Origin of the sequence: [Zimmermannella] alba NBRC 15616 (assembly GCF_001570905.1) — a bacterium.
GTDB classification, from domain to species: Bacteria; Actinomycetota; Actinomycetes; order Actinomycetales; family Microbacteriaceae; genus Pseudoclavibacter; species Pseudoclavibacter albus.
This window is the reverse complement of record NZ_BCSO01000005.1, coordinates 57,672-114,373: the sequence shown is the minus strand read 5'-3', so window position 1 is coordinate 114,373 and position 56,702 is coordinate 57,672. Positions and strand designations below refer to the sequence as shown.

Genomic DNA, 56,702 nt, shown 5'->3' with positions numbered 1-56,702 from the left:
CGCCCACCTCGAGCGGCACGACGAGCGCAAGGGGCGTGAAGAAGATGGCGAGGAGGAAGAGCACACCGGTCACGACCGAAGCGAGGCCCGTGCGTGCGCCCTCTCCGATGCCTGCCGCCGAGTCAACGAAGACGGTGTTGGAGGACGAACTCGTAGCGCCACCAACAACGGCGCCAAGACCCTCCATGATGAACGCCTGGCGCATGCGCGGGAATGTGCTGTCGTCGTTCGCGAGACCCGCGTTCTTCGCAAGGCCCGTCATCGCGCCCATCGCGTCGAAAAAGTTCATGAACACGAGCGTGAGGAGCAGCATGCTCGCCCCGAGCGGGCCGAGTCGAATGAAAGCGCCGAAAGGGTCGATCGCGCCCACGAGCGAGAAGTCAGGCAGGGCGACGATCGTTTCGGGCAGGGCTGGCACGGTGAGGTGCCATCCGTCCGGGTTCTCGATGCTCGGGCCAAGGTGAAGCACACCTTCGGCGATGAGTGCAATGACGGTGCCGACGGCGATGCCGATGAGGATGGCGCCTGGGACACGTCGCGCTACGAGTACACCGATGACGATGAGGGTGACGACGAAGACGAGGGTCGGCACGGTCGCGATCGAACCGCCGATGCCAAGCTGCACCGGCGGACCACCCTCGGTTCGCGTCACGAATCCGGAATCGACAAGGCCGATGAACGCAATAAACAAGCCAATACCCACGGTGATCGCCGATTTCAGCGCAGCCGGGATGGCATGGAAGATTGCCGTTCGGGCACCCGTCGCCCCCAGGATGACGATGATGACACCGTTGATCGCAACAAGCCCCATCGCCTCCGGCCAGGTGACCTCGCGCACCATCGACACGGCGAGGAAGGAGTTCACGCCAAGGCCTGAGGCGAGCGCGAAGGGCAGGTTTGCAACGAGACCAAAGGCGATCGTGAGGACTCCTGCGGCGAGCGCCGTCGCGGAGGCGACCTGCAGCTGGTCGAGCGTGTGTCCCGTGACATCCGCGCTCGAGTCGCCACCGATGATGAGCGGGTTCAGGACGAGAATGTAGGAGATCGTCACGAAGGTGACGAGGCCACCGCGGATCTCGCGGCCCCAATCACTCCCCCGTGCTCGGAGTGCGAAGAACCGCTCGCTCCAGGTGGATGTCGTGGTCGTGTCTGTCTCGATCTCGCTCACGGAGAAATCGTACCGGCGATAGTCAACGCGCCGCGCGAGCTCTAGACCTCGAGCTCGACGCCCTCCCAGTGCATGGTGTGCTGATGGGTCACGAGGCGGGGACCTTCGGAGGTGTCGACGTAGCAGGAGACCATGTCGGCGATGTAGCGGTCGTCGCCGCGCAGCCCGGTGAAGCGGTAGACGAGTGCCGCGGCATCGCTGTTGATACGAACGAGCTGCTCGTTCTCGAAGTCGACGCGGTCCCAACCGGGCGACGCGTCCATAGCCATGGCGCAGTTCTCCCGATCGAGCACAAATCCCGGGACTACAACGCGTGCATGCGGCGCGAGGATCTCCCGATAGGGGTCCCCGTTCGTTGCGTGAGCGAGCTGGCGTTCAAGTTCCAGGAGCGTGGTGAGATCAAGAGCCATGCCGACAGCCTAATTTCCCTCGCCGGTGAGCTCGGCGAAGCGCTGCACCGTCGGGGGCCAAACGACCGCCCAGGTAAAGAGGAACGTTAGCGCGAACGTCGAAAAGAGCACGCGCATGACGTCGCTCGAATTCATCGCGAGAATGGCTGCCGCAGCCGTCGCACCTGCGGCAGCCGTTGCTGCCTCGGCAACGACGATCGGCCAGATGCCCGACTTTGAGACACGGCGAAGGCCGCCGTTCACGGTGCGGCCAATGCCGAGCGCAAGGAATCCTGCGCTCAGGATTGCCATGAGGAAGATCGCCCAGCCGACGATGCCCATGAGCGCGCCACTCGCAAGCCACGCCAGCTGTCCCTCCGGCGTGAACACAAAGAAGAGGACGCCAGCGACGACACCCACGCAGCCGAGCGTGAGGAACCACCGGAGCGCGAGCGCCTTGAGCGGGGGCCGAAGCTCTGACCAGAGCACTTGGTTGGCGTCATCGCGGTCACGCGATCGGCGGGAAGACGAGGCGGCAGAGCGGCGGGGAACAATCACACCGTGAGTGTACGAGGCCAAAGCAGCAACGACGAAGGCCCCCGCCGGAGCGGAGACCTTCGTCGTTGCGTCGTCGGGGTTAGACGCGCGGGGTGTTGTTGGTGTCCGTGCCACCGCGCTTCTTCGTGAGGAAGCCCCACACGAGGAGCACGAGGATGGCGCCGAGGGTCGAGAACACCCACATGAGCGGGTTCCAGAGTCCCCAGGCGTTGTCGCCGGGGAAGATGAGACCCGCAATGAGGCCACCGACGATCGCGCCGATGATGCCGAAGACGAGCGTCGAGAGGCAGCCGCCGCCCTGCTTGCCAGGGAGGATGAGCTTCGCGAGAGCACCCGCGAGGATGCCGACGATGATCCAGGAAAGCCAGCCGAGGCCGCTGAAGGCCTGGTCGCCGGCAGCGAGCGTCGTGGTCGTTGCGAGTTCAAGCAAGGTTGTTTCCTTACGTTCGGGGACTCAGCAGCGTGATGCCGCAGGTTTCGCAGCAGGGATCTGCGAACACATTCGAGGCTAAGGGGGCGATCAGGGCAGAGCCTGAGCGTTTCTAGAAGGAAATGACTGATCCGAGATGGCATAGTTACCTTCTCGATTTGGCAGACGCCTCAGCGTTCCCCCTCGAGCACGTGGCGAAGCTCCTCGAGCATGCCCTCGGCGCGAGGCCCGCACACGCGCAGCGTCACGACGTCGCCGTACCGGATTCCCAGCGCCACAATGCGGATCGCGCGGCGAAGCTCACACTCGTTGAGCGTCGCCTCGCAGCCGCTTCGCTCAGCGATTGCCGCAAGTTCGGCGGCCACGCGCAGGTGGATTCCGGCAGGATCGCCAATTCTCACGGCGCGCTCAGCATTTTCTCGCGGCGGCAACTCGGAAAACATGCCGAAACTCTAGCGGCCCGGGAGTGTCACAGGCCGATCCGGGCGTCACACAGTCACGAAGCTGAGACGGTACGCGCTCACAGTCGAGTGACATCACCGAACTGGTTACGCTATGCCGGTTCAGCCTGAACCCACGGGATGCTCCCCGCGTCCCGTCCTGCTTGAAAGGCACGCATGTTGGGAACGATTTTCCTCTCTGAGCTGGTCGGTATGGCCCTACTCATCATTCTTGGTTGCGGTGTTGTCGCCAACGTCGCTCTGAGCGGCACGAAGGGCCACAACGGCGGCTTCCTCATGGTCAACATCGGCTGGGGCCTCGCCGTCTTCGTCGGTGTCCTCACTTCGGCTGCGTCGGGCGGCCACATCAACCCGGCCGTCACGCTCGGTCTCGCCGTCGACGGCGCCATGAAGGGTGAAGCGATCGACTTCGCGGACATGGGCGTCCGCTTCGCCGCCCAAATGATCGGCGCAATCATCGGTGCGATCATCGTCTGGGCGTCGTACAAGACCCACTTTGACGACGAACCGGAGGCCGCCAACAAACTCGGCGTCTTCGCCACGGGCCCGCAGACGCGCTCGTTCGGCTGGAACGTCGTCACCGAGGCTGTCGCTACCTTCGTCCTCGTCCTGTCCGTCATTTCCTTCAAGAACTTCGGCGCGATGACGGCCCCGAACCCGGCTGGCGGCGAGCTCACCTCGCTCGGCAACCTCGCACCGCTTGCCGTTGCCCTCGTCGTGGTCGCGATTGGTGCCTCGCTCGGTGGCCCAACCGGCTACGCCATCAACCCGGCTCGTGACCTCGGCCCGCGCATCGCGCACGCCATCCTCCCCATTCGCGGCAAGGGTGCCAGCGACTGGGCCTACTCGTGGGTGCCTGTGGTTGGCCCGATGATCGGTGGTCTCGTCGCCGGTCTCGTCGGTGCCGCGATCCTCCCCGGCATCACCCTCTAAACGAGCACACGCGACACACATGCGGGGCCAGTTCCACTCGGAGCTGGCCCCGCTACTGTTATCAAATCCTGCACGGCATCGTTGCCGCGCTACCAAGCCGGCTTCCCGGCGCAACTGACGAAGGAGTCGAGACGTGGAGAAGTACGTCATCGCAATCGATCAGGGCACCACTTCCACGCGTGCCATCGTGTTCGACAAGCAGGGTTCGATCATCTCGACCGGTCAGCTCGAGCATGAGCAGTTCTTTCCCCACGCAGGCTGGGTCGAACACGATCCGATGGAGATCTGGGGCAACACCCGTGAGGTGATTGGCCAAGCCCTCTCCCGCGCGAACATTACGCGTCACCAGATCGAAGCGGTCGGCATCACCAACCAGCGCGAGACGACGGTCGTGTGGAACAAGCACACCGGAAAGCCTGTTTACAACGCCATCGTCTGGCAGGACACCCGCACGCAGTCGATCGTGGACCGCCTCGCCGAAGTCGGCGGCGTGGAGCGCTTCCGTGACCGCGTCGGGCTTCCCATCAACACCTACTTCGCTGGCACGAAGATCGTCTGGATCCTCGAAAACGTCGAAGGCGCTCGCGAACAGGCCGAAGCTGGTGACCTCCTCTTTGGCACGACCGACACCTGGGTGCTCTGGAATCTCACGGGCGGCGTCAACGGTGGCGTGCACGCCACGGACGTGACGAACGCATCCCGCACCCTCTTCATGGACCTCAAGACCCTCGACTGGGACGACGAGATTCTCGAGGCCTTCGGTATCCCCCGCTCAATGCTGCCTGAGATCAAGTCCTCCTCTGAGGTGTACGGCACGGTGGAAGGACACTCGCTGCTGCGTGAGGTGCCGGTCGCGGGCATCCTCGGTGACCAGCAGGCCGCGACCTTCGGCCAGGCCGCGTTCGAGAAGGGTGCCGCGAAGAACACCTACGGCACCGGGTCCTTCCTCATTTACAACACGGGTGAGGACATCGTCATGAGCGAGAACGGTCTCCTCACAACGGTCTGCTACCAGATCGGCGACAGCAAGCCCGTCTACGCCCTCGAGGGATCGATCGCAGTGACCGGTTCGCTCGTACAGTGGCTGCGCGACAACCTCTCCATGTTCTCGAGCGCGCCCGAGGTCGAGGAGCTCGCGCTCAAGGTGGACGACAACGGCGGCTGCTACATCGTGCCGGCGTTCTCTGGCCTGTATGCCCCGTACTGGCGCCCTGACGCGCGCGGCGCCATCGTTGGCCTCACGCGCTTCGTGAACAAGCACCACATCGCACGTGCTGCGCTTGAATCGACGGCGTACCAGACCCGCGACGTGCTCGAAGCATCCGACGCTGACTCTGGCCTGCCCCTCACCGAGCTGCGTGTCGACGGCGGCATGACCGCAAACGACACCCTCATGCAGTTCCAGGCCGACATTCTCGGTGTGGATGTCGTCCGCCCGAAGGTGACCGAAACCACGGCCCTCGGTGCCGCCTACGCAGCGGGTCTCGCAGTCGGCTATTGGAAGAACCTCGACGAGGTTCGTCAAAACTGGCAGGAAGATCAGCGCTGGTCACCCTCGCTCGATGACGAGGAACGTGGACGTCTCTACCGCAACTGGAAGAAGGCTGTCTCGAAGACCCTCGACTGGGTCGACGATGACGTGAAGTAACCACCCGACGACAGTGGGGGTCGAGGACATGGACCTCGACCCCCACTCCTTTAGACGGATGCGACGTCGCCGGCGCCTGCCTGGGTTGCAGCGACCCAGCGATCAAGCTGCTCGATCGCCTTGCCACTCGAAATGATCTCCCGGGCCGTCTCGATGCGCTCGGTCAAGCGGTGTCGAAGCGGACGCTCTGCGAGCTCCGGATGCTTGGCGAGGTCGTACGCGACCATACCGGCGGCCGAGTTGAGCAGGACGATGTCCCGGACTGCCTCCTTGCCGCCTCCAGCCAGGACCTCGCGGGCAATCGCAGCATTCTCTTCCGGCGTTCCACCGAGCAGTTCGGACATCTCGTACGTGCCGAGTCCAACGTCGCGGGGGTGCAGATCGTGTTCGGTGACGGCGCCGTTCGAGACTTCCCAGACGGACGAATAGCCGGTCACCGTGAGCTCGTCGAGGCCGTCGTCGCCACGGAATACAAGCGCCGTCGCACCTCGCGTGCGGAACACACCCGTGATGACCGGGATCGCAGACTCCTTCGCGACACCCACGGCGCTCGCCTCGGGGCGAGCAGGGTTCGTGAGTGGCCCGAGGAAGTTGAACACCGTCGAGATCCCTAGATCCTTCCGGACCGGTGCCGCGTGGCGGAATCCAGGGTGGAAGAGGGACGCGTACAAGAATGTGAGACCCGTCTCATTGAGGATGCGCTCGACCTCCGCCGGCTCGGAGGTGTGGCGTGCCCCAAGTGCGGTCAGCACGTCCGAGGAACCGGAGCGGGCGCTCGCCGCACGGCCGCCGTGCTTCATCACCGGGATACCGGATGCGGCACACACCATGGCCGACATGGTCGACACGTTGACAGTCCCCACCATGTCGCCGCCGGTGCCCACGATGTCGAGACCCCAAGGGCTCAGATTGACCGGTTCAGCCGCGTCGAGGATGGCATCGCGGAACCCAATGACCTCCTCAACCGTCTCGCCCTTGGCACGCAGCGCAATGAGGAACGCAGCCAAACGCGCCTCAGACACTTCGCCGGACATGATGAGCTTCATTGCCCACGTCGCCTCAGACACAGTGAGATCGCGCCCCGCGAGCAGCGTTTCGAGCAGGTGACTCCAAGTGCGTTCAGCCGTCATAGGCCCAGCGTAAAGCGCAACATTCCGGGAAATCACCACGTGAAGACATCTGACGAACGTGGCACGCGGAGGGGGTTGGTCCCGGGAAGCTGTGAAATCGGTCATAATAGACGGGTGACTGCTGCAACCCCTTCTCCTGCCGTGCACTCTGTCCACCGGCCAAACACGACTGCCATTGGCGTCATCGTGTGGCTCGGCTCTGAGGTCATGTTCTTCGCGGGTCTGTTCGCGATCTACTTCACCCTCCGAGCCATGGCCCCTGAACAGTTCACCGCAGGCCACGACACGCTCAACATCCCGTTCGCGACGATCAACACGCTCATCCTCGTGTCGTCGTCCTTCACGTGCCAGTTCGGCGTCTTCGCCGCTGAGCGCGGACAGGCCCGCGCGACGGGCAAGTCCATCACCAAGTGGGGCGTTGTCGAGTGGTTCTACCTCACCTTCATCCTTGGCGCGATCTTCATCGGCGGCCAGGTGTGGGAGTACGCCACGCTCGTGTCTGAGGGCTACGTCCTCAACCTCAACGCGTTCACGAGCTCGTTCTACATGACGACCGGCTTCCACGGTCTGCACGTCACGGGTGGTCTCATCGCCTTCCTCATGGTGATCGGCCGCATCTACGCTGTGCGTCGCATGAGCCACACCGAGGCCACCAACGCCATCGTTGTGTCGTACTACTGGCACTTCGTTGACGTCGTGTGGGTAGGCCTCTTCTTCGTCATCTACCTCCTCCCGTTCATCTCCTAGTCCGACCAAGGAGCCATTGCATGTTCAAGAAGCCCCGTCAGACTCGGAAGTCAGCAGCCGCACGCCGTCGCAGCCCGCTGGCGACAACCGTCCTGCTCGGCCTTGCCCTGCTCGTCACTGGTGGGTCGTACGCAGCCCTCGACTCCGCCACTTCGGCGCAGGCTGAGACCGATCTCTCCTCGCCGCAGATGATCTCCGAGGGCGAGACGCTCTTCAACTCAAACTGCGCCACCTGCCACGGCATTGACGCAGTCGGCACCGAGGCTGGCCCGAGCCTCGTCGGTGTCGGTGCAGCATCGGTTGACTTCCAGGTTGGCACCGGCCGCATGCCGATGCAGTCCAACGCCGCCCAGGCCCCCTCGAAGCCGACCCAGTTCTCGGACGAGCAGACCAAGCAGCTCGCTGCATACGTCGCCTCGCTCGCACCTGGCCCGGCTATCCCCGACGCCAAGTACCTCGACGCGAAGGGCGACGCTGCACGCGGTGCCGAGATCTTCCGTATCAACTGCGCCATGTGCCACAACGTTGCCGGCGCCGGTGGTGCACTCACGGAAGGCAAGTTCGCTCCTGAGCTCCAGACCGTTGAGCCGGTGCACATCTACGAAGCGATGATTACGGGCCCGCAGAACATGCCGGTCTTCAACGACGCCAACCTCTCCCCCGAGGACAAGCGCGACATCATCACCGCTCTCCAGTACCAGACCCATGTCTCGGGTGGTGTGGCTGGTCAGCCTCTCGGCTCGCTCGGCCCGGTTTCTGAAGGTCTCTTCATCTGGATCTTCGGTATCGGCGCCAGCGTTGCAACCGCTGTCTGGTTGACCACGCGCCCGAACTAACTGGCGACTCCTGCGCGCCAGCGACACACCACACCTCCTCGAAATAACCCAGAAAGGGAACCCCATGGCTGAAGACGAACAGGGCGCGGTTGTGCGTACCGCCCATTCGTCGGCACGCACGGTAAGCCCGGGCTCCGCGATCGTCACCGACGACGCCTTCGAAAACCCGGGACTTCCTGAGCACCGCGACCGCGTCACCGACAAGGACCCCACGAAGGAGAAGGCGGCCGAGCGCGTCATCGTCACGCTCTTCGTGGTCTCGCTGCTTGCCAGCGTGTTTGCCATCGCCGCGTACTTCATCTGGCCGATCAACCGCGAGGACATCACCTCCGTCCGCTGGACGACGATGTTCCTCGGCCTCGGCATCGCCCTCGCGATGCTCGCGATCGGTCTGGGTACCGTCGCATGGGCGAAGTACCTCATGAAGGACCACGAGATGGTCGAGATGCGCCACGACGTCGCGGGCTCCCCCGCAACGCGTCGCCGCGCGGTTGAGATCTTCGCTCAGGCGAATGAGGAGTCGGGCTTCGGCCGTCGCACCCTGCTTCGCAACACCCTCATCGGTGCACTCGTTGCCCTCCCGCTGCCGGGCATCGTGCTCCTGCGCGACCTCTACAACGGCAACAACGAAAACCCAGTGAAGCTGCTCAAGCAGACCATGTGGGACAAGGGTGTTCGTCTCGTGCACGACCCGAGCGGTGCTCCGATTAAGGCATCGGACGTCACCATCGGTTCGGCGTTCCACGTCATCCCGGACGGCCTCGTCGACCTCGAGCACGGCATGCTCGAAGAGAAGGCCAAGGCTGTTGTCCTCCTCATGCGTCTTCCCCAGGAAGACCTCAAGGAGCGCCCGGAGCGCGCTAGCTGGTCGTATGACGGCATCGTCGCGTACTCGAAGGTCTGCACGCACGTGGGCTGCCCCGTCGCACTCTACGAACGCGAGACCCACCACCTCCTGTGCCCCTGCCACCAGTCGCAGTTCGACGTCACCGAACACTGCAAGGTGATCTTCGGACCTGCTGGCCGCCCGCTGCCGCAGCTGCCGATCACCGTCGACGACGAGGGCTACCTCGTTGCGCAGAGTGACTTCACTGAGCCTGTCGGCCCGACCTTCTGGGAGCGTCCGAATGCCTAGCACTGCGACTTCGACCACGATCGCGGCTCCGGTCCGCGAAGGCGGCTTCATCGCCTCGGCCGCTGGCTACCTCGACGACCGCACGAGTCTCTCGGGTGCCGTCAAGGAGTTCGGCCGCAAGATCTTCCCCGACCACTGGTCGTTCATGCTCGGTGAGGTGGCGCTCTACAGCTTCGTCGCCATCCTGCTCTCGGGCACCTTCCTCACCTTCTTCTTCGACCCGTCGATGGCGCACACCGTCTACGAGGGCTCGTACATCCCGCTCAAGGGCGTCCCGATGTCGGTGGCGATGCAGTCCACGCTCGACATCTCCTTCGACGTCCGCGGTGGCCTGCTCATGCGCCAGGTACACCACTGGGCTGCACTGCTCTTCGTCGCGTCGATCGGCATGCACATGCTCCGCGTGTTCTTCACCGGTGCATTCCGCAAGCCGCGTGAGCTCAACTGGGTGATCGGTTTCGTCCTCTTCATCCTCGCCATGGGTGAAGGCTTCACCGGCTACTCGCTCCCCGACGACCTCCTCTCGGGTAACGGTCTTCGCATCATCGACGGCATGATCAAGGGCATCCCGCTCATCGGTACCTGGATCTCGTTCCTCCTCTTCGGTGGCGAGTTCCCGGGCACCGAGATCGTCGGACGCCTCTACTCGCTCCACATCATGATCCTCCCCGCGCTCGTGATCCTCTTCATCGCGCTCCACATGGTCCTCATGGTGATTCACAAGCACACGCAGTGGCCTGGCCCCGGCCGTACGCAGCAGAACGTCGTCGGCAACCCCGTTCTCCCGGTGTTCGCGGCGAAGGCTGTCGGCTTCATGTTCCTCATCCTCGGCATCATCTTCTTCATCGCGTCGATGTTCGCCATCAACCCGATCTGGAACTACGGCCCCTACGACCCCTCGCCGGTTTCGGCAGGTACGCAGCCTGACTGGTACATCGGCTTCGCCGACGGTGCTCTTCGTCTCGTGCCCCCGGGCCTCGAGTGGCACTTCCCCGGCGTGACGCTCACCTGGGCGATCCTGCTGCCGCTGCTCGTCCTCGTGCTCTTCATCGTCGCCGTCATGTTCTACCCCTTCTGGGAGGCATGGGTGACGGGTGACCAGCGCGAGCACCACCTGCTCGACCGTCCGCGCAACGCTCCGACCCGCACTGGTATCGGTGTGGCCGGCATGATCTTCTACGCAACCCTCTGGGCTGCGGCGAGCTCGGACCTCATCTCCACCCACTTCGGGATGGCGATGGAGCACGTGATCCACTTCCTCCAGCTCAACCTCATCCTCGGCCCGATCATCGGCTTCTGGATCACGAAGCGCATCTGCATTGCGCTCACCAAGAAGGACCGCACGCTCGCGCTGCACGGTATTGAGTCGGGTCGCGTCATCCGCCTCCCGCACGGTGAGTTCCAGGAAGTCCACGTTCCGCTCACCGAGGAAGAACGCTGGCACCTCGTGTCGTACAACGACTACGCGCCGATCGTCCTCCGCCCGAATGCTGAAGGCAAGATCACTGGCCGCATGCGTCGTCGTGCCGCACTCTCGCGCTGGTTCTTCGAGGACCGCATCGAGCCCGTCACGACGACGGAGCTCGCGAAGGCTGAGGAGCACGGCCACCACTAAGCGGCCGCTCCAGCACAAGGGCGGGGACCGAAACGCTCGTTTCGGTCCCCGCCCTTCTCGTTGCGTCACATCTGCTCTGTACGTTCCCCCGTGATGGCGTGATCCAGCAAGAAATGCTCCCAAGTCGCTGATTCAACCAGCACGTTGTCATAGATGTAGCCAGCCTCTTTGAGCTGTCCCACAGGCCGTCGACCTTCCATGACCTCAGCAAGCAGCCGGAAGTAGTCAAACCGCTCTACCCCTGGAGTGAGCACGATATTCGCCTCAGCACCGCACGGCCCTGCCGCAAATGCGTGATGCACGCCAGGCGGGACGAGCACCACATCACCCGCGCGCACTTCTTTGATGCACTCCCCTTCCAAGAAGAACATGCTGCCGCTCTGAAGAAAGAACGCTTCAAACGAATAGGCATGTACGTGCGGAGAGGCGCCTGGTTCATCGCTGGCCAGAAAAACGCGTTGCAGTGTAGCTGTGCCCCCCAGTCTGCGACGCATCTGCGATGAGTTGCATTCGCACCCCGCTCTTATCTGTGCCAAGCGTTTCGTGCTTCGTCAGGATCATCATTCCCCATTTCGTTCGCTAACGAACAACATAGTACGCGAACGAACTAGTTTGGCTTAAACTGAGATCATGGATTCAGACCCCTCGAAGGACCTCCGCCAACGACTCGAGCAGTGGAGCGAAACTGCCCACCAAGATGTCGATGCCATGGAGTTCTTCATCCTGCTGGCTCGTTTCACGCAGCGTGCGCACCAGAGCTTGACGCACGTGCATCAACGCCACGGCCTTGTCGAAGGGGACTTTGATGTGATGGCGACTCTCGCGCGACAGGACCAGGGCATGTCCCCAACGACTCTGTCTCGCGAACTTCTTGTGTCCAAGTCGGGCCTGACCGGGCGGCTGAAGCGCCTGGAGCAGAAGGGATACGTGAGTCGTTCACTTCACCAGCTGGACGGACGCGGGTTCATCATTAGGCTGACAGCCGAGGGCGCACGCGTCCTTCATGAGGCTTTCCCCCACCACATCCGAACTGAACATGAACTGCTCTCGCCCCTCTCTTCTGAGCAACAGCAACGTCTTCTCGATCTGTTCCGGGCGTTGACGAGTGATGAGCTGTCTTAGCCCTAGCGCGGCAACTTGGCGAAGGTCCGTTCCAGGTCGCGCTCTGCCCGCTGTGAAATGGATGCCGTCACCAGCGGCGTGAGCTCGAGCTTCTCCCCCGCTGCACGCGGCAGGCGCTTCCACGTCGCGAGCGGACGAAGTCGATCAATCGCGAGCCCGCGAAAGACGCCGTTGTTACCGGGCACCACCTGACGATGTTCCTCCGGAGTGAGGAGGTATCCGCGGTCCTTGTAGCCGAGGACAATCTCGTCAAAGCCCGGCAGGAGGAAGCTGCGCTCGGCGGCTCGCAGGACGTCGTCTGCAGCGTCCATCACCTCCGGTGAAACCCATGCCCGCTCCCCCTCGATCTCGAGCTCCACGAGTTCCTCAACTGCCGCCGGAAGGGCACTCCGAATCTCGGCAAGGCCAAGCTTTGTCCACCAAGCAAAGTCTCGGAGTGTCGCCGGGCCATGCGAGATGAGATATCGGCGGAGCCACTCAGTGATCGCTGCGCTTCGGTCTCCGCCGAAACGATCCGCGATCGTGTTGCCGCTTGGCAGCCAACTCTCCTGCGCAATGACGCGCTGCTCACGCTGCTCGGCATCCCACGGACCGTAGGCAAGCAGCCCCTCGATCATGAGGTTCACGAGGAAGTGGTACACCTTCGGCCCAGTGGCATCGAGTCCAGCTGCTCGCCACGCCTCCGCGAGCTCAGCACGCGTGAGCCCTGGCCGCGGGCCTCCCTGCATTGATGCAGCGATGCCTTCAAGCGCGATGTCGCCGGCACGAGCGATCTCCTCGGCACTTGTCCCGAGCTGGCTCCGGCGACGTTCGAGCTCACGCGCAAAGCTCGGTCGCAGCAACTCCCCCATCCACGGCAGATCGGTTGCGGAGAGCGCGAACACAGTGGTCCGCATCGGGTAGCCACGCACGATGACGCCGCGATTCATGGCATCCACGACATCCGCCTTCGAACTGCCCGGGACACGCAGTGCGATGGAGGTCATCACGCCGCGAAGATCCTGCCCCTGCATGCAAGCAAGTCGACGCACGGCATCGTGCACACTCACCGCCTGCGGTGCGACGAGGCCCGTCGCGATGAGGCGACGCCGCAGGAGTTCTCGATCAGTGTCCATAGCGCTCACCCTATCGCCATTCGATGACGTTCCTTACAGCGTGGTGCACAGCGCAGACACGAACGTGGGTCCCTCCAAAACTTGGAGGGGCCCACGTCATGCTGTTTGCTTAGTGCTGGAAGGTACCGCGGTAGTACTCGAACACCCAGCCGACGATGCCGATGAGCAGCAGCGGCGCGGCGAAGAACACGATCCACCAGCCGACAGCGACACCGATGAGCACAACACCGATGACTGCTGCGAGCGCGATGGGCCACCAGCTCCACGGCGAGAAGAAGCCGAGCTCGTAGTCAGCGTCAGCGATCTCCGCGTCGAGGCGGTCTTCCGGAAGCAGGTTCTTCTTGAACGGCTTGTTCTCAACGCCGAGGTAGAAGCCTACGAAGGCGGTGAACACAGCCATGAGGAAGAGGGTCACAACACCGACCCATTCAATGCCGGTCTCGTAGTTGGCCGTCCACGCGGTGTACGCGACACCGACGATGATGTAGAACACCACGAGGGTGTAGAGCATCTTCTGGAGGAAGGACATAGGAGTTTATGCCACCTTTCCGGTCGTCTGCTCGAGCACCGGAGCGTCAGGAGCATCCTTGAGCGGACCCTGTCCAACCGGGAGGGCTGCCTCCGGATGGTTGAGGTCGAAGGCCGGACGCTCCGAACGGATGCGCGGGATCGAGGTGAAGTTGTGGCGCGGCGGCGGGCAACTAGTTGCCCACTCGAGCGAGGAACCGTAGCCCCACGGGTCGTTGACCGTGACCTTCGGCGCGTTGAGCGCCGTGATGAGCACGTTGAGGAGGAACGGAATCATCGACACGGCGAGCACAGCTGCACCGATCGTCGAGAGCTGGTTCATCCAGGCGTAGTCATCCTCAGGCTGGTACGTGGCGTAACGGCGGGGCATGCCCATGACGCCGAGCCAGTGCTGGATGAGGAAGGTCATGTGGAAGCCGATGAAGAGGATCCAGAAGTGGATCTTGCCAAGACGCTCGTTGAGCATCTTGCCGGTGAACTTCGGCCACCAGAAGTAGAAACCTGCGAACATCGCGAACACGACCGTACCGAAGAGCACGTAGTGGAAGTGGGCGATGACGAAGTACGTGTCCGAGATGTGGAAGTCAAGCATCGGCGACGCGAGGATGACACCGGTGAGACCACCGAAGACGAAGCTCACGAGGAAGCCGAGTGCGAAGAGCATCGGGGTTTCGAAGGTGATCGAACCGCGCCACATCGTGCCGACCCAGTTGAAGATCTTCACACCGGTCGGAACGGCGATGAGCATCGTCATGAGGGCGAAGAACGGCAGGAGCACCGAACCAGTCACGAACATGTGGTGTGCCCACACCGAAGCCGAGAGGGCTGCAATCGAGATCGTGGCGAGTACGAGCGTCTTGTACCCGAAGACCGGCTTGCGGCTGAAGGTCGGGAAGATTTCCGACACGACACCGAAGAACGGCAAGGCGAGAACGTACACCTCGGGGTGGCCGAAGAACCAGAACAGGTGCTGGTAGAGGATGGCACCGCCAGCCTCAACGTCATAGATGTGCGTGAGGAAGACGCGGTCCATGAGGAGACCGAACCATGCTGCGGCGAGCACCGGGAAGCAGAAGAGCACGAGGATCGAGGTGATGAGTGCGTTCCAGGTGAAGACCGGCATACGCCACATGGTCATACCCGGGGCACGCATCGTGATGATCGTCGTGATGAAGTTCACGGCACCGAAGATGGTCGCAAAACCGGTGGCGGCAAGACCAGCAACCCAGAGGTTGCCACCGATGCCCGGCGAGTAGGTCTGCGTTGCGAGCGGCACGTACGCAGTCCAGCCGAAGGAGGCGGCACCGTTCGGGGTGAGGAAGCCACCGACTGCGATGAGCGAGCCGAAGGTGTAGAGCCAGAAGGCGAAGGCGTTCAGTCGCGGGAAGGCGACGTCAGCGGTACCAATCTGGAGCGGAACGAGCACGTTGGCAAAGCCCGAGAACATCGGGGTTGCGAACATGAGGAGCATGATCGTGCCGTGCATCGTGAAGAGCTGGTTGTACTGCTCCTTGGTGGCCACGATCTCGAGACCCGGTGCGAACAGCTGCGCGCGGATAATGAGCGCGAAGATGCCGCCGATGCAGAACCACGTGAACCCGGAGATCAGGTACATGTAGCCGATCGTCTTGTGGTCGGTTGAGGTGAGCCAGTTCACAATCACGTTGCCCTTACGAGCAACCGTGCGGCTCGGAACGTTGTTGCCCTCCGAGAGTCCGTGCGTCTCGGGGCCGTTCACGGTGGAAGTCACTGTTCTTCGCCTGCCTTAGTGCTGTTCTTCCGGCCCGAACGAGGGAACGTCCGTGCCTTCCAGGTGGGTGTTTCGGTTGTATTCGTCGCCGTGTGCGCCTTCCTGTCCAGCGTCACGCAGGGACTGGATGTAGGCGTTGTATTCCTCCTGCGAGACGACGTGGACCTCGAAGAGCATCATCGAGTGGTACTCACCGCAGAGCTCGGCGCACTTGCCCATGTAGACGCCCTCGCGCTCGGCAACGATCGACATCGTGTTCGTCTTGCCGGGGATCGTGTCTTCCTTGTAGAGGAAGTCGACCACCCAGAAGGAGTGCGCGACGTCGCGCGACTTGAGGTCGATCTGTGCGTTCGCGCCAACCGGGAGGTAGAGCTTGGGGAGCTTGTCAGTGTCAATCTCGCCGTTGGTTGCGCCAGCTGCGGGAACGGCCTGAACGCCTTCGTAGTAGACGCCGCCGTCGTACTCGCTGCCCTCAACGGGGAGGTAGTTGAAGTCCCAAGCCCACTGCTTGCCGTAGACCTCGATGTGGACGTCAACTTCGTCCTGCGCGAAGTTGTGCTCCACCTTGGCCTGCTCACGGGCGGTGAAGGCGAAGAAGCCACCAACGAGGATAACCGGGATCACGGTGAAGAGGATCTCGATCGGCATGTGATAGCGCAGCTGGTGCGGGAGGCCCTTTTCGCCGCGGCGACGGCGGTAGGCGATGCTCGCCCAGAGGATGAGCACCCACACGAGGAAACCGATGCCCATGAGGACGATCCAGGAGTTCGTCCAGAAGGTGGCAATCGTGTCGCTGTGGTTCGTCACGCCGGGACCACCGTTGTTGGGGTCTCCGGGCATAAAGCCGTTGAGCTGCTGGTTGGTGCAGCCAGCGAGGGCGAGCAGCAACGCCGCCGAAACGGGCGCCACTGCCCACTTGAACCGAGGGTTTTGTCGCACGACGAACCTTTCGAACACATGCACAGGGATACCTGACAGTGTAGTGGGAATGTGTGGGCTGTCGTGCCGACACCACCGCCAAGACGCCAAGATCCCCGTCATTCCGGGGAACAACGGGGATCTTGGGTGGCGCGTCCGGGGCAAATTTGGCCCCTATATCGACACTGCAGAATGTGATTTGTTGGTTTTTGCGACTGCTGCGCGTCAGTGGAACGAGTCTCCGCAGGCGCAGGATCCGGTCGCGCTCGGGTTGTCGATCGTGAAGCCCTGCTTCTGGATCGTGTCCTCGAAGTCGATCGTGGCACCGTCGAGGTACGGCACGCTCATCGGGTCCACGATGACCTCGACACCGTCGAAGTCCATCTTGGCGTCGCCGTCGAGCTCGCGCTCGTCGAAGTACAGCTGGTAGATGAGTCCACTGCATCCACCCGGCTGCACTGCAATGCGCAGACGCAGGTCGTCGCGACCTTCCTGAGCAAGCAGACTCTTCACCTTGTCGGCGGCGTTCTGGGTGATACGCACCGTGTGCGTCGCCTCGGTGAGGGCGATGCCGTCGAGAGCGGTTGTGGTCATGATTCTCCTGAAAGTGTGATGGCGCACCAAGGGCAGTTGTCGATGACAACGTCACCCGAGCATGCAGTATTCCCGATGACTTAGCGTGCCGCTTCCCCGCGTTGATAGCGAGCAAGGAAGAGCGCCTCCGCGAGGATGGCACGGCGGAGCACACCAAGGTGCTGCGACTCGTTCGGGCTGTGCGCCATCGTCTGCGGGTCTTCGATACCCGTCACGAGGATCTCCGCGTCTGGGAATTCACGTACGAAGTCCGCGATGAACGGGATTGAACCACCGATACCGGTCTTAGCCGGCTCCGTCTCCCACGCGTCACGCATCGAGGCGAGCATGAGCTGGGCCGCCGGGCCGTCGACGTCCACGAGGAAGGCGTTGCCCTTGTCGAGGTTCGAGACCTCAACGTGTGCGCCGAAGGGAGCGTGCTCGCGTACGTGACGCTCAAGCGCCTCAGCTGCAGCATCAACGTCCTGGCCGGGGGCAATACGGCAGGAGACGTGGACCTTGATCTCGGAGCTCAGCGTGTTCGAGGCGTTCGCCACGGTGGGTGCGTCGATTCCGGTCACCGTGATGGACGGCTGGTACCAGAGGCGAGCATCCACGGGGCCGCTGCTGATGAGCCGGACACCATCGAGCAGCTCAGCTTCCTTGCGGAACTCGTCTTCGCTGCGGGCTTCGACCTCGGCGTTGTGCGTAATGAGGCCTTCGACTGCGACCGAACCGTCTTCGCTCCAGAAGCTGTTGAGCAGTCGGATCATCGCGAGCATGGCATCCGGCACGGCGCCACCGAACATGCCCGAGTGCCAGGCGTGCTCGAGGGTACGAACCGTGATGTCGAAGGTGATGTTGCCGCGAAGCGCGACGGTGAGGCCGGGCGTCTCGGTGTCGGGGTTGTCGGAGTCGGCGACGATGATCGCGTCGGCGCGGAGCTCGTCAGCGTGGGCGGCAAGGAACGGCGCGAAGCTGCGCGAACCGTTTTCTTCTTCACCCTCGATGAACACGTTGATGCCGAGACCGAAGTCTTCACCGAGCACATCGCGGAGGGCTTCGAGGGCAGCAATGTGCGAGAGCACGCCTGCCTTGTCGTCGCTCGAGCCGCGCCCGTAGAGGCGGTCACCGATGATCGTCGGCTCGTACGGCGGGGTGTTCCAGCTCTCCGGGTTGCCTTCCGGCTGCACGTCGTGGTGAGCGTAGAGGGTCACCGTCGGGAAACCCTCGCGTGCCGGGCGGTGGGCCACAAGGCCAGGCTGGCCGAGGCGGCCCTCAGCGTCTTCGTGCTGGTGAATCTCGACCTTCGGGAACAGTCCGGTGTCCTCGAGCAGCTGCTTCACGTGTTCAGCGCTCGCCCGCACGTGTGCGGGGTCGAAGGCATCCCACGACACCGAGGGAATGCGCACGAGGTCCGAAAGCCGGGCAATGGTGGCAGGCATGCCGAGCTCGACGCGGTCGCGAAGCGCGCGCTCGAGGTCGTCGGCGGGAAGGTTTTGTTCGGTCATGACTTAAGCTTAGAGTTCCCGTTTTTTAGAAGAGGCATTCATGTCAAGCACCTCCAAGAAGGCTCGTGTCGAGGCACAGCCGGTGGACGACGCCACGACCACCGCGAAGGCGAAGAAGGGCCCGACCCCACGCCGCCGCGAACGCGAGCAACAGAACCTGCGCCCGATCGTTCCGGCCGACCGGAAGCAGGCCAAGCGCGAGCAGCGGGAGCAGGCACGCAAGCTTCAGGAGGAACAGCGCGACGGTATGGCGCGTGGCGATGACAAGTACCTTCGCCCGCAAGATCGCGGCCCGCAGAAGCGCTTCACGCGCGATGTGGTGGACGCTCGTTTCAATGTCGGCGAGGCGCTCCTGCCAGCGATGTTCCTGGTCGTCATCGTGCAGATGTTTGTTGACCCGACGAAGGCGTTCATCCTTTACGGCTTCATGGCGGTGTACGCGATTGCCTGGTCGATTGACTCGCTGATCGTCGCACGCTCGATCAAGCGCCGCATCGCCGAAGTGCTTGGGGGCAAGGACCGCGTCGAGTCAGGGATTGCCCGCACGGTGTTCGGTCGTTCCTCGCAGCTTCGCTTTGCTCGCATGCCGAAGCCTCGCGTGAAGCGCGGCGCAAAGCTCGAGTACACCGAGCACTATCGCTAGGGTCTCCTCCCCACTACAGGCCGAGCGCCAGTTTGATCGCGAGGCCAAGCATCACGGCTCCCACAACGAGATCGACGACTCTCCACGTGGAGGGCTTGTCGAGCACCTTGGCGAGCAGGCGCGCGCCGTAGCCGAGGCACGTGAACCAGATGACGCTGCCGAGCACGGCGCCTCCCGCGAAGATCCACCGATCGCTCGGCCCGTGCTGATTCGCGAGGCTGCCGAGGAGCACCACGGTGTCAAGGTAGACGTGCGGGTTGAGGAAGGTAATCGCAAGGGCGGTCAAGACAACCGAGCCGCGTGAGGCTGGGGCCTCTGGTTCGAGCTTGCCGGGCCGAGCTGCGCTTCGGAACGAACCGATCGCGAACCAGATGAGGTAGAGCACGCCCGCCCAGCGAAGCACCTCAAGCAGCCACGGCACCGCCTCAACGATGACCCCAATGCCAGCCGTACCGGCGGTGATGAGGAGCACATCTCCGAGGATGCAGACGAGGACGACTTCGACCAGGTGCTCGCGACGAATCCCCTGCCGGAGCAAGAAGGCGTTCTGTGCGCCAATCGCGACGATGAGGGCAAGGCCGGTCACTGTGCCGGAGAGCATGAGCGGGATCATGTGTTTGAGGCTAAGAGGATGCCATTCATTAGCCTAATGCGTGTCTTTTCATCTGCATTAGCATTACTTCATGAACCTCGAGCAGCTGCGTGCCCTGCGATCCGTCATCGATGAAGAATCCTTTGAGGGGGCTGCGTATGAACTCGGCGTGAGCCCCTCAGCGATCAGCCAGCGCATCAAGGCGCTCGAGGGCAGCGTCGGGCAGGTCCTCGTTCGCCGCGGCACACCATGTACACCGACCTCGGCCGGAGAGGTTCTCCTCACGATGGCACGCCAAGTCGAGTGGCTCGAGGCTGAGGCCCTAGCCTCACTCACTGGTGCCCAGCATCCGGCACAACGCGTCGCGACCCCGCTGGCAGTGAACGCTGACTCCCTAGCCACGTGGTTCCGCGAGGTGTTCCCCATAGCTGCGGAGTGGAACGACCTCACCCTCGAGCTCACCATCGCAGACGAGAGCGTGAGCACCGAACTGCTCCGACGAGGCGAGGTCCTCGGCGCAGTGACCTCCACTCCTACCCCCGTGCACGGCTGCACGGTAACGGGGCTTGGCCTCATGCGCTTCCTGCCCGTTGCCTCCCCCGCATTCCTGGAACGCCATCCACTCACGGATGGCCGCGGGTGGGCCGAGGCGCCAGTCCTGCGGTTCAACGCGGACGACGCCATCCAGTTGCGATTCCTTGCACGACGCGGCATCGACTTCCCCACGCCCACCCACCAGGTGCCCTCAAGCGAAGGCTTCTTCGACGCCGTCACGCGCGGGCTCGGCTGGGGACTCGTGCCGGAACCGCAATTGCGCGCAGCACAGGGTCACGAACTCGTCGTCCTCAATGACGACTTCGAGGACGTCCCCCTGTACTGGCAGCGCTGGTCGCTGCGCTCCGAGCGCCTCGATCGGATCACCGAGGCGCTCGTCGCGACAGCTGCAGCACACCTTAGGCCGCTTGACGATCCTTCAGAAGCTTCTCGAGACCGCGGTTGATCTTGCGAGCCCAGAGCGGACCCGAGTAAAGGAACTCGGTGTAGCCCTGCACGAGGGTGGCACCAGCGTCGAGGCGCTCGAGCACATCTTCTGCCGTGCGCACACCACCAACTGAGATAAGCGTCATCGACTCGGGGACGTGGGCGCGCAGGAGCTTCAGCACCTCAAGCGCACGCGAGGCAAGCGGGGCACCCGAGAGGCCGCCAGCGCCGTAGGCCTCGACGACGCGGGCCGAGGTCGTGAGACCCTCGCGCGAGATGGTCGTGTTCGTTGCGATGATGCCGTCAAGTTCGAGGCGAACGGCGAGGTCGGCAATGCCGAGAATCTCCTCGTCGCTGAGGTCCGGCGAGATCTTCACAAGGAGTGGCACGCGGCCGGCCGCGACCTTCGTTTCCGTCAGGATGGGCTCGAGCGACTCAATCGCCTGGAGCTTGCGAAGGCCCGGGGTGTTTGGCGACGAGACGTTCACGACGAAGTACTCCGCGACCTCGCGCAGGGTCGAGGCGGCCGACACGTAGTCGTTGACGGCTTCTTCGGCGGGCGTGTTCTTGTTCTTGCCGAGGTTCACACCGATGATGATGCGGCCCGACTGGCAGCGGCGAAGCTTGTTCGCCATGGCGCGGGCACCCTCGTTGTTGAAGCCCATCCGGTTGATGAGGCCCTTGTCCAGGATGAGGCGGTACAAGCGCGGCCTCGGGTTGCCGGGCTGCGCCTTCGGCGTGACCGTGCCGACCTCGACGTGGCCGAAGCCGAGTGCTTCGAGGCCATCGACGTAGCTGCCGTGCTTGTCGAAGCCTGCGGCAAGACCGAAGGGCGAGGGGAATTCGAGGCCCAGGGCGCGCGTGCGGAGGCTCTCGTCCGCGAAGGTCATGCGGCGGACGACCGAGGTGAGGATCGGGCGACCGAGGATCTTGATGACGAACCCAGCCAGCGCGTGTGCGTGTTCCGGATCAAGTTTGGACAGGACATAGCGGAACAGCAGCGGGTACACGGTTACTCCTCAGGTTGAGCGTCAGTTTCAAGCACTCGAGCTTGACGCATTGCCGCAATCGCGGACTCAAAGTCGTCGAGAGATGCAAAGTCTTCGTAGACACTGGCAAAGCGAAGGTAGGCGACGTCGTCGAGCTTGCGCAGGTGCGGAAGGATCGCAAGCCCCACGTCTCGTGCGGTCACCTGGCTATTTCCACCCGCGCGAATCGACTCCTCAACCTGCTGCGCAAGCACTGCGAGATCGGAGTCCGTGACCGGACGACCCTGGCAGGCCTTTCGGACACCGGCCACGACCTTGTCACGCGAAAAGAGCTCCGCGACGCCGTTGCGCTTGATCACCGTGAGGCTCGCGGTCTCGGTCGTCGAGAAGCGTCGTCCACACTCCGGGCATTGGCGACGGCGACGAATCGAGGCGCCGTCGTCGCTCGTGCGGGAGTCGACCACGCGCGAATCGGTGTGGCGGCAGAACGGACAGTGCATTAGCTCGTCGCCTCTCGGGCGAGGGCCGCGTCGCCGTGGGCGGGAAGGTCCTCGGCGTTCGCAAGGGCCACAATCTTCGGCGTCACCTCAGCGAGCGCATCCCGGTTGTAGCGGATGACCTGCTGGGCGCGCAGGAAGGTGTAAGCGCCAAGACCTGAGGCACCGCGGGCAGCCTGGCCACCGGTCGGAAGGACGTGGTTCGATCCGGCGAGGTAGTCGCCAAGGCTCACGGGCGCGTATGGGCCCATGAAGATCGCACCGGCAGCGGTGATGTTCGTGAGCACCGCTTCGTCGTCACGCGTCTGGATTTCGAGGTGCTCCGGGCCGTAGGCGTTCGACACACGCGCGGCCGTCTCGAGGTCATCCACGAGCACGATTGCCGACTGCTGCGAGGTGAGCGCCGTCGTCGCGCGCTCCCGATGAGGTGTTGCGGAACACTTCGCTTCAAGTTCTGCGTTCACGCGCTCGGCGAAGGCCGCGTCATCCGTCACGAGCACCGAGGCGGCGAGTTCGTCGTGCTCGGCCTGCGAGAGGAGGTCGCTCGCGACCATGGCGGGCGCTGCCGAGCCGTCGGCGATGATGAGGATCTCGGTGGGGCCAGCCTCAGCGTCGATACCGGCAACCGAGCTCACAGCACGCTTCGCCGCGGCCACGTACACATTGCCCGGGCCGGTAATGACGTTGACCGACTCAAGCTCGATGGCAGGGACACCGTAGGCGAGTGCACCGATCGCACCTGCACCACCCATGGCGTACACCTCGGTGATGCCAAGCAGCGCGCAGGCGGCGAGGATCGTCGGGTGTACACGGTGGCCCTGGTCTCGCTGCGGCGGCGACACGAGCGCGATCGACGCGACGCCAGCTTCCTGCGCGGCCACCGCGTTCATGACAACGCTCGAGGGGTAGACGGCCTTGCCGCCCGGGACGTAGAGGCCCACTCGGTCGACCGGCTGCCAGCGCTGGGTAATCTCGGCACCCGGCGCAAGCGTCGTGACGCGCTCCGGCGGCACCTGGGCGCGCGATCCTTCACGAACGCGGCGAATCATCTCTTCGAGTGCGGCACGCACGTCAGCGTCGAGCTGCTCGAGGGCATCCTGGATCTCGTCAGCAGGCACGCGGATGGAGGCGGCGCGACCGCCGTCAAAGCGTTCGGCCTGCTCGTTGAGTGCTTCGACACCCTGAGCGCGGACGGCGTCGATGAGTTCAACTGCTGCAGCATGCGCGGCCGAAATATCGAGTTCTGGCCGGGGCAGCGCCGTCGCCAGCTCCTGGGCGGTCAGCGTTCGAGAGCGAAGATCAATGGTGCGCAGCATTCGTTTATGGTACCGGGGCTTACTGAGGGCACTCTTGTGCCCAGGCACCACGGCAAGCTGCTTGGATTACTCGAAGCAGCCCGGCCCGAGCAGTGCCTTGAGCTCGCCGTACAGGCCCGCAGAGAGTTTCACTCGGTGCGGGAGCTCGAAGTGTCGAACGGTGTCCTGCCCAATGAGGTTGAGCTTGACGTCCGAGACACCATCGTGACGGCGCAGCATCCGGTCAAGCTCACCGACGAGCGACTCGGTCGCCCGCTGCTCGAGGAGATTCAGGATGAGCGGACGCGAGTCCTCCCCCATCGAGAGCTTCGGCACCGTGAGCCCCTGCGCGTGCACGTTCATGCCGTCGTCGCGCATCGAGACGCGGCCACGCACCGCAACGATCGTGTCAGCCACGAGCTGCGTTTGGTACTCCTGGTAGGTCTTCCCCATGAACATGACGGTCATCTCGCCGACAAAGTCTTCGACGGTGATGATGCCGTAGGGGTTACCGGAGGTCTTCGCCACGCGGTGCTGGACGCCCGTAACTAGGCCCGCGATCGTGACCTGCTCGCCGTCCTTCACCGTCTCGGATTCGAGCAGTTCCAGGATGTTCGTCGAGGCGAGCTTAGCGATTTCACCTTCGAGCCCGGCGAGCGGGTGGTCCGAGACGTAGAGGCCCAGCATGTCGCGTTCGAAGGCGAGCTTGTCGCGACGGTTGAACTCGGGCCGGTCCGGCACACTCGCCTGCTCGTCGATGAAGTCGTCGAGGCCAGCGAAGAGGTCAACCATGCCGTGGGCCTCATTGCGCTTCGTCGAGGAAGCCTCGTCGATCGCCTGCTCGTGGATTTCCATGAGCGCACGGCGGGTGTGGCCGAGCGAATCGAAGGCCCCCGCCTTGATGAGCGATTCGATCGTGCGACGGTTCGTCACCGCGAGCGGCACCTTCGCGAGGAAGTCGTGGAAGTGGTCGAAGGCACCCTTCTCTTCGCGGGCCTCCTTAATGAGCTCCACGACGTGCGCGCCAACGTTGCGAACCGCCCCCATGCCGAAGCGAATGTCCTTGCCGACTGCCGTGAAGTCAACCGAGGAGGCGTTCACATCCGGCGGGAGCACCTTGATACCCATGCGGCGGCACTCGTTGAGGTAGAGACCGAGCTTGTCCTTCGAGTCACCCACTGAGGTGAGGAGGGCCGCCATGTACTCGGCCGGGTAGTGCGCCTTGAGGTACGCCGTCCAATACGAGACGACACCGTACGCAGCGGAGTGCGCCTTGTTGAAGGCGTAGTCCGAGAAGGGCAGCAGGATGTCCCAGAGCGTCTTGATCGCGGCATCCGAGAAGCCGTTGTCACGCATACCCTTCGAGAAGCCCTCAAACTGGCGGTCCAGTTCAGCCTTCTTCTTCTTACCCATCGCGCGACGCAGAATGTCTGCTTGGCCGAGGCTGTAGCCTGCGACCTTCTGCGCGATCGACATCACCTGCTCCTGGTAGATGATGAGGCCGTAGGTGCCTTCGAGGATCTCGCGGAGCGGCTCTTCGAGCTCAGGGTGGATGGGCACGATCGCCTGCTGGCCGTTCTTGCGCAGCGCGTAGTTCGTGTGCGAGTTCGCGCCCATCGGGCCGGGGCGGTAAAGCGCGAGAACAGCCGAAATGTCCTCGAAGTTGTCGGGCTTCATGAGGCGCAAGAGGCCTCGCATTGGGCCACCATCGAGCTGGAAGACACCGAGCGTGTCTCCTCGCGCCAAGAGCTCATAGGAGGCTCGGTCGTCGAGGTCGAGGTCTTCGAGCACGAGCTTCTCGTTGCGATTGTGCTCGATGTTCCAGAGGGCGTCAGAAATGATGGTGAGGTTGCGCAGCCCCAGGAAGTCCATCTTGATGAGGCCGAGCGATTCACAGGCCGGATAGTCGAACTGCGTGACGATCTGGCCGTCCTGCTCGCGCTTCATGATCGGGATGATGTCGATGAGCGGTTCGCTTGACATGATCACACCGGCCGCGTGCACACCCCACTGACGCTTGAGGTTCTCGATACCCGAGGCGGTTTCGAAGACCTTTTTGGCATCCGGGTTCGTTTCGATGAGCGTTCGCAACTCACCCGCTTCGCCGTAACGCTTGTGCTCGGGGTCGAACACACCCGAGAGCGGGATGTCCTTGCCCATCACCGCAGGCGGCATCGCCTTCGTGAGCTGCTCACCCGTCGAGAAGGGGTAGCCGAGCACGCGAGAGGCGTCCTTGAGCGCCTGCTTCGCCTTGATCGTGCCGTAGGTCACGATCTGCGCGACGCGCTCCGAACCGTACTTTTCGGTGACGTAGTGGATGACTTCACCGCGACGGCGATCGTCAAAGTCGACATCGAAGTCGGGCATCGAAACGCGGTCCGGGTTGAGGAATCGCTCGAAGATGAGGCCGTGCTTGAGCGGGTCAAGGTCGGTGATGCGCATCGCGTACGCGGCCATCGAACCAGCACCCGAACCACGGCCCGGACCGACGCGAATGCCATTGTCCTTCGCCCAGTTGATGAAGTCGGCAACCACGAGGAAGTATCCCGGGAAGCCCATCTGCGTGATGACCTGGATTTCGTAGTCAGCCTGCTTGCGCACCTCATCCGGGATACCGTCCGGATAGCGGTAGTGGAGGCCTCGGTCGACTTCCTTCACGAACCACGTCGCCTCGGTCTCCCCCTCCGGGACCGGGTAGCGCGGCATGTAGTTCGCGTCTTCGTCGAACTCGGCCTGACAGCGCTCTGCGATGAGGAGCGTGTTGTCACAGGCGTCCGGATGGTCACGGAAGATGTGCCGCATTTCCTGCGCGGACTTCAAGTAGTAGCCCGAGCCGTCGAACTTGAAGCGGTTCGGGTCGTCCATCGTGGAACCCGACTGCACGCACAGGAGCGCCGCGTGAGATTCAGCATCGTGCGCGTGCGTGTAGTGAAGGTCGTTCGTGGCAACGAGCGGAATGCTGAGCTCTTTCGAGAGCTTCAACAGGTCACCCATGACCCGGCGTTCGATGTCGATGCCGTGGTCCATGATTTCGCAGAAGTAGTTGTCTGCGCCAAAGATGTCGCGGTAATCGGACGCGGCCTTCCGTGCTTCCTCGTACTGGCCCAGGCGTAGTCGCGTCTGGATCTCGCCCGAGGGACATCCCGTCGTCGCGATGAGCCCCTTCGAGTACTCCTGCAGGAGCTCACGGTCCATGCGGGGCTTGAAGTAGTAGCCCTCAATGGATGCGCGACTCGAGAGGCGGAAGAGGTTGTGCATGCCCTCGGTTGTTTCCGAGAGCAGCGTGATGTGCGTGTAGGCACCCGAACCGGACACGTCATCGCCGCCGCCTGAGCCCCACTTCACACGGGTGCGGTCGCCGCGGTGCGTGCCCGGCGTGAGGTACGCCTCGGTACCGATGATCGGCTTGATGCCGCGCTGCTTGGCTTGCTTCGCGAACTCGTACGCACCGAAGACGTTGCCGTGGTCGGTGCAGGCGATCGCCGGCATCCCTTGCTCCACGACCGCGTCCATGAGCTCGTTGATGCGGGCCGCGCCGTCGAGCATCGAGAACTCGCTGTGAACGTGCAGATGAACGAAAGAATCCGGCTGCGACACTTCACACTCCTCGACGTCACGAAGCTCTCAGTCTACGCGCTCCGGGGGTCTGCCGAGCTAGATGAGCCCCTCCCGGAGGAGCTCGAGTGAGTGGGCCAGATCGCTCGGGTATTCGGTGCGGAACACAACGTGTTCGCCGCTGCCGGGATGCGTGAATCCGAGCTCCACCGCGTGCAGCCACTGGCGGGTGAGGTCGAGCTTCGCGGCGAGCTGCGGGTCGCCGCCGTAGAGCGGGTCGCCGATGCAGGGGTGCCGCTGCGCCGCCATGTGGACGCGAATCTGGTGCGTGCGGCCCGTCTCGAGGTGCACTTCGAGGAGCGCGCCACGGCGGAACGCTTCGATCGTCTCGTAGTGAGTGACGCTCGGCTTGCCGTCGCTCGTGACGGCAAACTTCCATGAGGAACCGGGGTGGCGGCCAATCGGGGCGTCGATCGTGCCGGCGAGCGGGTCGGGGTGACCCTGCACGGCCGCGTGGTACACCTTGTCGACCGTGCGCTCCTTGAAGGCGCGCTTCAAGTGTGTGTAGGCGCGCTCGCTCTTCGCGACGACCATGAGGCCGCTCGTGCCAGCGTCGAGGCGATGCACGATGCCCTGGCGTTCCGGCTGCCCGGACGTCGAGATGCGGAATCCCGCCGCGGCCAAGGCGCCGAGCACGGTCGGACCGTCCCAGCCGAGCGAGGGGTGCGCGGCGACGCCGACTGGCTTGTCGATGACGACAAAGTCGGCTTCATCGTGGATGATCGTGAGGTCCGGCACCTCAATCGGCACGATCTCTGCCGTGCGGGGTGAAGCCCATTCCACTTCGAGCATGCTTCCCGCGCGCAGGCGGTCGCTCTTGCCCACCGGCTGCCCGTCGAGGCGAATCCCGCCCGCTGCCGCCGCGTCGGCGACCACCGTGCGGCTCAAGCCGAGCAGCTTCGCGACACCCGCATCCACGCGGGCTCCGTCGAGACCGTCCGGTACCGGCAGCATTCGTGATTCGCTCATGAGTCCTTCTCGTTCAACACCGACGGCGACGCGTCTCTAGCAGCATCGGGATGTCCAGCCGTGCGTGCCGCATCGGCCGCATCGCGCTGCTTCTTCGAGCGGCCACGTTGTCCATCCAAGCCGACGTCCAGCAGCGACAGGATGACGACACTGCACATGCCGACCACAATGCCGCAGTCTGCCACGTTGTAGATCGCGGGCATCATCCACGGCGTATGGATGAAGTCGATGACGTGTCCGACGCCGAAACCCGGTTCGCGCATGAGGCGGTCGGTGAGATTCCCGAGCACTCCCCCGAGCACGAGACCAAACACGATCGCCCACGCACGCGAGCGGATGCGCTTCGCGAGCACGACAATCGCCACGACCACGAGCAGCGCAATCGCCGTGAAGATCCACGTGGAGCCCGACGCCATCGAAAACGCCGCACCCGGGTTCCGCACAAACGTCCAGTACAGGACGCCATCAATGACCGGCGTTGAGGTGCCTTCGACCAGATGGCCGAGCACCCACACCTTCGAGAGTTGATCCGCACCGTACAGCGCAAGAGCGACCACCGGGATGAGCGCGAGCGTGGCTGCGCTCCCCCGAGGTCGCTCTTGGGGTGGCGTCGGATCACTCATGGAGTGTTCCGACACGGGCCTTACTTCGCAGGCTTTGCCTCGGCCTCGCCCGACTGACGGGTGAGGTCGTTGAGCTGGCCCTCAATATAGTTGCGGAGCTTGATGCGGTAGTCACGCTCGAAGACGCGGAGCTCTTCGATGCGGCCCTCGAGCTGCTGCTTCTGCTCGTCGAGACGCGTGAGGGTCTCCTTCTCCTTGGCCTGAGCCTCGGCGAGGATGTCCTTGGCGCGAGCCTCTGCGTCTGCGGTCGTCTTCGTGGCCTGCGCCTCGGAGTCCTGCTTGAGCTTGGTCGCGGCGGCCTGAGCCTCGGCGATGAGCGACTCGCGTTTCTTGTTACCTTCGGCGACGTGCTCGTCGTGGAGGCGCTGAGCGAGGGCGAGCAGGCCGCTCGAGCTCTGCGTCTCGTCGACACCCTGAGCAGCGGTGGCAACGCCTGCACCAGCGGCAGCACCGGCAACGCCTGCACCAGCGGCGGCGACGGGCGTTGCAGCAGCGTTCTTCTTGGCCTCTTCGGCCTGAGCCTTGGCGTCCACGGCCTCCTTGCGTGCGGCTTCGAGCTGCTTGCGGAGGTCTTCGTTCTCACCCTCGAGGCGCTTGATGGCCTCGGTGTCTTCCGGACGTGCTTCAACAGCCGCAGCAGGAGCCTCGGCAACAGGAGCAGGAACTTCAGCCGGGGCTGCACCGCCCTGGCGGAGCTGCTCGTTCTCAGCGAGAAGACGGCGGAGCTCGACCACCACCTCATCGAGGAAATCGTCAACCTCGTCCTGGTCGTAACCCTCGCGGAACTTCGTCTGCTGGAAACGCTTGTTCACGACGTCTTCGGGGGTAAGTGCCATGAGCGTGCCACCTCGAAACTTTCTCTGTCGAACAGATTTGCACCGGCAAGAATACCGGCAGGATCCATGGGGAATCCTGTCCGCACCGTTCGAAGAGAACCGGCGCACCTTTCACATTACGACACGTGAAGTGCGTTCGTCACATCTGAACGATGCAATACTTCAGAGAAAACTAACGGATGAACATGACGAGTGTGCCGAGAAAACTCAGGGCAACCATCACGACGATCCACGCAAGATCCAGCGAAACATCACCAACACGAAGCGGCGGAATCACCTTTCGAACGAGCTTCAAGGGCGGATCCGTGATCGTGTAGATCGCCTCGCAGAGAACGAGCAGCACTCCCTTGGGTTTCCATGAGCGGGCAAAGACGAGGATCCAATCCAGGATGAGCCGCCCCCACATCATGGCGGAGAAGACGGTAATCGCGAGGCGCAGCACAATGCGCACAACATCAAGCATGGGAATCCCTTTCACAGCACGCGGGGGCGGTATCGCGAGTGGATACCGCCCCCGGCGCTCGACGTCTTCTTAGGCGAAGAACGAACCGTCCTTGGCATTGTCTTCGCTGCGCGTGTCACCGTGCACGTTGACGTGCTCCGGCGAGAGCAGGAACACGCGGCTCGTCACACGCTCGATCTTGCCGTAGAGGCCCTGTGTGAGGCCCGAGGCGAAGTCGATGAGGCGGCGAGCGTCGGCGTCCTCTGCCTGCGAGAGGTTCATGATGACCGGGATGCCATTACGGAAATTCTCGGCAATGAGCTGCGCGTCCTGGTTGTAGGCCTTCGGGTGGACCGTGAGGATCTCGTTCATGTCTCCTGCCGAGGGGGTCGGGACGGCCTTCGGGCCGCGAGCAATAGGGGTGACGGGAGCGGGGCGGCTTGACTCGGCGTGCTCGTCAACGCGGACAGGCTGCGGAGCGCTCACGTGCTGACGCTGCGGCTCCGTCTCGCGCTCCTGCACTGCGTCGTCGTACTGCTCGTCTTCTTCCGCGAAGCCGAAGTACGCCATCGCGTTTCGCATGAGATTTGCCATTCGTAGACCTTCCGTTCGCCTACCTTCACGCTACGTTGCGAGCGGTCGTTTCCCGGTGATTGCCGTGCCGATTCGGAGGTGTGTCGCACCACGTTCGATCGCAGCCTGAAAATCTCCTGACATTCCCATCGAACGCTCACTCGCGCCTGGGAAGCGTGTTTCGAGGCGCTCCGATGCCCGCACGACGCGGTCGAAGGCTCGCTCGGGGGATTCGTCGAGCGGCGCGATGGCCATGACACCGCGGAGGGTGAGAATGGGCGACTCGTTGATCGCCTCGGCAAGCTGCAGCAGTTCATCCTCGCTCGTGCCACCGCGACCGTCGTCGCTCGTGAGGTTGAGCTGCGCGAAGGCACCGATGGGATTCTCGCGCTCGTCGGCGAGCGGCGCGAGCGCATCGACGAGGGCAATGCGATCGATCGAGTGGATGACGTCCACGTAGCGAGCAATCTGGCGTGCCTTCTTGCTCTGGATCTGCCCGATGAAGTGCCAGGTCACACCGTCGAGCGCCTCGAGCTCAGCGACCTTGTCACGAGCTTCGGGATGCCGACTCTCGCCGAAATTGCGCTCGCCGAGTTCGTGGAGGTCACGAATGAGCGAGGCCGGGTGGAACTTCGTGACGACAATGAGTTCCGGCTCGTTCATTCGACCGGCTGCGCGCGTTGCCTCGCGGATGTCGTTGCGGATACGGGCGAGGCGCCCGGACAGCGAATCAACTTCGCTGCGACCGGACGCCTCGTCGTGGTACGTGGTACCCATGCCTTACTTCAGGAAGTCCGGGATGTCGTACGGATCGTCCGAGACGTCATCGATGGGTTCTGCCGGCTGGTTCGGACGGATGGTGGGTGCTTCCGCGGTCGACCACGCGGGAGCCTGTTGCGGAGCCTGGGCCTCCTGCGGAGCCACCTCACTGCGTGCCGGCACCGGCGGGGCCTGGAACACACCGTTCTGGCTGTACCCAATGGCGCCGGTCTGCTGCGGCTCGACCTTTGCCTCGTTCGAGACGGCGGGTGCAGCCTCACCCTTGGGCTGTGCCTCGGGCATCGGGATGGCGTGGCCGGGCTTCGCCGCCTGGGCCGGAGCTTCGACTGCCTTCGGCTCGCCACCTTCGAAGCCCGCGGCGATCACCGTGACACGAACCTCGTCGCCGAGGGAGTCGTCGATGACGGCACCGAAGATGATGTTCGCTTCCTGGTGGACCGCTTCCTGCACGAGCTTTGCAGCGTCGTTGATCTCGAAGATGCCGAGGTTCGAGCCACCCTGGATGGAGAGGAGCACACCGTGGGCACCTTCGATGGATGCTTCGAGCAGTGGTGAGGCGACGGCGAGCTCGGCGGCCTTGATCGCGCGGTCGGCTCCCCTTGAGGCACCGATACCCATGAGTGCGGAGCCTGCGCCCTGCATGACCGACTTCACGTCGGCGAAGTCGAGGTTGATGAGGCCCGGGGTCGTGATGAGGTCGGTGATGCCCTGGACACCGGCGAGGAGCACCTGGTCGGCGGTCGAGAACGCTTCGATCATCGAGATGCCACGGTCGGAGATCTCGAGGAGGCGGTCGTTCGGCACGACGATGAGCGTGTCGACTTCTTCCTTGAGGGTCTGGACGCCCTGCTCGGCCTGCTGCATGCGACGGCGGCCTTCGAAGGAGAAGGGCTTCGTGACAACACCGATGGTGAGCGCGCCGATCGACTTTGCGATGCGGGCCACGACGGGGGCACCACCAGTACCGGTGCCGCCACCTTCACCTGCGGTCACGAAGACCATGTCAGCGCCAGCGAGGGCCTGTTCGATCTCTTCGGCGTGGTCTTCCGCTGCGCGGCGGCCAACCTCCGGGTCGGCACCGGCACCGAGGCCGCGGGTGAGTTCGCGTCCGACATCGAGCTTCACGTCGGCGTCACTCATGATGAGCGCCTGAGCGTCCGTGTTAATGGCGATGAATTCGACGCCACGAAGACCGAGCTCGATCATGCGATTGACGGCGTTGACGCCACCACCACCGATACCGACGACCTTGATGACGGCGAGGTAGTTGTTCGTGTTTGACACGGTATCCGGCCCCTCGTTGTCGCTGTTGCCCTAGAACCTTCAACCTCACCTTGAAGGTGAGAGATTGCCGGTTCGTGGGCTGATTAGGCCTTACGTTATGAGGCCTCGATCACCGTTTCCGCAAAAGCCAAGGTGTGTCGCAAGGTTCACGGCGAAGCCGCCTCAAGCTCAGCTTGAAGGTGAAGGCCTGGGATGGCGTTACGGAGCTGGTGGCGCAGGAGGCGCGGGCTGTGCAGGCGATGCTGCAGGGTCGGGTGCAGGCGAGGGCGGGTTCGTCGCACCCGGCTGTTCGACGGGGCTCGTGCGCGTCACAGGTGCATCCGGGCTCGTCACGTCATAGCTCACGATCTCGGGTCCGGTGAGCTGGCGAAGCATCGCAAAGACTTCTGCTTTGCGTGCAGAATGCTCGGCGCTCCCCCATACGACCGTGTCGCCGTCGCGAAGCTTCAGGGTGACGCCATCGAGGGAACGTGCTTGCACGCTCTCAACCTGCGCTCGAAGGTCATCCGGCAGGGCACCTGTCACCGCGGCGGCGGCTTGGAAGCTTGGCGAGCTGGGCGTGTTGTCCTCGAGCTCAAATCGCGGAACGTCCTGAGGTGCCGTCGGCACCTGCTCGAGGGTCACGCCAGCGCCATCCACGATCGCGTAGCCAGCCGGCACGTTCACAGCGCCAAGGCGTTCACGCTCGGTGATTTCGACGACGAGGGTCGAGGGTGGTTCGAGCCGGAAATCATAGCTTTGCACCTCGACCATTCCGTCCAGCCGCTCGCCAATGTCGGCGTTCGTCACGAGCGCGAGGGGCTTGTCACCGAGGTCAGCGAGCGCGGCCTGCACGGATTCGACGGGAAGCCGCTGCGTCCCTTCAACCCGGACCTCGCGCACCGAAAGGAACGGCGAGAACACCCCGACCGCAACGAAGGCGATGAGAGCGGCGAGGATGCTGAGAGCAGCAATGAGCTGGCGGCGACGACGTCGGCGATGGCGCGCAAACCGCGCGGAACCATCAATGACGGTTCCGTCGGCTGCGCGCTCACGCCGCGTCACAGGCTTCACGCCGTGGCTGCAGCTTTCGCTTCAAGGGAGGCAAGCACCTGCGGGATGATCCGGTACACGTCACCGCAGCCAAAGGTGATGATGAAGTCGCCAGGCTTCGCGATCTCGGCAACCGTGTCGGCGGCATCCTGCCAGTCCGGTCGGTAGTGCACCTTGCTCGGGTCGGCAAAGGCGCGCGACACCAGTTCACCCGTGACACCTTCGACCGGGTCTTCACGGGCACCGCACACATCAAGCACAACAGTCTCGTCGGCGAGTCGCTCGTAGGCCTTCGCGAAGACGTGGCTCATGGCCTGCGTGCGGCTGTAGAGGTGTGGCTGGTGGAGGGCGATGAGGCGCCCTCCACCGACAACCGTGCGTGCGGCGGCGAGCGCTGCTTCCACCTCGGTCGGGTGGTGGGCGTAGTCGTCGTAGACGCGGACGCCCGCGACTTCACCGTGGAGTTCAAAGCGGCGCTTCGTACCACCAAAGGCCTTGAGCGCTTCGAGCGCTGCCGCCGGGTCGTGGCCGAGAACGCTGAGCACGGCAACAACACCGGCTGCGTTGATGGCGTTGTGGTGACCGGCGACCGCGAGTTCGCCCTCATAGTCAGTGCCCTGCCAGCGGATGGTGAACGTCGTGCGTCCACCGGTCGACACGATGTCGCTCACGCGCACATCCGCGTCGTCCGCTTCACCGAATGTGATGACGCGTTCGTGCGAGAGGCGGCCGGTGACTTCGACGGCGAGCGGGTCGTCGCTGGAGATCACGACAGCTTCCGAGGCACGGTCGGCGAAGTTCACGAAGGCCTGTTGGAACGCGGCCTCGGTGCCGTAGTGGTCGAGGTGGTCGTTGTCGATGTTCGTGATGAGCGCAATCGCGGTGTCATAGAAGAGGAACGAGCCATCCGATTCGTCTGCTTCGACGACGAACTCAGTGCCCTTGCCAATGTGCTGGCTCGTGCCGAGTGCCTGGATGACGCCGCCGTTCACAAAGCTCGGCCCAGCACCGAGACCGTCCAGCGCGGTCACGAGCATGCCCGTCGAGGTGGTCTTGCCGTGGGCGCCCGCCACGGCGACAAGGCGTGAATTACGGGTGAGCCACACGAGGGCCTGCGAACGGTGGAGCACTGTGAGGCCGCGTTCCCTTGCGAGGACGAGCTCGGGGTTGTCCGGCCAAAGAGCGCTCGTGACGACGACCGTGTCGGCGTCGCCGAGGTTTGCCGCGTCGTGACCGATTTCGACGCGTGCGCCTCGTGCACGGAGGGCGCTCGTGTTGTCGTTCTCCGAGCGGTCAGAACCGGACACCTCAAGACCGCGGTCCATCATCATACCGGCGATGCCGCTCATGCCGGAGCCGCCGATACCGATGAAGTGCACCTTTCCCAGGACGTCGGGAATCTGGGCTGTGGGATCAGGCGAAATCATGTTGCTCCTTCAACGGTGTGTCCGGTTGGCACACGCAGCTAACAGGGTACGACCGTGTCCGCTGTGCGCCCCGAGATCCTGCGCGCGTCGCCTGGAGTGTTACGCCGTCGCGCGGGACGCGTCGCGGGCGGCCAGGATGAGCTCGGCAACGCGCTTCGCGCCGTCTCGAACACCGTGGGTCTTGGCACGCTCCGCCATGGCAGCGAGTCGCTCCGAATCTTCGAGGAGCGGGAGAAGTTCGGCGCGGCCCCACTCAGGCGTGAATTCGCCGTCACGCACGACCATGGCCGCATCGGCTGCCACGAAGCTCGCAATGTTCACGGCCTGCTCGCCGTTGCCGACGGGATACGGAATGAAGAGCGTCGGGAGCCCCACAGCCATAAGCTCAGAGGCCGTCGAGGCACCAGCGCGCGAGACAACGAAGTCGGCGGCGGCGAACGCGAGATCCATCCGGTCGCAGTATTCGAGGACGTGGTAGCCGGGAATCTTCGGGTCATCGAAGGGCGAGAGACGGCCGACGACGTGGACGAGCTGCCAACCCTTGGCGACGAGATCCGGCCCGAGCGCGCGGATCGTGTCGTTGAGACGCTTCGCTCCCTGGGATCCGCCAGTGACCAGCAGCGTCGGCTTCCCCGCATCGAGACCGAACGCCGCAATCGCTTCAGCACGGGATGCTTCCCGGTCAAGTCGTTCGATCTCGCGGCGCATAGGCATCCCCGTCACCTCGGCGTTGCCGAGCTTCGTGTTCGGGAACGTGACGGCGACGTGCTGCGCCCAGCGGGCACCGAGGCGATTCGCCAGGCCAGGCTTTGCGTTCGCTTCGTGGATGATGAGCGGGACACGGCTCTTCGCAGCCAGGTAGGCGGGAGCGGCGGCGAAGCCACCAAACCCGGCCACCACGTCCACGTCTCGCTTCCCCATGAGCGCGCGCAGCTGCTTGACGGTCGCGCGAAGGCGGGGCAGGAAGGTGACGGCCTGCGCGTTCGGGCGACGCGGGAACGGAAGCTTCGGGATGATCGCGAGTTCGTAGCCGCGTTCTGGCACGAGTCGGTACTCGAGGCCCTCCCGCGTGCCGACGACGAGGATCTCGGTGTCGGCATCGAGTTCACGAAGCGCGTCAGCCACGGCCAAGAGCGGGTTCACATGTCCGGCGGTGCCGCCACCGGCGAGCAGAATCGTCATCGTGTACGGGTCCTTTCCGGGCTGGTACGCGTCGGCTGCTCTTTCGCGAGGGAGAGCACGATGCCGGCGGCAAGCATGGTGGTGATGAGGGCGGATCCGCCCGAAGAGACGAACGGCAGGGGCACACCGAGCACCGGCAGCAGTCCCAGCACGACGGCGATATTGACGAAGGCTTGGAAGGCGATCCAGACGAGGAAGGCGCCCACCGCGGTGCGTGTGAAGGTGGTGCGTGAATGGCCGATGACCTTGACGAGCACGACGATGAGGCCGACGAAGAGCGCGATGACACCCAGACAGCCGAGCATGCCGACCTCTTCACCGATGATGGCGAAGATGAAGTCGTTGTCGGCTTCTGGCAGCCACGACCACTTGGCGCGGGAGTTGCCGAGCCCCTGCCCGAAGATGCCGCCCGCGGCAAGCGCGTACAGGCCGTGCGAGGTCTGCCAGCAGAGGTCCTCGTAGTCGCACTGTCCCGTGAAGAAGCTCGTCATGCGAGCGACACGAATCGACGAGGTGCTCGCGAGGGCGAGAGCACCGGCAACTGCGGCACCGACCGCGATCCCAATGTGGCGGAGCGGCACACCGCCGAACCACATGCCGCCAAGGACGAGCGCCCCGATGACCATCGTGGTGCCGAGGTCCTTACCGATGATGATCGGCCCGATAATGACACCGAGCCAGATGACGAGCTTCGGTGCGTAGTTCATCAAGCGGTCGAGCTTGCCGCGGTGGTCGTCAAAGAACTTCGCAATCCAGATGATGAGCGCTGTCTTGGTCGCTTCCGCCGGCTGGAAGGTGAAGCCGCCGATGCTCAGCCAGGCTCGGTTCTCCCCCACCGAGTATCCGAGGGGTGTGAACACGAGAAGTTCAAGCAGCAGAGCGAGCAGGATGGCCGGGGTCGCAAGCTTCCGCCAGATCGCGGCAGGTTGCCGCATCGCGATGACGAGGAAGGGCAAGCCGATCATCGCGGTGATGAGCTGCTTAATGAACTTGCCCGAGAAGTTCTCCCCCGCCGCGAACTGTTCCACGGCGGAGCTCGAGAGCACCATGACGAGGCCGAAAACGACGAGCGCGAGCACAAACGAAAGCAACTGCACCGTTGTCGGGTCGAGGACCCGCTCGTGCGAACCAAGCCGAACGCGAACCGCGCCGCCGGAGCTCGGGGACGTTGGTGCGACGCGTTCGAGCTTGACGCCGCGAACCTTAGCGCTCGTCGGTGCTGTCGTTGCCGTCCTCGGTTGACGCTTCGACATGCGGCGCCTCCCCGAGGTTGTGCACGGCCTCGGCGAAGTGTTCGCCGCGGTCGCTGTAGCTCTTAAACTGGTCCATCGATGCTGCTGCCGGGGCGAGGAGAACGGTATCCCCTGCCTGGGCCAGGCGCGCTGCGTGGGCGACGGCCTGAAGCATGACCGCTTCAGTTTCGTCGACCTGGATCTCAACGAGCGGCACCTCGGACGCGTGTTGCTCGAACGCGGCGAGCACCTCGCGTCGGTCACGGCCAATCACGATGGCTGCGCGGAGGCGCTTCGCATGGTCGCGCACGAGCGGGGCAATGTCGACACCCTTGAGTAGGCCCCCGACAATCCACACGACGTGCTCGCGAGCACCGAGCGACGCCGCGGCGGCGTGCGGGTTTGTGGCTTTGGAGTCGTCGATCCATTCCACGCCGTTGAGCTCTCGCACGAACTGGTTGCGGTGCGGGTCGACCTGGAAGGTGTCGATCGCGCGGGCAACAGCCTCGGGCGAGACACCAATCGCGCGGACGAGCGCTGCCGCCGCGAGCACGTCAAAGACGAGGTGCGGTGCGAGCATTCGGCGAGTACCAAGCTGCTCGATCGTGCCGATCTCGAGGGCTGAGGTACGGCGGGATTCGAGGAACGCACGGTCGACGAGCACACCGTCCACGACACCGAAGTCGCTCGGGCTCGGGACGCCAAGGCCGACACCAATGGCACGGCACCCCTCTTCAACATCCGCATCTTCGACGAGTCGACGCGTTGCTTCATCAGCCAGGTTGTAGACGCAGGCAGTCTTTGTGCGTTCGTAGACGCGACCCTTCGCGCGGCGGTACGCCTCCGCATTGCCGTGCCAGTCGAGGTGGTCGTCCGCGATGTTCGTGACGACAGCAGCGTCGGGCGCCATAGTGTGCGTTGAGTGGAGCTGGTAGCTCGAGCATTCGACGACGAGGACGTCGAAGCCTTCCGGGTCGCGAATGGCGTCAAGGATGGGCACGCCAATGTTGCCGCAGGGGGCGGCGCGAAGGCCATCCGCGAGGGCCATGTAGGCCGCAAGCTGCGTGGTCGTCGTCTTGCCGTTCGTGCCGGTCACCGCGAGCCACTTTGGGGCCGTGCCGGTCTTGTCGCGCAGGCGCCATGCGAGCTCGAGGTCACCCCAGACGGGAATCCCCTGCTCAACGGCCCAGGCGTAGATCGGGTGGTGGGGTGCGAAGCCGGGCGACGCAATGACGAGCTCCGGCGCGAACTTACGGAGCTCCTGGGGCACCTCGGGTAGGCCCGGTTCAATGAGATAGCGGACACCGAGTACGTCCAGGATGCGCTCTCGATCCTCGTCGTGGGCACCCGCGAGCACGAGGAGCTCCGCACGGAGTTCGGCGAGTGTGTCGGCGACAGAAAAGCCGGTCATGCCGAGGCCGAGGACGGCGACACGCAGGCCGCTCCAGTCGTCGTGCCAGCTCGTCAGAGCGTCGGTTCGGGCGCTCACAGGCTGGCCGTCCACTCGGCGTAGAAGAGGCCGACACCGAGACCCGCGCAAATGCCGGCAATGATCCAGAAGCGAACCACGATCGTGGTCTCCGCCCATCCCTTGAGCTCGAAGTGGTGGTGAATCGGGCTCATGAGGAAAATGCGCTTCCCCTTGGTGATCTTGAAGTAGGCGCGCTGAACGATGACCGAACCGGTCGTCATGACGAAGAGACCACCGATGAGGACGAGGAGGAGCTCCGTGCGGGTCAGGATCGCGAAAGCTGCGAGCGCGCCGCCGAGGGCGAGCGAACCCGTATCGCCCATGAAGATCTGTGCGGGCGAAGTATTCCACCAGAGGAAGCCGATGAGTGAGCCGCAAATCGCGGCCGCCACGATTGCGAGGTCAAGCGGCGCGTGCGTCACGTAGCAGGCTGCCTGCTGGGCGTCGGCGACGCGTTCGGTGTTGCACATCTGATTGAACTGCCAGTACCCGATGACGCCGTAGGAGCCGATCGAGATGATCGAGGCACCCGTGGCGAGGCCGTCGAGACCGTCCGTCACGTTGACCGCGTTCGATGTGGAGGTCGTGATGAGGGCTACCCAGGCGATGACGAGGATCGTCCCGACGAGCGGGCCAGCGAGCTGGATGAAGTCGATCGGCAGGTCGCGAATGAACGAGACACTCGATGAGACGGCAGGAACGCCGAGCGTGCTGTGGAACTGCAGACCAACGAACGCAAAGATCGCGGCCACAATGACCTGACCGAGCACCTTCCACCAGCCTTCAAGGCCGAGCGACTGCTGCTTGTGCACCTTGAGGTAGTCGTCGAGAAAGCCGACGAGACCGAGTCCCACCATCATGCCGAGCGTGAGCAGGCCGGAGGCCGTGGGGCGATCAGAGGTGATGAGAATCGCCACGAAGTATGCGAGCACCGATCCGATGACGAAGACGATGCCGCCCATGGTGGCGGTGCCGCGCTTGGAGAAGTGTCCCTGTGGACCGTCCGAGCGGATGAACTGTCCCCACTGCAGCTTGTGGAAGGCACGAATAAACAGCGGCGTCATGAACAGCGTGAAGATGAGCCCCACACTCGCCGCAAGAATGATTGAGATCACGCGTAGTGCTCCGCAAGTCGGTCGCCGAGGTGGCGAAGGCCAGCTGAGTTGGACGACTTCACGAGGACGAGGTCACCCTCGCCAAGGTACTTCGTGAGGAATTCGAACGCTTCGTCCTGGTCCTCAACGAACACCGACTCGCCATCCCACGACCCCTGGGCGATGGCGCCGAGGTGGAGGGCGCGAGCTTCACGACCCACGACAACGATCTGGGAGATGTTCAGACGAACGGCGAGGAGGCCGAGGCGGTCGTGCTCTTCGACGCTGTACTCGCCAAGTTCTGACATGGCGCCGAGGACAGCGACGGTGCGCTGTTCGGGGGCTGCGATCTGCGCGAGCGTGCGCAGCGCTGCCGCCATCGAGTCGGGCGATGCGTTGTAGGCGTCGTTGATGATCGTGAGCGGCGTGCGCGTGAGCACTTCCATGCGCCAGCGTTCGGCACGGGTCACGCGTTCGAGTGCGTCGCGGATCTCAGTGGCCGGGACACCCTGCGTGTGCGAGGCAGCTGCCGCAGCAAGGGCGTTCACCACGTGGTGCTCACCGATGACGGCAAACTGCACGCGAACCGGCTCCTGGCCGGGCAGATGCATCGTGAAGCTCGTCCCGTCGATCGAGGTTTCCACATCGCTCGCGCGGACATCGGCATCGTCGCCACGACCGAACCAGAGGATCTGAGCCTTTGTCTTGTCTGCCATGGACGCGACGCGGGCGTCGTCCCGGTTGAGGACCGCCCAGTCTTCGGGCCCGAGGTCTTCGACCATTTCGGTCTTCGAACGGAGCGTCGTCTCGATCCCACCGAATTCACCAGCGTGAGCAAGGCCGACGGTGAGGACGATACCCACATCGGGCTTTGCCATCTTGATGAGGCGACGGATCTCGCCAGGTGCGCTCGCACCCATTTCCGCGATGAGAGTGTCCGTGTTCTCGGTGGCGCGGCAGAAGGTAATCGGAGCACCAACTTCGTTGTTGAAGGAGGCGATCGGCGCGACGGTCTCGCCACGTGCCGAGAAGATCTCGCGGAGCAGGTTTTTCGTGGTCGTCTTGCCGTTCGAGCCGGTCACGGCAATCTCGGTGAGCTTCCCGAGAGCCTTCACACGTGTGATGACTTCTCGGGCGAGGTCGCCGAGCGCGACGACCGAGTTCTCGACGACGATCTGGGAGACAGAAAGCTCAAGCTCACGTTCGACGATGCAGAGCACAGCGCCCGCCTGGACGGCCTTCGGCGCATACAGGTGACCATCGGTGACCTCGCCGGGCTTGGCGACGAAAATGTCGCCGGGCGTGATTTCACGCGAGTCGGTGTCGACATACCCGTTGACGATCGTCTCGGCGGTATCGCTCCCGCCGAGGACAAGACGTCCCGAGACGGCCGTGGCGATCTCGGTCAGTGAGAGATCAATCATGCGTCCCAACCTGCCTCTCGCAGTGCCTGACGTGCTTCTTCACGCGCGCTGTACCCGATCTTCTTACCGCCCACTTCGGAGGCCGTTTCGTGGCCGGGGCCAGCGATGAGGATCGTGTCGCCCTCGCGCGCCATGTTGACGGCTTCGCGAATGCCAAGTCGTGCATCCGCGATTTCCCGAATGTCCTTGTGCGGAGCTGCCGCGCGGGCGGCCTCGAGAAGGGTCGCGCGGATCGACGCCGGGTCTTCCATGCGTGGGTTGTAGTCGGTGATGATGACAACGTCGGCGAGTTCGGCCGCGATGCGTCCCATGGCAGGGCGCTTCATCTTGTCGCGGTCGCCGTCGGCGCCGAAGATCATAATGAGCTTGCCTTCGGTGAACTCACGCAGCGCACCAAGGGTCTGCTCGAAAGCGTCCGGCGTGTGGCCGTAGTCGAGCACGAAGCGCGGTCCGCGCTCCCCCGAGATGAGTTCGGTGCGGCCAGGAACGTACGCCTTAATGAGTCCGTCACGCTCAAGCACGTGCGCGATTTCGCCGAGGTCGTAGCCCGACTCAACGAGCATTGCGATGGCAAGACCCGCGTTAGCTGCCGAGAACCAGCCCGGGAGCGGCACTTCCGTGGTGATGCTTCGCCCGTCGGGGGCGATGAGGGTGAAGCGGGTGTTCATACCCTCGCGCTTGCCGAGCTCTACCTTCCAGTCGGCGTCGATCTCGGGTCGCGAACTGATCGTCGTGAGCGGGATGCGCGATTCTTCGACGACGCGCTTGCCCCACTCCGAGTCGAGGGAGACGACACCGCGACGCGCGCGCTCCGGGGTGAAGAGCTCGAGCTTCGCCTTGAAGTACTCCTCAAAGTCGGCATAGTCGTCGAGGTGGTCGTGCGAGAGGTTGAGGAAGCCAACAACGTCAAACAGGATGCCGTCGATGCGGTGACGGGTCACGGCCTGCGCCGACACTTCAATGGATGCGGCGTGCACGCCCACTTCGCGCATACGGGCGATGAGTGCGTGGAGTTCGCTGGCTTCCGGGGTGGTGAGCGCGGCCTCAATGCGCTCCTCGCCGATGCGGCGCTCGACGGTCGTCGTGAGGCCGGTGACAACGCTGAGCTGACCGAGGATGGCGTCGAGGATGTAGGCGACGGACGTCTTGCCATTCGTGCCCGTCACGCCGTAGAGCTTCGGCTCATCCGGGTCGGTGCGGTACACCCAACCCGACACTTCCCCGAGTGCGAGGCGGGGGTCCTCCACGATGAGGACCGGCACGTCGACGCCTTCCTCACGCACGAGTTCCGCGCCAGCGGCGTCGGTGAGGATGGCCACTGCACCCTGTTCAACAGCGTCGCTCGCGAACGTCGCGCCGTGGACGCGCGCGCCGGGGATTCCGACGTAGAGGTCGCCGGCATCGACGTCCCGGGACGAGACCGAGACGCCGGTGACTTCGACGCGCTCGAGATCGAGCTCGTCGTCGTCGAGGCCAAACGCAGCCGCGAGTTCAGAGAGCGAACGCGGCACGGGGTGAAGGGGGCGAATACTAGCGGCGGGCATGTCTTCCTGAAGTGACCGAGTCACTGTTGTTCAACGGGAATATCGGGCCAGGGCTCTGGCGATGGTGGAACGCTCCGCATCTGAAGCGCGTGAGCCATAACGTCGTGCCAAGTTGGCGCCATAAGGATGCTTCCCCCCATCGTAGCCGGAGGCATCATCGTGACCTGGACAACGAACTGCGGGTCGTCGATTGGCGCAATACCCGCCATCGAGAGGATGTATTTGTTGGCGACGTAGCTACCGTCCTCGCCAACGTACTGGGCGGTACCGGTCTTCACGCCCACGCGGTAGCCCGGGATCGCGACCTGGTTGCCCATGCCGTGTTGGGCGGTGGCTTCAAGCGTCTGCAGCACCTTGTTGGCGGCATCTGCGGAGAGCACCTGACGCGGCGCGTCATCCTCCTGCCCCGGGAGCGGGTGGATGACGCCGTCTTCGTCACGACATCCCTCGGCCAGCTTCACCGGTTGCCGCACGCCACCATTCGCAAACATCTGGTAGATGCTCGCCATCTGCGGGCCGGTGACGGTGAGCGCCTGACCGAACATGGTCGCGTAGTTCGACTGTGGATCCCAGGATTCGTATGGGTGGAGGGTGCCTGATTCCTCGCCGAGGAATCCAGCCTCAGTGGGCTGCCCAAGGCCGGCCTGCTGCAAGTAGTTGTAGCGGTCGGCAGCACTCAGCCGTTGCCCCAGCAGGGAGATGCCAACGTTCGATGAGAACGCAATGATGCCAGCGGTCGTGTAGTGACGCGGCTCATGCGGGCTCTCATCGCCGAATTCGGCACCGTCGGGGCTCGTGAAACGGTCAGGGGTCTCGACTACCTCATCCACGGACGTCAGACCTCGATCAAACAGCATCCCCACAGTGAGCGGTTTCATCGTGGACCCAGGCTCGAACGGCGCGGTGAAGGCACGCGATCCGCGCATGTCTTCCGGAGTCATGGACGGAGAGTTGGGGTCGACGCTCGGGTACTCGGCGACCGCGAGGAGCTTCCCGGTCTTCGCCTCCATCACCGTGACGTGTCCGTACGCGGACCCGAGGCGCGTCACTTCGGATGCGAGCACTTGCTGCGCGTACCACTGCAGTTCCGAGTCGATCGTGAGCATCAGGTCACCACCAGGCTTCGCCTCGGTGATGACAACTTCGGTGCCTGGAATGGCGACACCGTCGCCGCTTCGCTCGACGCTCGTCTCGCCGTCGACACCCGCGAGGCAACTGTCCATGCCGAGCTCGAGACCCGCGAGCGGGCTGCCGTCGGAGCCGATAAAGCCGAGGAGGTTGCCCGCAATGGCGCCGTTCGGGTAGCTGCGGGCGGGATGCTGTTCAAAATAGAGCCACGGGATCTTGAGCGCCTTGACCTTTTCGTACACCTCCAGCGTCACCATGCGCGTGAGGTAGGCAAAGTTGCTGTTCGGATTCTGCGCGAGCGCGTCCGAGAGTGCCTGACGAAGGTCGTTCGGCTGCTGTCCGGTTGCCGCGGCGATCTCTTCGATGGCTTGGTCGAAGCTCACCGTGACGGTCTCGCCCTGCTCGTTCTTTCGTTCGAACTCAGTGGCGTTACGCGGAGAGGCCGTGATGTCGAATCGATCGATCGAGTCGGCGAGCACGGTGCCGTCGCTCGCGATGATTTCACCTCGTGCCCCCCACACCGTGTGACTCGATCCGCGGCGTCCCTCGGCCTCTTCGTTGTATGTATTGGCGTTGACGATTTGTACGTCGATAAGACGGACCACGAAGAGGCTCACGACGAGGAAGACCACGGCGAGCACGGCCGCAGCGCGGAGGCGCTCAGAGCGTCGGGCCATCGACGCTCCTTTCCCTGGGATGAGTGCTACCGAGTGGTCGGCGAGGCGAGTTCAGACACCGAGGGTACGGGAGCAGCTGCAGCACCCTGCGACGAAACTCCGTTGACGAGCGGAGCAGCCGGCACAACGTTCGGGTTCGCGGCGTTCGGCTGCGTGGGGTTGAGGGCCTGGTTGCCTACGAGCTGCGGGTTCGCCTTCGCACGGTTCGGGCCGCCGACAACCGTGACCTGGCCGGTGCTCTCGTTGATGGAGTGCATCTCGCTTGCCTGTGCGAGGCCGAGGGCTCCCGCCTGCGCGGTGAGGTTTTGCGGCGACTCAACGGTAGCGAGCTGCTCTTCCAGCGCCGTTTCGGTGCGCTGGAGGTGCACCTGCTGCGCCTCGAGCTCATCAGTCTCGTAGGCCCCCTGCGAGAGGGCAATCGTGAGGGAGAGCTGGGCGACGAGCACAGCACCGATCACGCCACCGACAGTGAGCATCCACCGGGGCAGCCCGCGACGTGCGGGCGTCGGCATGAGCGACAGTCGCGGCGGGCGGGCCAGGTCACGGACTGGCACGAGGACGTTCTTCGTCAGGCGTGCGGTGGCGCTCATGCGTGTCTCCGGATTCGTTCGGCTGCTCGCAGTCGGACAGGGATGGCTCGGGGGTTGCGTTCGGCTTCCTCGTCGCTCGCGCGCTCCGCGCCACGAACGAGAAGGGCAAATTCGGGCTGGTGTTCGGGGAGTTCCATCGGCAGCTCGCGCGGGGCGCTCGAGGTGGAGCGGCGCTGCAGCTCGCGCTTCACGAAGCGGTCTTCAAGGGACTGGTACGACTCGATGACGATGCGGCCACCATTCGCGAGACGATCGAGCGCCTGCGGGATGGCCGATTCGAGTGCCTCCAGTTCACCGTTGACGGCAATTCGGAGGGCCTGGAAGACGCGCTTGGCCGGGTGGCCAGCGTCGCGCCTTGCCGCTGGGGTGGCCTGCTGAAGGATCTCGACGAGCTGCCCGGTCGTCGTGATCGGAGCCAGGTCGCGTGCCTTACAGATGTGCGAGGCGTAGCGCGGGGCGAGCTTTTCGTCGCCGTAGCGGTAGAAGAGATCGCGGAGCTCAGCTTCACACAGGCGCGCGATGAGCTCGGCAGCGGTCTCGCCACCCGACTGGTCCATGCGCATGTCAAGTGGAGCGTTGCGGGCGTAGGAGAAGCCGCGCTCTGCTTCGTCGAGCTGCAGCGAGGAGACGCCGAGGTCGAAGAGTGCGCCGTGGATTTCGTCGATGCCGAGTTCGTCGAGCCGTTCGTCGAGCTCGTCGTAAACAGCGTGGATGAGGTTGACGCGGTCGCCGAAACGTTCGAGGCGGCGAGCGGCGAGGGAAATCGCGTCTCGGTCGCGGTCGAAGGCGACGAGCTTCGCGTTGGGGCACGCCTCAAGCACGGCCTCCGAGTGACCGCCCATGCCGAGCGTGCCGTCGACGAAGACGCTGCCGGCCTCACTGAGCGCCGGGGCGAGGAGTTCGACACAGCGGTCCCGGAGGACCGGAGCGTGGAGTTCAGCAGGGTTCTTGTCGAGGAGCATGATCGTCCCGCGTTCGTCCCTGTGTTCTGATTCCCATCCGCTTCCGAGGCCGGGGAAGTGACTTCGGGGTGCTGCGCTCCGGGGGAAGTCGGTTCGCAACAGCGGCTGGGCATCACAGCACAGGGCTAGAACAGTCCCGGGATCACCTCCTCGGCGGTTTCAGAGAATGCAGCTTCGTTGTCGTTCACGTACTGCTCCCAGGCAGCCGCGCTCCAGATCTCAGCGCGAGAGCCAGCGCCAATGACGGCGAGTTCTCGGTTGAGGCCTGCGTACTTGCGCAGCTGCGCGGGAATTGTCACGCGCATTTGCTTGTCGGGGGTTTCTGCGTGGGCACCGGAGAGCAGGAGGCGCAGATAGTCACGGGCTTGCTTGCTCGTGACCGGCGCCTGCCGGATCCGGTTGTGGAGCTCTTCAAACTCCGCGTTCGAAAAGACGTAGATGCAGCGGTCCTGGCCGCGCGTGAGCACGACCCCTTCGCCGAGTTCCTCACGGAACTTGGCCGGAAGGATCAGGCGCCCCTTGTCGTCGAGTTTGGGCGTGTACGTGCCAAGCAGCATGCGCACCCTCCCAACAGCATCGCCAACCTCCTCGAACAACCTCCACTTTACTCCCTTTCTCCCCACCAGTTCTAGGTTTTGCGCCTTTTTCGAGCTATTTTTCCTGTGAAACCCCGCAATTTATTGGGAAGTAGCGGGGTGGAGGAAGGTGGAGGTATTTTCCACCATTTAGGCCCGATTTCGCCCCGTCGCGGGCACCCTGGGGCACGATGGCGGGGCGCGGAGGCGGCAGGATTTCCTCCACCGATGCCCCACCCGGGGAGGAATGTGGAGGACGACACCTCACAACAGATCACGGCCAGGTGGGTCAACCGTGGACACCCACCAGCACGCGAAAACGGGCGGTGGCCCTGGGGTCATCCCAGGGCCACCGCCCGTTCACCTCAACCGCACCTGCGGGAGGTCACATCACTTACATGCCGCTGCGGCGACGATCCCATCGCTCGTCGAGCTGGTCCATGAAGCTCTGACCGCCAAAGCCGCCGCGGGTACTGCGGCCCGAGGCCGACGCGCCAGTATTGGCCGGGCCGGAGCTTCGCGAACCCTGGTTCGAGACGCGCTCCTCCCCCGTCTTCGGCTTTCCAGCGCTCACAGATGCCACCCCCAACACCATGAGAGCGAAACCAATCACACCAATGATGGGTTGCTGCAACGCAACACCGAGCAGGATGACAGCGATGCCAGCCGCGACGGCGAGGCACATGATGACGAGGCTTCGAGTCGAGATGGAGGGTGCAGCGGCAGGCTCAGTCGAGACGACATCGGCGTCGTTCGCGTAGAGCTGGCGCTCCATCTCATCGAGCAGGCGCTGCTCGTGCTCAGAAAGTGCCATGATGTCCTCGCGCTCTAGGTAATCGAACGACCCGGGACGCACGTGTCCACGGATACCTTCTCTCCATTCTAGGCAAGCGGATCGCGGCTAGGCTAGGCGCGTGGCTCAGGACGTATCTCTCCCGAAACTGCTCGACGCGAAACTCCAGTCGCTCGTTGACGCACAGTCACGCGAATTTGCGCCGCTCGGCCCGGACGCGCAATCCCTCACGACGCATGCTGCGAGCTTCCTGAGCGGTGGCAAGCGACTTCGTGCGGAGTTCCTCGCCGCTGGGTACCGAAGCGTTCACCGCTGCCCGATCTCGACTACCTTCCCCACGTGCGTGCTCGAAGCTGCCGCAGCTCTCGAACTCTTCCACGCTGCCGCACTCGCACACGATGACGTCATCGACCGCTCGGATACACGTCGTGGCGCCCCGTCAAGCCACCGTCACTTTGAAGCGCAGCACCGCGGCCTCGGCTGGGCCTCTGATGCCGAGCACTTCGGTGAGAGCGCGGCCATCATCTTTGGCGACCTCCTCCTCGTGTGGAGCGATGAGTGCTTCATCGAGGCAACGCTCGCCGCAGTCTCCCCCGAGGCCGGACGTCGCGCGCGCGAAGAGTTTCGTCGCATGCGCGCCGAGGTTGCCGCAGGTCAGTACCTCGACCTTGTCGAAGAAGTGGCCTGGCCGACGGTTCCTGTCGCGGAACTGGACACTCGCGCCCGTCGCGTCGCGACCGCGAAGTCGGCCCGCTACAGCGTGGAGTCACCGCTCGTGCTCGGTGCACTTCTCGCGGGAGCCGATGACGAGCACGTCGAACGCATCCGGGCTTTTGGCCTGCCACTCGGTCTCGCATTCCAGTTCCGCGATGACATCCTCGGAGTCACCGGTGACTCAGCAGTCACCGGGAAGCCTGCCGGTGACGATCTTCGCGAGGGCAAGCGGACTGTTCTCATCGCGCATGCGATGGAGGCGAGCGACGCCGAGGGGCGCGCATGGTTCGAGGCGCGCCTCGGACACCCTGGGCTCAGCGAAGCCGAGGTGCACGAGATGATCAACAAGCTCGAGACGCTCGGCGCATTTGAGTACGTCGAGCGTGAGATCGAACGCCTGCTCAGCGAGGCACACGAGAAGCTCGAGGCAGCCGAGCTCGACGAGCAGTCACACGAGCTGCTCATGCGCCTCGCGGAGCGCACCGCACGTCGACACGTCTAGGCGCGCACGGCAGCACCCCGCCAAGCGACGCGTGCGATGGCGCTAGAGACCGAGGAGCTGAACCGCGTGACGCACCTGCGTCTTGCGGCCGCGGCGAAGCGAGCTGACGGGCGACTCGCCAAGCGACTCGTCCTCACTAAAGAGCCATTCGAGGGCTTCCTGCTCGCCGAAGCCACCATCGAGCAGGAGGATGAGTGTCCCGCGCAGCCCTGCCAGCGGTTCGTCGTGCAAGAGAAAGTCTGCCGGGATGCAGTAGTCACGCCCACGCTTCATGCCAAGCAGCGAGTGTTCCTCCACCAGGCGGCGCACCTTGCCCTGCGGAAGGCCAAGCAGATCTGCCACCTCACGAAGCGTGAGCCAATTCAGTGAGTCGAGCACATTCGTCACCTCACCATGCTGTCAGATGTTTCGCGGCGCCGTAACCAAGTTGTTGCCTGAGTGATCCCTCATCCCCGCGTTGCGCGCACTGTCACATCAGACCCACACGCCACAATTGCCACAACAGCAACACGAGCCCCACACCGGAAGGCGCAGCGTGACTCAGGCAGCGATCTCATCTCGCAACCTTGTCGACGCGCTGACGGGCCTCCTCCGCAACGTCCGAGCATTCGCGGCCTCCCCTGCAAGTTCGAGCGCCGAGCCTGCCCCAGCGCCGACCGTGACGATCGAGCGCGAGGAGTCGCCGTCAGAGTTCGCGGCACGTCACGGCATTTCGATGGCTGACCTCGTCGTGGCCAACGGTCTCGGCTTCCGTGCTCGCCTCTCACCTGGCATGCAGATTGTCATCCCGCCCCAGCGTGAGCGCACGAATGCAACTTCCACAGGCGCCGACGTCTCCATCACAAAGCACATCGTTCGTGACGAGGACACGCTCGAATCCCTGGCTGCTCACTTCGGAGCAACACCCGAACTCGTCCTCCGAGCGAATGGTCTTGCAGACGAGTCCTTCATCGTTCCGGGGATGTCTGTGGTCATGCCGAGCACGCTCCATCCCGCTGACACCGGCGAAATTCCGCGGCACGAAGAGGCACGCGCCGCATGAACACTGTCCGAAACCCTCGGAGTTTCGCCCCGCACGCGCCGCTCTCACTCGTTAGTCTTTGCGCGTGAGTCCCGCGAACCCAGATGAGCTGATCGGCCGTATGATCGACGGCCGCTACCAGGTGCGCTCGATGATCGCCCGTGGCGGCATGGCCACCGTGTACGTTGCGACCGACCTGCGACTCGAGCGTCGCGTTGCGATCAAGATCATGCATGATCATCTCGCAGCCGACGACGCCTTCCGCGCCCGCTTCATCCAGGAAGCACGCGCCGCGGCGAAGCTTGCTCACCCGAACGTTGTCAATGTCTACGACCAGGGCGAAGATCGCGGACTCGCCTACATCGTCATGGAGTACGTACCGGGTATCACGCTGCGCGACCTCCTGCACGATCACCACCGACTCACACCAGAGCAGACGATCGACGTCATGGATGCGGTGCTCGCGGGCCTCCAGGCCGCGCACAAGATCGGCATCGTTCACCGCGATTTGAAGCCCGAAAACGTTCTCCTCGCTGATGACGGCCGCATCAAACTCTCGGACTTTGGTCTTGCTCGTGCTGCGAGCGCGAACACCGCGAGTGGCCAGGTGCTGCTTGGCACGATCGCGTACCTCTCCCCTGAGCTCGTCACGCAGGGCACTGCTGACATCCGCAGCGACATCTACTCTCTTGGCATCATGATGTACGAGATGCTCACGGGCGAGCAGCCGTACAGCGGTGACCAGCCCGTGAACATCGCGTTCCGCCACGCGAATGACGATGTGCCGGCACCGAGCCGCATCCATGAGGGCGTCCCGAGTCAGCTCGATGACCTCGTCCTCTGGGCGACCGAGCGCGATCCTGAGGCTCGCCCGGCCGATGCGGGCGCCATGCTTGTGGCGCTGCGTCAGGCAGAGCAGGAACTTGCCGCAGCCGGCGGTGTTCCGACCGCGCCGCTCGACAGCCGACTCGCGGTCGCGCCGACCGGTGTCGAGCGTGACCAACTGGTCGTCTCAAGCGACGACGGCGCCGAAGTGGGCTACGGATACACGCCGAATGATGCCGTCACCGAGCGCGACCTCGACCCCATCACGACACTCTTTGACGAGCCGGTGAACTACGCGGCTGCCGACCAGGTGCAGCCCATGTACACGGGGCAGGCCGAGCTCTCCCCGGTCGGGACGACGACGAAGCGCCGCGCGAAATGGCCGATCATCGTCTCCATCCTCTCGGTGCTGTTCTTGATCGGCGCCGTCGGCGGCTGGTGGCTCCTTCTTGGCCCTGGCTCATACAAGACCACCCCGGATGTCGTCGGGATGGATCAAGCTGCCGCCGAGCAGCAGATCCAGGCGCAAGGGTTTGTCGTGGGCAACGTCACCGAAGAGTTTTCGCTTGAGGTCGCGAAGGGCACCGTCATGAAGATGGATCCGGGCCCTGGCCAGAGCCTCGCCCCCGAGACGCCCATTTCACTCATGGTCTCGGCGGGCCCGGAGAATCTCACGGTGCCTGCACTGCAGGGACTCGCACGTGACACCGCGATCAAGACCATTACGGAGTCCCGCTTCCGCTATGACGAGGGCACTGATATCAAGGAGTTCTCCTCGCAGCCAACGGACACTGTCATCCGAGCCACGGATGAGAGCGGGCAGCAGCTTCCCACGCAGATGGCGGAGCAGTCCCCCATCCGGCTCGTGATTTCGCTCGGTCCGGTGCCGGATGTCCTCGGCAAGACGCTCGACGAAGCGACGAAGACCCTCGAGGAAGCTGGCCTCAAGGTGCAGTCCTCGGGTGAAGAGTTCTCCGACACGGTTCCCGCCGGACACATCATCTCGGCGTCGAACTCGGCGAATCCGATGAAGCCGGGCGACACCGTCAATGTCGTGGTGTCGAAGGGTCAGGACCTCGTGCAGGTTCCGAATGTTGTCGGTAAGACAACGAAGGATGCCGTGAAGGCGCTCGAGGATGCTGGCTTTGAGGTGCAGCACAATGTCCCGGCAAGCTTCATCGAGAAGACGAAGGTGACGAGCCAGAACCCGGGCGCAAACACGAAGCAGCCGCGCGGTTCGAAGATCACGCTGCAGTCGAGCCTCGAGTTCTAGCTTCAATGATCGGGTGGTTCACTCGGAGACTCGCCGCCAAGCAGGCTGATACCCGCGCTACCTGAACGAAGCAACGCGGTCAGTCACCTATTCGGCGTAGCTCGATCACGACAGTCGACACCACCGACGCACCGTACTCATGGACCAAACCACAGTCCAGCGCGTTCACAACCTCACTGGCAACTACAGCTGGCTTTCCAACCTTCGCCCCTGTACCGCGTGTCTGCGGTGAGATGCCCGGTTGACCGGGCCAGACCTTCATGTGAACGTGGTAGTGGACATTCGACGCGTCAACGATGACGCACCGATCATCTGAGGGGATTCCTACTCATGGAGTTCAGTAAGGCAAAGTCTGTCGCGTGTTCGATCGCCGCGGCTGTTTCGATGCTTGGATTTACTTCGTCGGCATCCGCCGCGTCAGCGCCTCAACCTGCCGTGAGCGCGCCCGAAGCGACAGCAGGTCGCGACATGCTCACCGAGCAGTACTCGCCAGCTTGGACTCAGTGAAGACCAGCTCGCAACGGTGATTCAAGCTTGGGAAGCGGATGGCCGTCTCGACGCGATGGATCCGGACGCTTCACCTGTTCGTTCCGAGGAACGAACGCTCGCCACCACCGGCTCGCTTGGGGTTGCAGGCTCGCCATTTCGTGGGCTGGCAATGGTTGGCAGCGATGTGCAGGTGTGACGTGCGCTGCCCCGGCCGTATCCATTTTCCGAGCGAAGGAGTTCAACGGGGCGCCGGCTGTCGTTCGGGGCACAAGCGACGTGTCCGCGGCGTGGGGGTCGTGGCAGGTGTGGACTGAGCTTCAAGTTGGGAATGACTCGTATTGGCAGGCTTCCTCGTGAGTCCGGCTATGAGTGCGGTGTCGTTGGCGACGTCTGAGTGGAGTGTGCAGTATCCCGCGCAGTGGGATGTGCTGTGGATCGTCGTGTTGGCGGTGTGGGCGATCGCGTTCATCGTCACTGCGGTGTCGATCTTCACCTCGCGTTCTGACCTCGCGGGGCGACTGGTGTGGGCGATCGCGTGTTTCGTGGTCCCGATTGTCGCGATTCCGCTTTGGTGGGGCTCCCGTCTCGGGAGGAAGGCTCCTGCGTCGAACAAGTTGCCACCCCCGGGGGAACGAGGCTGAAGATCGCCCAAGCCCACCGAAAAGAGGTCAGACTCACCTGGTGCTGCAGCTAGGCGTGCGCGCGAAGCTCCTCGGCGACGAGGAAAGCGAGCTCGAGCGACTGCATGTGGTTGAGGCGCGGATCGCAGAGCGACGCATACCGGCTCTCAAGGCCAAGCTCATCGATCTGCTCAGAACCGCCGAGGCACTCGGTGACGTCGTCACCCGTGAGCTCGACGTGAATACCGCCCGGGTGGGTGCCCACTTCACGGTGCGCTTCGAAGAAGCCCTTCACCTCGTCGACGATGTCGTCGAAGCGGCGCGTCTTGTAGCCCGTGGATGAGGTGATGCCGTTGCCGTGCATCGGGTCGGTCACCCACAGCGGCTTGACCTCTTCGTCCTTCATCGCCGCGAGCAGCGGCGGCAGGGCTGCGCGGATCTTGCCCGCACCCATCCGGGTAATGAAGGTCAGGCGACCTGGTTCACGGTCGGGGTTGAGCTTGTCAGCAAGCGCCTTGAGGTCGTCGGGCGTGGTCGTCGGGCCGAGCTTCACACCGATGGGGTTACGGATGCGCGAGCAGAAGTCGACGTGTGCCTCGTCGAGCTGACGCGTGCGCTCGCCAATCCAAATGAAGTGTGCCGAGGTGTTGTACGGCAGGCCGGTGCGTGAGTCGATGCGTGTCATCGGACGCTCGTAGTCCATGAGCAGGCCCTCGTGGCCGACGTAGAACTCAACATCGCGGAGCTCGTCAAAGTTCGCGCCGGCAGCCTCCATGAAGCGGACGGCACGATCGATTTCAGTCGCCAACTGCTCATAGCGGGCGTTTGCAGGATTGGCCGCGAAGCCCCGGTTCCACGAGTGCACCTCGCGCATGTCGGCAAAACCACCGGTCGTGAAGGCGCGCACGAGGTTAATGGTCGAGGCGGCCGTGTGGTAGCCACGGAGGATGCGAGCAGGATCCGGCTGACGGCCCCCCTCGGTGAAGGCGTAGTCGTTCACGATGTCGCCGCGGTAGGCCGGAAGGGTCACGCCCTCGCGCGTCTCCGTGTCCTTCGAGCGCGGCTTCGCGAACTGGCCTGCCATGCGCCCCATCTTGACGACGGGCACGGAGGCACCGTAGGTGAGCACGATTGACATCTGCAGCAGCGTGCGGACGCGAGCGCGGATGTTGTCTGCCGTCGCGCCAGCAAACGTTTCCGCACAGTCGCCACCCTGGAGGAGGAAGGCCTTGCCGTCCGCAGCCTGCGCAAGGCGCTGGCGCAGACGATCGACCTCACCGGCGAACACGAGCGGCGGCATCAGGGCGAGCTCGCGGTGCACCCGTTCGACCGCCTCAGCGTCGGGCCATTCCGGCTGCTGGCGAATCGGGAGCTCACGCCACCGTTCAAGACCGGCGATCGTTTCGGGGCCAGGTGTGATGGCGTCGTCACTCGTCACATTCGCTCCTTCGACGGTCGTGCTGGTTGCAACAGCTTACGCGGACAGGCGCGAGACGGTGTTCATCTTGTTGCGCACCGAGGACGCGTAGATGTCGCAGAACTCCTGATTGCTCAGCGCGTGCAGCTCCGACATGACCTCATCCGTGATGGCGCGCATGAGGAAGCGGTCGGCGTGCATGCCTGAGTAGCGGGAGAAGTCAATCGGTTCACCGATGACGATGCCGATGCGGCGAACACGCGGAATAGTCGTGCCAATCGGCATGACCTTTTCGGTATCGATCATGGCAACCGGGACGACCGGAACCTTGGCATCCATCGCCATGATCATGCGCGCAATGCCCGTGCGACCGCGGTAGAGGCGAGCGTCCGGGCTACGCGTACCCTCCGGGTAGATGCCAAGGGCCTTGCCCTCTGAGAGCACCTGCAGGCCGGTGCGCAGGCTCGCTTCGCTCGCGGCACCACCGCCACGGTCAATCGGCAGCATACCTGTGGCAAGGAAGAACTGGCGCGTGAGCCACCCCTTGATCCCCTTACCGGTGAAGTATTCCTTCTTGGCAAGGAAGGTCACGCGGCGGTCGATGACGAGGGGAAGGAACACGGAGTCAATGACGGAAAGGTGGTTGCTCGCGAGAATCACGGGCCCCTTCGCAGGGATGTGCTCAACGCCGGTCACCCACGGGCGAAAGGTGCTCTTCAAGAGCGGTCCCGCAAAGAGGTGCTTGAGCAACAAATAGAGCATGTGTCCTCCGGAGTTGAGACCGTCAGTCTATCGGGGTGAGGCCACGCTCTTGGGCGTGACGAGTGTTTTTTGCGCCGAAGGCGCGAATGAGCCGGTACCATTACCGCGGTTCTCTTACCGCACGCGCCCCGCGCGCGTCCCCATCGGGGGAGTGATCACACGAGAAACAACAAGGCTTCATACGAGGAACGAGGAATGCAATGAAGCGATCCGAGACGCCTGCGATTGAACGGCCCGAACCGACCTGGAACACGACCGAGCTGCTGGCCCGTCGCGTAGCAGCAACCCCCGACCGTCCCCTCTTTGCTGTGCCGGACAACGGCGGCTGGAAGGACATCACGGCGGGCCAATTCAATGAGGAAGTGCGTGCGCTCGCGAAGGGGTTCATCGCTCAGGGCCTCGAGCCCGGTGAACGCGTCGCGTTCATCGCTCAGACGAGCTACCAGTGGACGCTGGTCGACTTCGCGCTGTGGACGGCTGGGCTGGTCATGGTGCCGGTCTATGAAACGAGCTCTGCGGCCCAGCTGGAGTGGATGATGCAGGACTCCGGTGCCGTCGCCATCATCACGGAGCTGCCCACCCACACGGCCACTGCGGATTCGATTGCAGATGCTGTTCCGCAGCTCCGCTTCCGCGCTGAGCTCCACAATGATGCCATTGCCTCGCTCATGCAGCAGGGTGAGTCGATCGCCGACGAGGAAGTCGAGCGCCGCCGCACCCTCGCAAAGGGCGACGACATGGCCACCCTCATCTACACCTCCGGCTCGACTGGTCGCCCGAAGGGTGTCGTCCTCACGCACGCCAACTTTGTCGACCTCTCGCGCAACACCGCGCACACGCTTGAGGACCTCATCAAGGGCGATTCCTCGACGCTGCTGTTCATCACCCTCGCGCACGTGTTCGCACGCCTCATTTCGGTGCTCTGCGTCCACGGTGGTGTGAAGGTGGGCCACCAGCCGAACACGGCGAAGCTCGTCGAGTCGCTCGCGAGCTTCAAGCCGACCTTCCTCCTTGCTGTGCCCCGCGTCTTCGAGAAGGTGTACAACGCTGCCGAGCAGAAGGCCGACGCGGCTGGTACAGGAAACCTGTTCCGTCGTGCGGCTCGCGTGGGCATTGCGTACTCGCGTTCGCTCGACAAGGGCAAGACGCCCTTTGGGCTCAAGCTCCAGTACACGTTCTACAACAAGCTCGTCTTCTCGAAGATTCGGGATGCCATGGGTGGACGCGTCGTCCACGCTGTCTCGGGTTCCGCGCCGCTCGGC

55 protein-coding genes (2 of these 55 cut by a window edge) are annotated in these 56,702 nt (G+C 63.8%); 14 read left to right on the top strand and 41 right to left on the bottom strand.

Annotated elements, in window-relative coordinates:
* From ZAL01S_RS05350 to ZAL01S_RS05330, 5 genes are all read right to left on the bottom strand, one after another.
* Nucleotides 1-1,168 carry the 5' portion of an NCS2 family permease gene (locus tag ZAL01S_RS05350; RefSeq protein ID WP_066080805.1) on the bottom strand. It extends 275 nt beyond the left edge of the window, so the window shows 1,168 of its 1,443 coding nt (coding positions 1-1,168); the start codon lies at nt 1,166-1,168; its stop codon lies off the left edge, out of view.
* 41 nt (nt 1,169-1,209) lie between these two features.
* Nucleotides 1,210-1,578 (bottom strand): hypothetical protein, encoded by a 369-nt coding sequence (locus ZAL01S_RS10295; protein WP_066080800.1) that lies wholly within the window; start codon nt 1,576-1,578, stop codon nt 1,210-1,212.
* Between the two features lie 9 nt (nt 1,579-1,587).
* A complete protein-coding gene (locus ZAL01S_RS05340; RefSeq protein ID WP_159421599.1) occupies nt 1,588-2,115 on the bottom strand; it encodes a hypothetical protein in 528 nt (175 codons plus the stop codon).
* Nucleotides 2,116-2,194: 79 nt separating this feature from the next.
* On the bottom strand, nt 2,195-2,545 hold the full coding sequence (locus ZAL01S_RS05335) for a GlsB/YeaQ/YmgE family stress response membrane protein (protein WP_083523092.1): 351 nt from the start codon (nt 2,543-2,545) through the stop codon (nt 2,195-2,197).
* 170 nt (nt 2,546-2,715) lie between these two features.
* On the bottom strand, nt 2,716-2,988 hold the full coding sequence (locus tag ZAL01S_RS05330) for an HPr family phosphocarrier protein (protein WP_083523091.1): 273 nt from the start codon (nt 2,986-2,988) through the stop codon (nt 2,716-2,718).
* Nucleotides 2,989-3,162: 174 nt separating this feature from the next.
* Here ZAL01S_RS05330 and ZAL01S_RS05325 point away from each other — a divergent pair, with 174 nt between their 5' ends.
* Together ZAL01S_RS05325 and glpK are read left to right on the top strand one after the other, a co-directional pair.
* The gene (locus ZAL01S_RS05325; protein ID WP_066080792.1) at nt 3,163-3,939 is read left to right on the top strand and encodes an MIP/aquaporin family protein; all 777 of its coding nucleotides are present in this window, start codon (nt 3,163-3,165) and stop codon (nt 3,937-3,939) included.
* 133 nt (nt 3,940-4,072) lie between these two features.
* Entirely contained in the window at nt 4,073-5,587 is a 1,515-nt protein-coding gene (gene glpK / locus ZAL01S_RS05320) for a glycerol kinase GlpK (RefSeq protein ID WP_066080789.1), read from the top strand.
* Nucleotides 5,588-5,637: 50 nt separating this feature from the next.
* Here glpK and trpD read toward each other — a convergent pair whose 3' ends face one another.
* Complete coding sequence (gene trpD, locus ZAL01S_RS05315; RefSeq protein ID WP_066080787.1) at nt 5,638-6,717, bottom strand: anthranilate phosphoribosyltransferase; 1,080 nt, start codon at nt 6,715-6,717, stop codon at nt 5,638-5,640.
* Nucleotides 6,718-6,831: 114 nt separating this feature from the next.
* Here trpD and ctaE point away from each other — a divergent pair, with 114 nt between their 5' ends.
* The 4 genes from ctaE to qcrB all read left to right on the top strand — a co-directional run bounded on the left by ctaE (nt 6,832) and on the right by qcrB (nt 11,050).
* Nucleotides 6,832-7,464, top strand: coding sequence for an aa3-type cytochrome oxidase subunit III (gene ctaE / locus ZAL01S_RS05310; RefSeq protein ID WP_066080784.1), 633 nt, complete (start codon nt 6,832-6,834; stop codon nt 7,462-7,464).
* 20 nt (nt 7,465-7,484) lie between these two features.
* Complete coding sequence (gene qcrC, locus ZAL01S_RS05305) at nt 7,485-8,300, top strand: cytochrome bc1 complex diheme cytochrome c subunit (protein ID WP_066080782.1); 816 nt, start codon at nt 7,485-7,487, stop codon at nt 8,298-8,300.
* A 64-nt stretch (nt 8,301-8,364) separates the two neighbouring features.
* A complete protein-coding gene (gene qcrA / locus ZAL01S_RS05300) occupies nt 8,365-9,435 on the top strand; it encodes a cytochrome bc1 complex Rieske iron-sulfur subunit (RefSeq protein ID WP_066080779.1) in 1,071 nt (356 codons plus the stop codon).
* Entirely contained in the window at nt 9,428-11,050 is a 1,623-nt protein-coding gene (gene qcrB, locus ZAL01S_RS05295; RefSeq protein ID WP_066080776.1) for a cytochrome bc1 complex cytochrome b subunit, read from the top strand. The genes qcrA and qcrB overlap by 8 nt, the downstream gene beginning before the upstream one ends.
* Nucleotides 11,051-11,115: 65 nt before the next feature.
* Here the strand turns inward: qcrB and ZAL01S_RS05290 are convergent, their stop codons facing one another.
* Nucleotides 11,116-11,544 carry a cupin domain-containing protein gene (locus ZAL01S_RS05290; protein ID WP_083523090.1) on the bottom strand — a complete coding sequence of 143 codons (429 nt, stop codon included), beginning with the start codon at nt 11,542-11,544 and terminating at the stop codon, nt 11,116-11,118.
* A 136-nt stretch (nt 11,545-11,680) separates the two neighbouring features.
* Between ZAL01S_RS05290 and ZAL01S_RS05285 the strand changes: the two genes are divergently transcribed.
* Entirely contained in the window at nt 11,681-12,172 is a 492-nt protein-coding gene (locus tag ZAL01S_RS05285; RefSeq protein WP_066080773.1) for a MarR family winged helix-turn-helix transcriptional regulator, read from the top strand.
* A 2-nt stretch (nt 12,173-12,174) separates the two neighbouring features.
* Here ZAL01S_RS05285 and ZAL01S_RS05280 read toward each other — a convergent pair whose 3' ends face one another.
* From ZAL01S_RS05280 to ZAL01S_RS05255, 6 genes are all read right to left on the bottom strand, one after another.
* On the bottom strand, nt 12,175-13,287 hold the full coding sequence (locus ZAL01S_RS05280) for a winged helix DNA-binding domain-containing protein (protein ID WP_066080771.1): 1,113 nt from the start codon (nt 13,285-13,287) through the stop codon (nt 12,175-12,177).
* A 109-nt stretch (nt 13,288-13,396) separates the two neighbouring features.
* Complete coding sequence (locus tag ZAL01S_RS05275; RefSeq protein ID WP_241179890.1) at nt 13,397-13,816, bottom strand: cytochrome c oxidase subunit 4; 420 nt, start codon at nt 13,814-13,816, stop codon at nt 13,397-13,399.
* A gap of 6 nt (nt 13,817-13,822) precedes the next feature.
* Nucleotides 13,823-15,565: an aa3-type cytochrome oxidase subunit I gene (ctaD, locus tag ZAL01S_RS05270; protein ID WP_083523089.1), complete on the bottom strand. Its 1,743-nt coding sequence runs from the start codon at nt 15,563-15,565 to the stop codon at nt 13,823-13,825.
* Between the two features lie 15 nt (nt 15,566-15,580).
* The gene (gene ctaC, locus ZAL01S_RS05265; protein ID WP_066080763.1) at nt 15,581-16,504 is read right to left on the bottom strand and encodes an aa3-type cytochrome oxidase subunit II; all 924 of its coding nucleotides are present in this window, start codon (nt 16,502-16,504) and stop codon (nt 15,581-15,583) included.
* 204 nt (nt 16,505-16,708) lie between these two features.
* The gene (erpA, locus tag ZAL01S_RS05260; protein ID WP_066080761.1) at nt 16,709-17,077 is read right to left on the bottom strand and encodes an iron-sulfur cluster insertion protein ErpA; all 369 of its coding nucleotides are present in this window, start codon (nt 17,075-17,077) and stop codon (nt 16,709-16,711) included.
* Nucleotides 17,078-17,157: 80 nt separating this feature from the next.
* Nucleotides 17,158-18,567: a dipeptidase gene (locus ZAL01S_RS05255; RefSeq protein ID WP_066080759.1), complete on the bottom strand. Its 1,410-nt coding sequence runs from the start codon at nt 18,565-18,567 to the stop codon at nt 17,158-17,160.
* Nucleotides 18,568-18,607: 40 nt separating this feature from the next.
* On the opposite strand from ZAL01S_RS05255, the gene ZAL01S_RS05250 reads away from it, so the two are divergent.
* On the top strand, nt 18,608-19,210 hold the full coding sequence (locus ZAL01S_RS05250; RefSeq protein ID WP_066080756.1) for a DUF3043 domain-containing protein: 603 nt from the start codon (nt 18,608-18,610) through the stop codon (nt 19,208-19,210).
* A gap of 13 nt (nt 19,211-19,223) precedes the next feature.
* Here the strand turns inward: ZAL01S_RS05250 and ZAL01S_RS05245 are convergent, their stop codons facing one another.
* Complete coding sequence (locus ZAL01S_RS05245; protein WP_066080752.1) at nt 19,224-19,823, bottom strand: LysE/ArgO family amino acid transporter; 600 nt, start codon at nt 19,821-19,823, stop codon at nt 19,224-19,226.
* Nucleotides 19,824-19,893: 70 nt separating this feature from the next.
* Between ZAL01S_RS05245 and ZAL01S_RS05240 the strand changes: the two genes are divergently transcribed.
* Nucleotides 19,894-20,802: a LysR family transcriptional regulator ArgP gene (locus ZAL01S_RS05240; protein ID WP_066080751.1), complete on the top strand. Its 909-nt coding sequence runs from the start codon at nt 19,894-19,896 to the stop codon at nt 20,800-20,802.
* On the opposite strand, the gene ZAL01S_RS05235 is transcribed toward ZAL01S_RS05240, so the two are convergent.
* The 24 genes from ZAL01S_RS05235 to ZAL01S_RS05120 all read right to left on the bottom strand — a co-directional run bounded on the left by ZAL01S_RS05235 (nt 20,756) and on the right by ZAL01S_RS05120 (nt 47,838).
* On the bottom strand, nt 20,756-21,793 hold the full coding sequence (locus ZAL01S_RS05235) for a quinone-dependent dihydroorotate dehydrogenase (protein WP_066080749.1): 1,038 nt from the start codon (nt 21,791-21,793) through the stop codon (nt 20,756-20,758). The two genes, ZAL01S_RS05240 and ZAL01S_RS05235, sit on opposite strands and share 47 nt — an antisense overlap.
* Nucleotides 21,794-21,795: 2 nt before the next feature.
* A complete protein-coding gene (gene nrdR / locus ZAL01S_RS05230; RefSeq protein WP_066080746.1) occupies nt 21,796-22,272 on the bottom strand; it encodes a transcriptional regulator NrdR in 477 nt (158 codons plus the stop codon).
* Nucleotides 22,272-23,585: a histidinol dehydrogenase gene (gene hisD, locus ZAL01S_RS05225; protein WP_066080743.1), complete on the bottom strand. Its 1,314-nt coding sequence runs from the start codon at nt 23,583-23,585 to the stop codon at nt 22,272-22,274. Before hisD ends, nrdR begins: the two co-directional genes overlap by 1 nt.
* Before the next feature lie 66 nt (nt 23,586-23,651).
* Complete coding sequence (gene dnaE / locus ZAL01S_RS05220; protein WP_083523087.1) at nt 23,652-27,161, bottom strand: DNA polymerase III subunit alpha; 3,510 nt, start codon at nt 27,159-27,161, stop codon at nt 23,652-23,654.
* A gap of 57 nt (nt 27,162-27,218) precedes the next feature.
* Nucleotides 27,219-28,148, bottom strand: a complete 930-nt coding sequence (locus ZAL01S_RS05215; protein WP_066080740.1) for an RluA family pseudouridine synthase — start codon at nt 28,146-28,148, stop codon at nt 27,219-27,221.
* Complete coding sequence (gene lspA, locus ZAL01S_RS05210) at nt 28,145-28,771, bottom strand: signal peptidase II (protein ID WP_066080738.1); 627 nt, start codon at nt 28,769-28,771, stop codon at nt 28,145-28,147. Before lspA ends, ZAL01S_RS05215 begins: the two co-directional genes overlap by 4 nt.
* Nucleotides 28,772-28,791: 20 nt before the next feature.
* Complete coding sequence (locus tag ZAL01S_RS05205) at nt 28,792-29,607, bottom strand: DivIVA domain-containing protein (protein ID WP_066080735.1); 816 nt, start codon at nt 29,605-29,607, stop codon at nt 28,792-28,794.
* A gap of 172 nt (nt 29,608-29,779) precedes the next feature.
* Nucleotides 29,780-30,070 carry a YggT family protein gene (locus ZAL01S_RS05200; RefSeq protein ID WP_066080732.1) on the bottom strand — a complete coding sequence of 97 codons (291 nt, stop codon included), beginning with the start codon at nt 30,068-30,070 and terminating at the stop codon, nt 29,780-29,782.
* Between the two features lie 69 nt (nt 30,071-30,139).
* A complete protein-coding gene (locus ZAL01S_RS05195) occupies nt 30,140-30,643 on the bottom strand; it encodes a cell division protein SepF (RefSeq protein WP_066080729.1) in 504 nt (167 codons plus the stop codon).
* 30 nt (nt 30,644-30,673) lie between these two features.
* On the bottom strand, nt 30,674-31,399 hold the full coding sequence (locus ZAL01S_RS05190) for a YggS family pyridoxal phosphate-dependent enzyme (RefSeq protein ID WP_066080727.1): 726 nt from the start codon (nt 31,397-31,399) through the stop codon (nt 30,674-30,676).
* A gap of 3 nt (nt 31,400-31,402) precedes the next feature.
* Entirely contained in the window at nt 31,403-32,686 is a 1,284-nt protein-coding gene (gene ftsZ, locus ZAL01S_RS05185; protein WP_066080724.1) for a cell division protein FtsZ, read from the bottom strand.
* A 198-nt stretch (nt 32,687-32,884) separates the two neighbouring features.
* Nucleotides 32,885-33,739 (bottom strand): FtsQ-type POTRA domain-containing protein, encoded by an 855-nt coding sequence (locus tag ZAL01S_RS05180; RefSeq protein WP_066080720.1) that lies wholly within the window; start codon nt 33,737-33,739, stop codon nt 32,885-32,887.
* The gene (murC, locus tag ZAL01S_RS05175; protein WP_066080717.1) at nt 33,736-35,145 is read right to left on the bottom strand and encodes a UDP-N-acetylmuramate--L-alanine ligase; all 1,410 of its coding nucleotides are present in this window, start codon (nt 35,143-35,145) and stop codon (nt 33,736-33,738) included. Before murC ends, ZAL01S_RS05180 begins: the two co-directional genes overlap by 4 nt.
* A 99-nt stretch (nt 35,146-35,244) precedes the next feature.
* Entirely contained in the window at nt 35,245-36,327 is a 1,083-nt protein-coding gene (gene murG, locus ZAL01S_RS05170; RefSeq protein WP_066080714.1) for an undecaprenyldiphospho-muramoylpentapeptide beta-N-acetylglucosaminyltransferase, read from the bottom strand.
* Nucleotides 36,324-37,580: an FtsW/RodA/SpoVE family cell cycle protein gene (locus ZAL01S_RS05165; RefSeq protein ID WP_083523086.1), complete on the bottom strand. Its 1,257-nt coding sequence runs from the start codon at nt 37,578-37,580 to the stop codon at nt 36,324-36,326. The genes murG and ZAL01S_RS05165 overlap by 4 nt, the downstream gene beginning before the upstream one ends.
* On the bottom strand, nt 37,531-39,048 hold the full coding sequence (murD, locus tag ZAL01S_RS05160) for a UDP-N-acetylmuramoyl-L-alanine--D-glutamate ligase (RefSeq protein WP_244875341.1): 1,518 nt from the start codon (nt 39,046-39,048) through the stop codon (nt 37,531-37,533). The genes ZAL01S_RS05165 and murD overlap by 50 nt, the downstream gene beginning before the upstream one ends.
* A complete protein-coding gene (gene mraY, locus ZAL01S_RS05155; RefSeq protein ID WP_066080708.1) occupies nt 39,045-40,145 on the bottom strand; it encodes a phospho-N-acetylmuramoyl-pentapeptide-transferase in 1,101 nt (366 codons plus the stop codon). Before mraY ends, murD begins: the two co-directional genes overlap by 4 nt.
* Complete coding sequence (locus ZAL01S_RS05150; RefSeq protein ID WP_066080706.1) at nt 40,142-41,548, bottom strand: UDP-N-acetylmuramoyl-tripeptide--D-alanyl-D-alanine ligase; 1,407 nt, start codon at nt 41,546-41,548, stop codon at nt 40,142-40,144. The genes mraY and ZAL01S_RS05150 overlap by 4 nt, the downstream gene beginning before the upstream one ends.
* Nucleotides 41,545-43,092, bottom strand: coding sequence for a Mur ligase family protein (locus tag ZAL01S_RS05145; protein ID WP_066080704.1), 1,548 nt, complete (start codon nt 43,090-43,092; stop codon nt 41,545-41,547). Before ZAL01S_RS05145 ends, ZAL01S_RS05150 begins: the two co-directional genes overlap by 4 nt.
* Nucleotides 43,093-43,112: 20 nt before the next feature.
* Complete coding sequence (locus ZAL01S_RS05140; protein ID WP_066080702.1) at nt 43,113-44,897, bottom strand: peptidoglycan D,D-transpeptidase FtsI family protein; 1,785 nt, start codon at nt 44,895-44,897, stop codon at nt 43,113-43,115.
* A gap of 26 nt (nt 44,898-44,923) precedes the next feature.
* A complete protein-coding gene (locus tag ZAL01S_RS05135) occupies nt 44,924-45,487 on the bottom strand; it encodes a hypothetical protein (RefSeq protein ID WP_066080699.1) in 564 nt (187 codons plus the stop codon).
* Nucleotides 45,484-46,449 (bottom strand): 16S rRNA (cytosine(1402)-N(4))-methyltransferase RsmH, encoded by a 966-nt coding sequence (gene rsmH / locus ZAL01S_RS05130; RefSeq protein ID WP_066080694.1) that lies wholly within the window; start codon nt 46,447-46,449, stop codon nt 45,484-45,486. The genes ZAL01S_RS05135 and rsmH overlap by 4 nt, the downstream gene beginning before the upstream one ends.
* Nucleotides 46,450-46,574: 125 nt before the next feature.
* Nucleotides 46,575-47,006: a division/cell wall cluster transcriptional repressor MraZ gene (mraZ, locus tag ZAL01S_RS05125; protein WP_066080691.1), complete on the bottom strand. Its 432-nt coding sequence runs from the start codon at nt 47,004-47,006 to the stop codon at nt 46,575-46,577.
* 412 nt (nt 47,007-47,418) lie between these two features.
* Complete coding sequence (locus ZAL01S_RS05120; protein ID WP_159421598.1) at nt 47,419-47,838, bottom strand: DUF3040 domain-containing protein; 420 nt, start codon at nt 47,836-47,838, stop codon at nt 47,419-47,421.
* Between the two features lie 100 nt (nt 47,839-47,938).
* On the opposite strand from ZAL01S_RS05120, the gene ZAL01S_RS05115 reads away from it, so the two are divergent.
* Nucleotides 47,939-49,033, top strand: coding sequence for a polyprenyl synthetase family protein (locus ZAL01S_RS05115; RefSeq protein WP_066080687.1), 1,095 nt, complete (start codon nt 47,939-47,941; stop codon nt 49,031-49,033).
* 42 nt (nt 49,034-49,075) lie between these two features.
* Here ZAL01S_RS05115 and ZAL01S_RS05110 read toward each other — a convergent pair whose 3' ends face one another.
* Entirely contained in the window at nt 49,076-49,420 is a 345-nt protein-coding gene (locus ZAL01S_RS05110) for an Rv2175c family DNA-binding protein (RefSeq protein ID WP_066080684.1), read from the bottom strand.
* Nucleotides 49,421-49,568: 148 nt separating this feature from the next.
* On the opposite strand from ZAL01S_RS05110, the gene ZAL01S_RS05105 reads away from it, so the two are divergent.
* The 3 genes from ZAL01S_RS05105 (at nt 49,569) to ZAL01S_RS05095 (ending at nt 53,282) form a co-directional block, all read left to right on the top strand.
* A complete protein-coding gene (locus ZAL01S_RS05105; RefSeq protein ID WP_066080681.1) occupies nt 49,569-50,075 on the top strand; it encodes a LysM peptidoglycan-binding domain-containing protein in 507 nt (168 codons plus the stop codon).
* 100 nt (nt 50,076-50,175) lie between these two features.
* The gene (gene pknB, locus ZAL01S_RS05100) at nt 50,176-52,152 is read left to right on the top strand and encodes a Stk1 family PASTA domain-containing Ser/Thr kinase (RefSeq protein ID WP_066080679.1); all 1,977 of its coding nucleotides are present in this window, start codon (nt 50,176-50,178) and stop codon (nt 52,150-52,152) included.
* Nucleotides 52,153-52,979: 827 nt separating this feature from the next.
* Entirely contained in the window at nt 52,980-53,282 is a 303-nt protein-coding gene (locus ZAL01S_RS05095) for a hypothetical protein (RefSeq protein ID WP_159421597.1), read from the top strand.
* A gap of 49 nt (nt 53,283-53,331) precedes the next feature.
* Here the strand turns inward: ZAL01S_RS05095 and ZAL01S_RS05090 are convergent, their stop codons facing one another.
* Both ZAL01S_RS05090 and ZAL01S_RS05085 read right to left on the bottom strand, forming a co-directional pair.
* Nucleotides 53,332-54,699, bottom strand: a complete 1,368-nt coding sequence (locus ZAL01S_RS05090; RefSeq protein ID WP_066080675.1) for a class II 3-deoxy-7-phosphoheptulonate synthase — start codon at nt 54,697-54,699, stop codon at nt 53,332-53,334.
* Nucleotides 54,700-54,735: 36 nt separating this feature from the next.
* Nucleotides 54,736-55,440 (bottom strand): lysophospholipid acyltransferase family protein, encoded by a 705-nt coding sequence (locus ZAL01S_RS05085; RefSeq protein WP_066080672.1) that lies wholly within the window; start codon nt 55,438-55,440, stop codon nt 54,736-54,738.
* A 200-nt stretch (nt 55,441-55,640) separates the two neighbouring features.
* Between ZAL01S_RS05085 and ZAL01S_RS05080 the strand changes: the two genes are divergently transcribed.
* Nucleotides 55,641-56,702 carry the 5' portion of an AMP-dependent synthetase/ligase gene (locus tag ZAL01S_RS05080; RefSeq protein ID WP_066080668.1) on the top strand. The gene runs 762 nt beyond the window's last position, so the window shows 1,062 of its 1,824 coding nt (coding positions 1-1,062); it begins with the start codon at nt 55,641-55,643; its stop codon lies off the right edge, out of view.

Excerpts from the sequence above, each read along its gene's own strand:
- ZAL01S_RS05165 (WP_083523086.1), bottom strand. The coding sequence starts at position 37,580 with ATGTCGAAGCGTCAACCGAGGACGGCAACGACAGCACCGACGAGCGCT.
- ZAL01S_RS05250 (WP_066080756.1), top strand. The coding sequence starts at position 18,608 with ATGTCAAGCACCTCCAAGAAGGCTCGTGTCGAGGCACAGCCGGTGGAC.
- ZAL01S_RS05120 (WP_159421598.1), bottom strand. The coding sequence starts at position 47,838 with ATGGCACTTTCTGAGCACGAGCAGCGCCTGCTCGATGAGATGGAGCGC.
- nrdR (WP_066080746.1), bottom strand. The coding sequence starts at position 22,272 with ATGCACTGTCCGTTCTGCCGCCACACCGATTCGCGCGTGGTCGACTCC.
- ZAL01S_RS05205 (WP_066080735.1), bottom strand. The coding sequence starts at position 29,607 with ATGGCACTTACCCCCGAAGACGTCGTGAACAAGCGTTTCCAGCAGACG.
- rsmH (WP_066080694.1), bottom strand. The coding sequence starts at position 46,449 with ATGCTCCTCGACAAGAACCCTGCTGAACTCCACGCTCCGGTCCTCCGG.
- ZAL01S_RS05190 (WP_066080727.1), bottom strand. The coding sequence starts at position 31,399 with ATGGGTACCACGTACCACGACGAGGCGTCCGGTCGCAGCGAAGTTGAT.
- trpD (WP_066080787.1), bottom strand. The coding sequence starts at position 6,717 with ATGACGGCTGAACGCACTTGGAGTCACCTGCTCGAAACGCTGCTCGCG.
- qcrC (WP_066080782.1), top strand. The coding sequence starts at position 7,485 with ATGTTCAAGAAGCCCCGTCAGACTCGGAAGTCAGCAGCCGCACGCCGT.
- erpA (WP_066080761.1), bottom strand. The coding sequence starts at position 17,077 with ATGACCACAACCGCTCTCGACGGCATCGCCCTCACCGAGGCGACGCAC.
- qcrA (WP_066080779.1), top strand. The coding sequence starts at position 8,365 with ATGGCTGAAGACGAACAGGGCGCGGTTGTGCGTACCGCCCATTCGTCG.
- ZAL01S_RS10295 (WP_066080800.1), bottom strand. The coding sequence starts at position 1,578 with ATGGCTCTTGATCTCACCACGCTCCTGGAACTTGAACGCCAGCTCGCT.
- hisD (WP_066080743.1), bottom strand. The coding sequence starts at position 23,585 with ATGCTGCGCACCATTGATCTTCGCTCTCGAACGCTGACCGCCCAGGAG.
- ZAL01S_RS05195 (WP_066080729.1), bottom strand. The coding sequence starts at position 30,643 with ATGGCAAATCTCATGCGAAACGCGATGGCGTACTTCGGCTTCGCGGAA.
- ZAL01S_RS05145 (WP_066080704.1), bottom strand. The coding sequence starts at position 43,092 with ATGCCCGCCGCTAGTATTCGCCCCCTTCACCCCGTGCCGCGTTCGCTC.
- ZAL01S_RS05325 (WP_066080792.1), top strand. The coding sequence starts at position 3,163 with ATGTTGGGAACGATTTTCCTCTCTGAGCTGGTCGGTATGGCCCTACTC.
- lspA (WP_066080738.1), bottom strand. The coding sequence starts at position 28,771 with ATGAGTGATCCGACGCCACCCCAAGAGCGACCTCGGGGGAGCGCAGCC.
- ZAL01S_RS05150 (WP_066080706.1), bottom strand. The coding sequence starts at position 41,548 with ATGATTGATCTCTCACTGACCGAGATCGCCACGGCCGTCTCGGGACGT.
- ZAL01S_RS05200 (WP_066080732.1), bottom strand. The coding sequence starts at position 30,070 with ATGCTTGATGTTGTGCGCATTGTGCTGCGCCTCGCGATTACCGTCTTC.
- ZAL01S_RS05255 (WP_066080759.1), bottom strand. The coding sequence starts at position 18,567 with ATGACCGAACAAAACCTTCCCGCCGACGACCTCGAGCGCGCGCTTCGC.
- qcrB (WP_066080776.1), top strand. The coding sequence starts at position 9,428 with ATGCCTAGCACTGCGACTTCGACCACGATCGCGGCTCCGGTCCGCGAA.
- ZAL01S_RS05290 (WP_083523090.1), bottom strand. The coding sequence starts at position 11,544 with ATGCGTCGCAGACTGGGGGGCACAGCTACACTGCAACGCGTTTTTCTG.
- pknB (WP_066080679.1), top strand. The coding sequence starts at position 50,176 with ATGATCGACGGCCGCTACCAGGTGCGCTCGATGATCGCCCGTGGCGGC.
- ZAL01S_RS05085 (WP_066080672.1), bottom strand. The coding sequence starts at position 55,440 with ATGCTCTATTTGTTGCTCAAGCACCTCTTTGCGGGACCGCTCTTGAAG.
- ZAL01S_RS05285 (WP_066080773.1), top strand. The coding sequence starts at position 11,681 with ATGGATTCAGACCCCTCGAAGGACCTCCGCCAACGACTCGAGCAGTGG.
- ZAL01S_RS05330 (WP_083523091.1), bottom strand. The coding sequence starts at position 2,988 with ATGTTTTCCGAGTTGCCGCCGCGAGAAAATGCTGAGCGCGCCGTGAGA.
- ZAL01S_RS05280 (WP_066080771.1), bottom strand. The coding sequence starts at position 13,287 with ATGGACACTGATCGAGAACTCCTGCGGCGTCGCCTCATCGCGACGGGC.
- murG (WP_066080714.1), bottom strand. The coding sequence starts at position 36,327 with ATGACGATTCTGCTCGCCGGTGGCGGCACCGCCGGACATGTGAACCCG.
- ZAL01S_RS05240 (WP_066080751.1), top strand. The coding sequence starts at position 19,894 with ATGAACCTCGAGCAGCTGCGTGCCCTGCGATCCGTCATCGATGAAGAA.
- murC (WP_066080717.1), bottom strand. The coding sequence starts at position 35,145 with ATGATTTCGCCTGATCCCACAGCCCAGATTCCCGACGTCCTGGGAAAG.
- ZAL01S_RS05245 (WP_066080752.1), bottom strand. The coding sequence starts at position 19,823 with ATGATCCCGCTCATGCTCTCCGGCACAGTGACCGGCCTTGCCCTCATC.
- ZAL01S_RS05135 (WP_066080699.1), bottom strand. The coding sequence starts at position 45,487 with ATGAGCGCCACCGCACGCCTGACGAAGAACGTCCTCGTGCCAGTCCGT.
- mraZ (WP_066080691.1), bottom strand. The coding sequence starts at position 47,006 with ATGCTGCTTGGCACGTACACGCCCAAACTCGACGACAAGGGGCGCCTG.
- ZAL01S_RS05140 (WP_066080702.1), bottom strand. The coding sequence starts at position 44,897 with ATGGCCCGACGCTCTGAGCGCCTCCGCGCTGCGGCCGTGCTCGCCGTG.
- ZAL01S_RS05215 (WP_066080740.1), bottom strand. The coding sequence starts at position 28,148 with ATGAGCGAATCACGAATGCTGCCGGTACCGGACGGTCTCGACGGAGCC.
- ZAL01S_RS05275 (WP_241179890.1), bottom strand. The coding sequence starts at position 13,816 with ATGTCCTTCCTCCAGAAGATGCTCTACACCCTCGTGGTGTTCTACATC.